The organism is Streptomyces sp. NPDC038200, from assembly GCF_055600785.1.
This window is the reverse complement of the sequence record NZ_JBVJYH010000004.1, coordinates 300,319-357,367: the sequence shown is the minus strand read 5'-3', so window position 1 is coordinate 357,367 and position 57,049 is coordinate 300,319. Positions and strand designations below refer to the sequence as shown.

51 protein-coding genes and 2 tRNA genes (2 of these 53 running past the window's edge) are annotated in these 57,049 nt (G+C 72.3%); 43 read left to right on the top strand and 10 right to left on the bottom strand.

The genetic code is table 11. The features are described from left to right. The 3 genes from ACZ7KF_RS11435 to ACZ7KF_RS11425 all read left to right on the top strand — a co-directional run. Window positions 1-542, top strand: partial view of a glutamate-5-semialdehyde dehydrogenase gene (locus ACZ7KF_RS11435; protein ID WP_471071785.1) — the 3' portion only. It extends 745 nt beyond the left edge of the window; 542 of the gene's 1,287 nt are visible here — the last part of the coding sequence; the start codon falls outside the window, past its left edge; its stop codon occupies window positions 540-542. 143 nt (window positions 543-685) lie between these two features. Further along, window positions 686-1,249 carry an SCO2584 family spore wall biosynthesis protein gene (locus ACZ7KF_RS11430; protein WP_471071783.1) on the top strand — a complete coding sequence of 188 codons (564 nt, stop codon included), beginning with the start codon at window positions 686-688 and terminating at the stop codon, window positions 1,247-1,249. An 88-nt stretch (window positions 1,250-1,337) separates the two neighbouring features. Continuing rightward, window positions 1,338-2,408, top strand: a complete 1,071-nt coding sequence (locus tag ACZ7KF_RS11425) for an SCO2583 family membrane protein (protein ID WP_471071780.1) — start codon at window positions 1,338-1,340, stop codon at window positions 2,406-2,408. A gap of 88 nt (window positions 2,409-2,496) precedes the next feature. Here ACZ7KF_RS11425 and ACZ7KF_RS11420 read toward each other — a convergent pair whose 3' ends face one another. Then, on the bottom strand, window positions 2,497-3,585 hold the full coding sequence (locus tag ACZ7KF_RS11420; RefSeq protein ID WP_471071777.1) for a M48 family metallopeptidase: 1,089 nt from the start codon (window positions 3,583-3,585) through the stop codon (window positions 2,497-2,499). A 104-nt stretch (window positions 3,586-3,689) separates the two neighbouring features. On the opposite strand from ACZ7KF_RS11420, the gene ACZ7KF_RS11415 reads away from it, so the two are divergent. From ACZ7KF_RS11415 to ACZ7KF_RS11385, 7 genes are all read left to right on the top strand, one after another. After that, the gene (locus ACZ7KF_RS11415; protein WP_471071774.1) at window positions 3,690-3,854 is read left to right on the top strand and encodes a hypothetical protein; all 165 of its coding nucleotides are present in this window, start codon (window positions 3,690-3,692) and stop codon (window positions 3,852-3,854) included. Between the two features lie 166 nt (window positions 3,855-4,020). Then, complete coding sequence (locus ACZ7KF_RS11410) at window positions 4,021-4,185, top strand: hypothetical protein (RefSeq protein WP_225821267.1); 165 nt, start codon at window positions 4,021-4,023, stop codon at window positions 4,183-4,185. A gap of 56 nt (window positions 4,186-4,241) precedes the next feature. Further along, entirely contained in the window at window positions 4,242-4,928 is a 687-nt protein-coding gene (gene nadD, locus ACZ7KF_RS11405) for a nicotinate-nucleotide adenylyltransferase (protein ID WP_471071771.1), read from the top strand. A 16-nt stretch (window positions 4,929-4,944) separates the two neighbouring features. After that, the gene (locus ACZ7KF_RS11400) at window positions 4,945-6,717 is read left to right on the top strand and encodes an LCP family protein (RefSeq protein ID WP_471071768.1); all 1,773 of its coding nucleotides are present in this window, start codon (window positions 4,945-4,947) and stop codon (window positions 6,715-6,717) included. A 126-nt stretch (window positions 6,718-6,843) separates the two neighbouring features. Beyond that, window positions 6,844-7,287, top strand: coding sequence for a ribosome silencing factor (gene rsfS / locus ACZ7KF_RS11395; RefSeq protein ID WP_471071765.1), 444 nt, complete (start codon window positions 6,844-6,846; stop codon window positions 7,285-7,287). Beyond that, a complete protein-coding gene (locus ACZ7KF_RS11390) occupies window positions 7,287-7,955 on the top strand; it encodes a histidine phosphatase family protein (RefSeq protein WP_471071762.1) in 669 nt (222 codons plus the stop codon). The genes rsfS and ACZ7KF_RS11390 overlap by 1 nt, the downstream gene beginning before the upstream one ends. Before the next feature lie 93 nt (window positions 7,956-8,048). Further along, window positions 8,049-8,121, top strand: a tRNA-Ala gene (locus ACZ7KF_RS11385). A gap of 97 nt (window positions 8,122-8,218) precedes the next feature. Here ACZ7KF_RS11385 and ACZ7KF_RS11380 read toward each other — a convergent pair. Continuing rightward, entirely contained in the window at window positions 8,219-9,118 is a 900-nt protein-coding gene (locus ACZ7KF_RS11380; protein WP_471071759.1) for a helix-turn-helix transcriptional regulator, read from the bottom strand. Window positions 9,119-9,432: 314 nt separating this feature from the next. Between ACZ7KF_RS11380 and ACZ7KF_RS11375 the strand changes: the two genes are divergently transcribed. From ACZ7KF_RS11375 to ACZ7KF_RS11365, 3 genes are all read left to right on the top strand, one after another. Continuing rightward, window positions 9,433-10,779: an MFS transporter gene (locus ACZ7KF_RS11375; protein WP_471071756.1), complete on the top strand. Its 1,347-nt coding sequence runs from the start codon at window positions 9,433-9,435 to the stop codon at window positions 10,777-10,779. A gap of 69 nt (window positions 10,780-10,848) precedes the next feature. Further along, window positions 10,849-11,022 carry a hypothetical protein gene (locus ACZ7KF_RS11370; RefSeq protein WP_014672673.1) on the top strand — a complete coding sequence of 58 codons (174 nt, stop codon included), beginning with the start codon at window positions 10,849-10,851 and terminating at the stop codon, window positions 11,020-11,022. A 3-nt stretch (window positions 11,023-11,025) separates the two neighbouring features. Continuing rightward, window positions 11,026-11,259 carry a hypothetical protein gene (locus ACZ7KF_RS11365; RefSeq protein WP_030653820.1) on the top strand — a complete coding sequence of 78 codons (234 nt, stop codon included), beginning with the start codon at window positions 11,026-11,028 and terminating at the stop codon, window positions 11,257-11,259. On the opposite strand, the gene ACZ7KF_RS11360 is transcribed toward ACZ7KF_RS11365, so the two are convergent. Further along, the gene (locus ACZ7KF_RS11360) at window positions 11,228-12,460 is read right to left on the bottom strand and encodes a glycosyltransferase 87 family protein (RefSeq protein ID WP_471071753.1); all 1,233 of its coding nucleotides are present in this window, start codon (window positions 12,458-12,460) and stop codon (window positions 11,228-11,230) included. The genes ACZ7KF_RS11365 and ACZ7KF_RS11360 overlap by 32 nt on opposite strands. Before the next feature lie 114 nt (window positions 12,461-12,574). On the opposite strand from ACZ7KF_RS11360, the gene ACZ7KF_RS11355 reads away from it, so the two are divergent. Further along, a tRNA-Ala gene (locus tag ACZ7KF_RS11355) sits at window positions 12,575-12,647 on the top strand. A gap of 190 nt (window positions 12,648-12,837) precedes the next feature. On the opposite strand, the gene ACZ7KF_RS11350 is transcribed toward ACZ7KF_RS11355, so the two are convergent. Together ACZ7KF_RS11350 and ACZ7KF_RS11345 are read right to left on the bottom strand one after the other, a co-directional pair. Next, on the bottom strand, window positions 12,838-14,448 hold the full coding sequence (locus ACZ7KF_RS11350) for an NADH-ubiquinone oxidoreductase-F iron-sulfur binding region domain-containing protein (RefSeq protein WP_471071750.1): 1,611 nt from the start codon (window positions 14,446-14,448) through the stop codon (window positions 12,838-12,840). Then, a complete protein-coding gene (locus tag ACZ7KF_RS11345) occupies window positions 14,445-15,728 on the bottom strand; it encodes a cytochrome b/b6 domain-containing protein (RefSeq protein ID WP_471071747.1) in 1,284 nt (427 codons plus the stop codon). Before ACZ7KF_RS11345 ends, ACZ7KF_RS11350 begins: the two co-directional genes overlap by 4 nt. A gap of 400 nt (window positions 15,729-16,128) precedes the next feature. Here ACZ7KF_RS11345 and leuS point away from each other — a divergent pair, with 400 nt between their 5' ends. The 9 genes from leuS to holA all read left to right on the top strand — a co-directional run bounded on the left by leuS (window position 16,129) and on the right by holA (window position 28,441). After that, window positions 16,129-19,011: a leucine--tRNA ligase gene (gene leuS, locus ACZ7KF_RS11340; RefSeq protein ID WP_471071744.1), complete on the top strand. Its 2,883-nt coding sequence runs from the start codon at window positions 16,129-16,131 to the stop codon at window positions 19,009-19,011. 140 nt (window positions 19,012-19,151) lie between these two features. Beyond that, window positions 19,152-19,892: a hypothetical protein gene (locus ACZ7KF_RS11335; protein ID WP_471071741.1), complete on the top strand. Its 741-nt coding sequence runs from the start codon at window positions 19,152-19,154 to the stop codon at window positions 19,890-19,892. 72 nt (window positions 19,893-19,964) lie between these two features. After that, a complete protein-coding gene (locus tag ACZ7KF_RS11330) occupies window positions 19,965-20,810 on the top strand; it encodes a DegV family protein (RefSeq protein WP_471071738.1) in 846 nt (281 codons plus the stop codon). Between the two features lie 151 nt (window positions 20,811-20,961). Next, entirely contained in the window at window positions 20,962-22,209 is a 1,248-nt protein-coding gene (locus ACZ7KF_RS11325; RefSeq protein ID WP_471071735.1) for a ComEA family DNA-binding protein, read from the top strand. Next, entirely contained in the window at window positions 22,206-24,935 is a 2,730-nt protein-coding gene (locus tag ACZ7KF_RS11320; RefSeq protein WP_471071732.1) for a ComEC/Rec2 family competence protein, read from the top strand. Before ACZ7KF_RS11325 ends, ACZ7KF_RS11320 begins: the two co-directional genes overlap by 4 nt. A 54-nt stretch (window positions 24,936-24,989) precedes the next feature. Further along, window positions 24,990-25,826 (top strand): arylamine N-acetyltransferase family protein, encoded by an 837-nt coding sequence (locus tag ACZ7KF_RS11315; protein WP_471071729.1) that lies wholly within the window; start codon window positions 24,990-24,992, stop codon window positions 25,824-25,826. A 125-nt stretch (window positions 25,827-25,951) separates the two neighbouring features. Beyond that, a complete protein-coding gene (locus tag ACZ7KF_RS11310) occupies window positions 25,952-26,833 on the top strand; it encodes a YceI family protein (RefSeq protein WP_471071727.1) in 882 nt (293 codons plus the stop codon). A 177-nt stretch (window positions 26,834-27,010) separates the two neighbouring features. Continuing rightward, window positions 27,011-27,256, top strand: coding sequence for a hypothetical protein (locus ACZ7KF_RS11305; RefSeq protein WP_471071724.1), 246 nt, complete (start codon window positions 27,011-27,013; stop codon window positions 27,254-27,256). Window positions 27,257-27,451: 195 nt separating this feature from the next. Next, window positions 27,452-28,441 (top strand): DNA polymerase III subunit delta, encoded by a 990-nt coding sequence (gene holA / locus ACZ7KF_RS11300; RefSeq protein WP_471071721.1) that lies wholly within the window; start codon window positions 27,452-27,454, stop codon window positions 28,439-28,441. Window positions 28,442-28,959: 518 nt separating this feature from the next. Here holA and rpsT read toward each other — a convergent pair. Continuing rightward, window positions 28,960-29,226, bottom strand: coding sequence for a 30S ribosomal protein S20 (gene rpsT / locus ACZ7KF_RS11295; protein ID WP_089106790.1), 267 nt, complete (start codon window positions 29,224-29,226; stop codon window positions 28,960-28,962). Between the two features lie 226 nt (window positions 29,227-29,452). Between rpsT and lepA the strand changes: the two genes are divergently transcribed. The 4 genes from lepA (at window position 29,453) to hemW (ending at window position 36,918) form a co-directional block, all read left to right on the top strand. Then, the gene (lepA, locus tag ACZ7KF_RS11290; RefSeq protein ID WP_471071718.1) at window positions 29,453-31,327 is read left to right on the top strand and encodes a translation elongation factor 4; all 1,875 of its coding nucleotides are present in this window, start codon (window positions 29,453-29,455) and stop codon (window positions 31,325-31,327) included. 261 nt (window positions 31,328-31,588) lie between these two features. Next, entirely contained in the window at window positions 31,589-33,463 is a 1,875-nt protein-coding gene (locus ACZ7KF_RS11285) for an AMP-dependent synthetase/ligase (RefSeq protein ID WP_471071715.1), read from the top strand. 374 nt (window positions 33,464-33,837) lie between these two features. After that, a complete protein-coding gene (locus tag ACZ7KF_RS11280; RefSeq protein ID WP_471072250.1) occupies window positions 33,838-35,658 on the top strand; it encodes a SpoIIE family protein phosphatase in 1,821 nt (606 codons plus the stop codon). 27 nt (window positions 35,659-35,685) lie between these two features. After that, complete coding sequence (hemW, locus tag ACZ7KF_RS11275; RefSeq protein ID WP_471071712.1) at window positions 35,686-36,918, top strand: radical SAM family heme chaperone HemW; 1,233 nt, start codon at window positions 35,686-35,688, stop codon at window positions 36,916-36,918. Window positions 36,919-37,020: 102 nt separating this feature from the next. Here hemW and ACZ7KF_RS11270 read toward each other — a convergent pair whose 3' ends face one another. Both ACZ7KF_RS11270 and ACZ7KF_RS11265 read right to left on the bottom strand, forming a co-directional pair. After that, window positions 37,021-37,833, bottom strand: a complete 813-nt coding sequence (locus ACZ7KF_RS11270) for a DUF3097 domain-containing protein (RefSeq protein ID WP_471071709.1) — start codon at window positions 37,831-37,833, stop codon at window positions 37,021-37,023. A gap of 55 nt (window positions 37,834-37,888) precedes the next feature. Continuing rightward, window positions 37,889-38,611 (bottom strand): MBL fold metallo-hydrolase, encoded by a 723-nt coding sequence (locus tag ACZ7KF_RS11265; RefSeq protein ID WP_471071706.1) that lies wholly within the window; start codon window positions 38,609-38,611, stop codon window positions 37,889-37,891. Between the two features lie 162 nt (window positions 38,612-38,773). Here ACZ7KF_RS11265 and hrcA point away from each other — a divergent pair, with 162 nt between their 5' ends. The 10 genes from hrcA to ACZ7KF_RS11215 all read left to right on the top strand — a co-directional run bounded on the left by hrcA (window position 38,774) and on the right by ACZ7KF_RS11215 (window position 49,277). Then, the gene (gene hrcA / locus ACZ7KF_RS11260; protein ID WP_471071703.1) at window positions 38,774-39,790 is read left to right on the top strand and encodes a heat-inducible transcriptional repressor HrcA; all 1,017 of its coding nucleotides are present in this window, start codon (window positions 38,774-38,776) and stop codon (window positions 39,788-39,790) included. Further along, a complete protein-coding gene (dnaJ, locus tag ACZ7KF_RS11255) occupies window positions 39,791-40,927 on the top strand; it encodes a molecular chaperone DnaJ (protein ID WP_471071700.1) in 1,137 nt (378 codons plus the stop codon). Between the two features lie 100 nt (window positions 40,928-41,027). Continuing rightward, complete coding sequence (locus tag ACZ7KF_RS11250) at window positions 41,028-42,116, top strand: nitronate monooxygenase (RefSeq protein ID WP_471071698.1); 1,089 nt, start codon at window positions 41,028-41,030, stop codon at window positions 42,114-42,116. Beyond that, window positions 42,113-42,853 (top strand): 16S rRNA (uracil(1498)-N(3))-methyltransferase, encoded by a 741-nt coding sequence (locus ACZ7KF_RS11245; protein WP_471071695.1) that lies wholly within the window; start codon window positions 42,113-42,115, stop codon window positions 42,851-42,853. Before ACZ7KF_RS11250 ends, ACZ7KF_RS11245 begins: the two co-directional genes overlap by 4 nt. A gap of 17 nt (window positions 42,854-42,870) precedes the next feature. Beyond that, window positions 42,871-43,263: a VOC family protein gene (locus ACZ7KF_RS11240; protein WP_471071692.1), complete on the top strand. Its 393-nt coding sequence runs from the start codon at window positions 42,871-42,873 to the stop codon at window positions 43,261-43,263. A 138-nt stretch (window positions 43,264-43,401) separates the two neighbouring features. Further along, window positions 43,402-43,575 carry a hypothetical protein gene (locus ACZ7KF_RS11235; protein WP_471071689.1) on the top strand — a complete coding sequence of 58 codons (174 nt, stop codon included), beginning with the start codon at window positions 43,402-43,404 and terminating at the stop codon, window positions 43,573-43,575. A gap of 149 nt (window positions 43,576-43,724) precedes the next feature. Then, entirely contained in the window at window positions 43,725-46,865 is a 3,141-nt protein-coding gene (locus tag ACZ7KF_RS11230) for a S41 family peptidase (protein ID WP_471072247.1), read from the top strand. A gap of 121 nt (window positions 46,866-46,986) precedes the next feature. Beyond that, window positions 46,987-47,340, top strand: a complete 354-nt coding sequence (locus tag ACZ7KF_RS11225) for a histidine triad nucleotide-binding protein (protein ID WP_471071686.1) — start codon at window positions 46,987-46,989, stop codon at window positions 47,338-47,340. Between the two features lie 6 nt (window positions 47,341-47,346). Beyond that, window positions 47,347-48,252, top strand: a complete 906-nt coding sequence (locus ACZ7KF_RS11220) for a ribonuclease Z (RefSeq protein ID WP_471071683.1) — start codon at window positions 47,347-47,349, stop codon at window positions 48,250-48,252. A 20-nt stretch (window positions 48,253-48,272) separates the two neighbouring features. Beyond that, window positions 48,273-49,277, top strand: a complete 1,005-nt coding sequence (locus ACZ7KF_RS11215) for an adenosine deaminase (RefSeq protein ID WP_471071680.1) — start codon at window positions 48,273-48,275, stop codon at window positions 49,275-49,277. Here the strand turns inward: ACZ7KF_RS11215 and ACZ7KF_RS11210 are convergent. Next, on the bottom strand, window positions 49,250-50,530 hold the full coding sequence (locus tag ACZ7KF_RS11210; RefSeq protein ID WP_471071677.1) for an MFS transporter: 1,281 nt from the start codon (window positions 50,528-50,530) through the stop codon (window positions 49,250-49,252). The genes ACZ7KF_RS11215 and ACZ7KF_RS11210 overlap by 28 nt on opposite strands. A 453-nt stretch (window positions 50,531-50,983) precedes the next feature. Here ACZ7KF_RS11210 and ACZ7KF_RS11205 point away from each other — a divergent pair, with 453 nt between their 5' ends. From ACZ7KF_RS11205 to ACZ7KF_RS11185, 5 genes are all read left to right on the top strand, one after another. Next, window positions 50,984-52,129, top strand: coding sequence for a carbohydrate kinase family protein (locus ACZ7KF_RS11205; RefSeq protein WP_471072244.1), 1,146 nt, complete (start codon window positions 50,984-50,986; stop codon window positions 52,127-52,129). A 122-nt stretch (window positions 52,130-52,251) separates the two neighbouring features. After that, entirely contained in the window at window positions 52,252-53,331 is a 1,080-nt protein-coding gene (locus ACZ7KF_RS11200) for a PhoH family protein (RefSeq protein ID WP_471071674.1), read from the top strand. Window positions 53,332-53,343: 12 nt separating this feature from the next. Further along, the gene (ybeY, locus tag ACZ7KF_RS11195) at window positions 53,344-53,841 is read left to right on the top strand and encodes an rRNA maturation RNase YbeY (RefSeq protein ID WP_270083898.1); all 498 of its coding nucleotides are present in this window, start codon (window positions 53,344-53,346) and stop codon (window positions 53,839-53,841) included. Window positions 53,842-53,848: 7 nt separating this feature from the next. Further along, window positions 53,849-55,150, top strand: a complete 1,302-nt coding sequence (locus ACZ7KF_RS11190) for a hemolysin family protein (RefSeq protein WP_471071671.1) — start codon at window positions 53,849-53,851, stop codon at window positions 55,148-55,150. Beyond that, window positions 55,147-55,506, top strand: coding sequence for an MmcQ/YjbR family DNA-binding protein (locus ACZ7KF_RS11185; RefSeq protein WP_471071667.1), 360 nt, complete (start codon window positions 55,147-55,149; stop codon window positions 55,504-55,506). The genes ACZ7KF_RS11190 and ACZ7KF_RS11185 overlap by 4 nt, the downstream gene beginning before the upstream one ends. Here ACZ7KF_RS11185 and ACZ7KF_RS11180 read toward each other — a convergent pair. Next, window positions 55,468-56,907 carry an MFS transporter gene (locus ACZ7KF_RS11180; protein ID WP_471071664.1) on the bottom strand — a complete coding sequence of 480 codons (1,440 nt, stop codon included), beginning with the start codon at window positions 56,905-56,907 and terminating at the stop codon, window positions 55,468-55,470. The genes ACZ7KF_RS11185 and ACZ7KF_RS11180 overlap by 39 nt on opposite strands. 110 nt (window positions 56,908-57,017) lie before the next feature. Between ACZ7KF_RS11180 and ACZ7KF_RS11175 the strand changes: the two genes are divergently transcribed. Further along, window positions 57,018-57,049, top strand: the 5' portion of a protein-coding gene (locus tag ACZ7KF_RS11175; RefSeq protein WP_471072241.1) for a helix-turn-helix transcriptional regulator. 829 nt of this gene lie beyond the right edge of the window; 32 of the gene's 861 nt are visible here — the first part of the coding sequence; the start codon lies at window positions 57,018-57,020; its stop codon lies off the right edge, out of view.

Below are 57,049 nucleotides of genomic sequence, written 5' to 3'. Positions count from 1 at the left end.
CCGTCGAGATCCTGATCAACTCCAAGGCCCAGCGGGTCAGCGTCTGCAACGCCGCCGAGACCCTCCTCGTCCACCAGGACATCGCCCCCGAGTTCCTGCCGCGCGCCCTGGACGCCCTCGCCGAGGCCGGCGTCACCGTCCACGCCGACGAACGGGTCATGGCCTACGCCAAGGACTCCAAGGCCACCGTCGTCGAGGCGACCGCCGAGGACTGGGAGACCGAGTACCTCTCCCACGACATCGCCGCCGCCGTCGTGGACTCCCTCGACAGGGCCGTCGAACACATCCGCCTGTGGACCTCCGGCCACACCGAGGCCATCGTCACCACCTCCCAGCAGGCCGCCCGCCGCTTCACCCAGCTGGTCGACTCCACCACCGTCGCCGTGAACGCCTCCACCCGCTTCACCGACGGCAGCCAGTTCGGCTTCGGCGCCGAGATCGGCATCTCCACCCAGAAGCTGCACGCCCGCGGCCCCATGGGCCTGCCGGAGCTGACCAGCACGAAATACATCGTCACCGGCGACGGACACGTGCGCCGCTGAGGTCCACGGGCGCACGGGCCCCGGACGTTCACTCTTCCGGCCGCATCCCCGGCGCCGTGCGCCCCGGCCGAAAGACGTCTCACCAGGCAGACGAATTTCCATACCGTCTGCCCAAATTGACCCCCCAGGTCTACTCTGGACCCGTGCCGGAGGACGTGGGGGGCACGCCGTTCTCTGACGGCTGGGAGCCCGACGACGACCACGACCGCGGGGTGTCGGACGAAGAGTTCGCCTCCGTGGTCTTCGACGAGGACTTCGTACAGGCGGCCACGGTTCATGAGCCCACCGCCGTCGAACGCCTCCTGGCCGCGGCCCAGGCCAGAGCCGAGGCCTCCGAGGCGGAGGCCCGCCGGGCCCGCGCCAGAGGCGAGCGGTACGACGACGGCTACGGCCCCGAGGGCGCCGAATTCGGCCAAGATCACGACGACGAACCGGACGACACCTACGTCCTCGGCGACAGCCCCTACGGCCCCTACGGCAAGCAGGTCCGCTGGCACCGGCCGGTGGCCTGGTTCCTCGCCGTCGTGATGGGCATCGGCATGGTCGCCCTGGCCTTCGCCGCCGTCTACCGGGGAGGCTCCTCGGGCAGCCGCGACCGGGTCCCCGCACCCGCCTCGACCGGCCTGGAACAGGGCAGCGCGTCCGCGCCCGCCGCCTCCGCCGACCACTCCCGGCCGGCCGTCTCGGCCGTCCCGCCCTCCCCCTGAGCGCCCCCCCGCACTCTTGGTGAGAACCTGTCAGAAGTTGTCGTGAGCGGGGCGTTTACCCGGGGCCCACCAGACCTACTCTGAAAGTATGGGCGGGCCTGGAGACCCACCGGAGGGGACACCCGAGGGCGGCCCCGGAGGTGCGGAGGACGAATACCGATCCGTCGTCTTCGACGAGTCGTTCGTCCGTGCTGCCCGCCTCCAGGAGTTCTCCGCCGAGGAGCGGATGGCCGACCACGCGCCCGCCGTACGCCGCCGCCCGCCCCTGCACCGCGGACTCACCCGGCAGGCCCTGGTCCTCGTCCTGCTGATCGCCGTCGCCTTCGGCACCGCGATCTTCATGGGCGTCCGCCAGCCCTACACATCCCCGCAGACCCGGCGGCCCATCGAGGCCCTGCGGATGACGGTCATCCCACTCGCCCCGCAGGGCAGGGTGCCCGGCGCCGCCGACGCCGAGCGCCTGTTCGCGCACAGCCTCGCCGCCCCGTTCGAGGTCGGCGCCGAGGGCATACCCCTGCCCGCCTCCCGCAGCACCGCCCACTTCTCCGACAGCCAGGTGGTGAACGCGCTCACCACCGTCAAGGACTACATCGTCCGCTCCTCGCTCTACCCCGAGGTGCTCACCGGCCGCGAGGTGCGCCCCGCCCGGGCTCTGGTCGACTCGGAGCAGCTCGCCCAGTTCGACCAGAGCTTCGACCGTCCGGCGGCGGACGGCCGGCACGCGCCGACGGGCTGGGTGGTCCGCATCGACCCCGCCCGGGCCCAGCTGGCCGACGACCGGATCCGGGTCTCCGGCACCCTGCACGCCGCCGAGGCCGACGCCGCGACGCTGGAGGTCACCGCCGACCACACCTTCGTCTACGCCCTGCGCCCCACCGGCGCCGCCTCCGCCGCCCCCGCCTCCCTCTTCACGGTCCGCCGCGAGCTGACCTTCCACCTGGACCAGGACGACCTGCGCACCCACCAGGTCCAGCTGATCACCTCGTACGTCCAGGCGGGCCCCCTCGCCTGCCCCGAGGACTCCTCGGCCTACCTCCGCCCCCTGCTGGCCGGCCAGACAGCCAGGTCGGGCGGCCCCGCGGGCACCAACCCCTACGAGACGGACAGCGCCACGGCCCTGTGCGGAACCCTGTCCACCGAGGCGCAGCCGGAGGTGTGAGGCGGGCCGGGGGCCGCGAGCCGAGCCTCTACTCCTCGTCCCGGGCCTTTACTCCTCGTCCCGGGGCGTTACCACTCGTCCCGGGCCTCTACTCCTCGTCCGTGCCGGGGGCGGCGTCCCCCTTGGCCGGCGGCGGGTTCTTGAAGCCGTCGAAGCCGCGCCGGACCCGGCCGCCCAGATCGCCCGCGCCGCCCGCGAGGTCCGTGACCAGCTTCATCAGCGGGTCCTTCGAGGTCTTCACATCGCTCGCGTAGCTGGCCGCCGACTCGCGGAAGGAGTCACTGACCGAAGTGTCCTTGTCCTCGCTGCGCCGCGGGTAGTGGCCGTCCATGATCCGCTGGTAGTCCCGGGACTCGGCCCACTTCTTCAGCTCGGCGGCCCGCACGGTGGTGAACGGGTGCGAGCGGGGCAGCACGTTCAGGATCTTCAGCACGGAGTCGCGCAGATCGCCCCCGGATTCGTACTCCTCGGCCTGCTCCAGGAACGCGTCCACGTTCATCTCGTGCAGATGGTTGCCACCCGCGATCTTCATCAGGCCCCGCATCGAGGCCCGGACGTCCTGGCCCACCAGCAGACCCGCCCGGTCGGCGGACAGCTCCGACTTGCGGAACCACTCCCGCAGCGCCGCGACGAGCGCCATGATCGCCAGGTTGCCCAGCGGGATCCAGGCGACCTTCAGCGCGAGGCTCGTCAGGAACAGCAGGACCGTGCGGTACACCGAGTGCCCGGACAACGCGTGCCCGACCTCGTGCCCGACGACCGCACGCATCTCCTCCTCGTCGAGCAGCTCCACCAGCCCCGTGCTGACCACGATGATCGGCTCGTCCAGGCCGATGCACATCGCGTTCGGCTGCGGGTCCTGCGTGACGTACAGCGGCGGGACCTTCTCCAGGTCCAGGATGTAACAGGCGTCCAGCAGCATGTCGTGCAGGTGCGAGAACTGCCGCTCGGAGACACGGACCGAGTCGGACAGGAACAGCAGTCTGAGGCTCCGCTCCGGCAACAGCCCGCTGAGCGCCTTGAAGACGGTGTCGAACCCGCTCAGCTTGCGCAGCGCCACCAGGGCCGAACGGTCGGCCGGGTGCTCGTAGGCCCGTGAGGAGATCCCGGGGAAGCGCCTGCGCTGCCTGCTCGGCACCCGCTCGTGCCCCGTGTGCTGGTGGCTGTCGTCGGACATGTCTTCCCCCATGTGCGTGTGAGTGCCCACTGTGCCCCCCGAGGCGAGGCACAGCCTAGGCGGAGATACCGTGGACGGGCAGTACACCCGAAGGAGTCCCCGCCATGGAGCACCACCCCGCAGCCGCCCGGCTGACCGAGGCCGCCACGAGCGCCGTCCAGCAGCACGGGACGGGCAACCTGCTCCGTGTCGTACTGATCGTGATGGTCCTCGGCTGTGCTCTGACCGCCTGGTTCCTGCTGCGCGGCTACAAGCGGAAGGACGACTGAGAAGCGGCGAAAGTTCCCCGCCGCCGACGGCGAAAGTCCCCTGCCGCGGACGTCCGCCCGGCGCCCTCCGTCCCCAACGGCGGAGTCGGCGTGATCGCGGAGGGGCCGCCCGCTTACGATGAGCCGACATCTTTATTCCGCCCACACGCGATAGGTCCTGCCGAAGATGAGCTTCCACAGCGCCGCAGCCCAGTTGGTCACCCTTGCCGCCGAAGGCGAGACGCACGGCGGAAACCACAACAGCCTCAACCCGGCCATCACCGGCGGCAGCGCCCTGGTCATCCTCCTGCTGCTGCTGTGGATCACCACCCGCTTCAACCGCGACCGCTGAACGGGGAACCCGTCCCCGGCCGGACGTCCGAGGCCGGGCCGGTAGGGTCTGCACGCATGGGAGAGCAGGACATGCCTACCGGTCCGGCGCACGAGACGGCCGACGACACGGTGAAGCACCCGCAGCACGGCCCGGGCCACGGCCCCGCCCACACCGGCAAGCGACGCCTGGGCGTCATGGGCGGCACCTTCGACCCGATCCACCACGGGCACCTCGTGGCGGCCAGCGAGGTCGCCGCGCAGTTCCAGCTGGACGAGGTGGTGTTCGTCCCCACCGGCCAGCCATGGCAGAAGTCCCACCGCAAGGTCTCCCCGGCCGAGGACCGCTATCTGATGACGGTCATCGCCACCGCCGAGAACCCGCAGTTCTCCGTCAGCCGCATCGACATCGACCGCGGCGGCCCCACCTACACCGTGGACACCCTGCGTGATCTGCGCGCCCTCAACCCGGACACCGACCTCTTCTTCATCACCGGTGCCGACGCCCTCGCCCAACTGCTGACCTGGCGCGACTCGGAGGAACTGTTCTCCCTCGCGCACTTCATCGGCGTCACCCGTCCCGGCCACCACCTGACCGACCCCGGGCTGCCGGAAGGCGGCGTCTCGCTCGTCGAGGTGCCGGCGCTCGCCATCTCCTCCACGGACTGCCGTGCGAGAGTCGCCAAGGGGGACCCCATCTGGTACATGGTGCCGGACGGAGTCGTGCGCTATATCGACAAGCGCGAGCTGTACCGCGGCGAGTGAGCCGAGAGGGGCACCGGTGAACGACCGATACGACGCGGGGTACGGAGACGGCCCGTACGAACTCGTCGGCTACGACGAGTACGGCCGGCCCGTGTACCGGCAGGGTCCTGCACAACAGGCCGCCCAGGCGCCACAGTCTCCGCAGGCTCAGCAGGCGGCCTACGACCCGTACGCCCAGCAACAGGGCTACGGCTACGACCCCTACGCCACCGGCCAGCAGCCACCGGCGTCCTCCTACGGCTCCGGCCGGCAGCAGCCCGGCTACGACGCCTACGGCTCCCAGGCCCCGTACGACCCGTACGCCACCACCCAGGACACCACCGGCTACGACCCCTACGGGTACGCGGCGAACAGCGGGCAGCAGCCCCGGGTCGCCGAGCAGACCGCCTACATCCCGCAGCAGGCCGGCCCCGCGGAGGACCTGCGGACCCCGGAGGAGGCCGAGGCCGCCCCGGAAGGGACCCCGGACGGGCCCTCGGACGGGTCCCGCGGCGAGGCCCCGGGCGAACGGGACTACCGCACCGAGCAGTTCGCGTTCGTCGAGGAGCCGGACGGCGACTCCGAGGACGTCATCGACTGGCTGAAGTTCACCGAGAACCGCACCGAGCGCCGCGAGGAGGCCCGCCGCCGCGCCCGCGGCCGGCTCATCGCCCTCGTCGTCGTCCTCGCCCTCGTCGCGGTCGGTGGTGTCGGCTACCTCTGGTACGCGGGAAAGCTTCCCGGCCTGTCCTCCTCCGACGGCGAGAGCGGCACCGCCACACCCGCCGCCGCCCAGAAACGCGACGTGCTCGTCGTCCACCTGCACAACACCGCCAAGGGCGGCACCTCCACGGCGCTGCTGGTCGACAACACCACCACCAAGCAGGGCACCACGGTCCTGCTGCCCAACTCCCTCGCGCTGACCGGCGACGACGGCTCCGCCACGACCCTCGCGAAGTCCGTGGACGCGGACGGCACCTCCGGCACCCGCGACCAGCTCGACACGGTCCTCGGCACCAGCATCCAGGGCACCTGGCGGCTCGACACCCCCTACCTGCAGAACCTCGTCGATCTCGTCGGCAACATCGAGGTCGACACCGACACCGACGTCCCCGACCCGGACGCCAAGAAGAAGGGCACCGCGCCCCTCGTCCACAAGGGCCAGGACCAGACCCTCAGCGGCAAGACGGCCGTCGCCTACGCCACCTACCGCGCCGCCGGTGAGTCGCAGAACGCCCAGCTGGAGCGGTTCGGCCAGGTCATGCAGGGTGTGCTGCGCAAGCTGTCCTCCGACGCGTCGTCGGCCACCACCACCGTGCAGACCCTGGCGCAGATCCTCGACCCGCCGCTCACCGACAAGGACCTCGGTGCCTTCCTCGCCAGGCTCGCCGAACTCGCCAAGAGCGGCGCCTACAAGACCGCCCTCCTGCCCGTGCAGACGGACGGCACGCTCAGCGCGCAGACCAGCGACAGTGTGGTGAAGGACATCCTCGGCGGCACCGCCAAGAGTCCCGACGCGGGCTCCGCGGTCCGGGTCTCCGTCCAGAACGCCACCGGTGTGAAGGACGACACGGAGAAGGCCCGCGTCGTGCTCCTCAACGGCGGCTTCACCTTCCTGGAGGGCGGCAGCGCCGCCGGCACCCAGGCCACCTCGAAGGTGACCTACGCGGACCCCGCCGACAAGGCGAACGCCGCCGAGGTCGCCAAGACCCTCGGACTGCCGGCCGGCTCCGTCACCAAGGGCGGTGTCTCCTCCGGAGCGGACGTCTCGGTGGTCCTGGGCGGGGACTACAAGCCGTCCTCGTCCTGACCCCGAGCCGCCTCCCCTCCCGGGGGGCGGCCGGGGGCACCCCACGTGCCGCGGTAATCGCGTGGGGTGCGCCGGGCGGTCCGTGAGACCCTTGATGGCAAAAGTCCGCCGACGGAAAGCCATGTAGTGACCGCCACCGACCGTTCTCTTGAGCTCATCCACACCGCCGCGCAGGCGGCCGCCGACAAGCTCGCCCATGACGTCATCGCCTACGACGTGAGCGACGTGCTGTCGATCACGGACGCCTTCCTGCTGGCATCCGCGCCGAACGACCGCCAGGTCAGGGCCATCGTCGACGAGATCGAGGAGCGCCTGCAAAAGGAACTCGGCGCCAAGCCGGTCCGCCGCGAAGGGGACCGCGAGTCCCGCTGGATCCTGCTCGACTACGTCGACATCGTCGTCCACGTCCAGCACAGCGAGGAGCGCGTCTTCTACGCTCTGGAGCGGCTGTGGAAGGACTGCCCCGAGATCGAACTGCCCGCCGAAGCCAAGGCCACCCGCGGCAAGGCCGAGGAGCACGCCAAGCTCCAGGCCGCGGAGCCCGACCAGGAGCCGGACGGGGAGTGGTGATGAGCGCCACCGGTGAGGTGACCGACCGCAAGGGCCGGGGCCGCCGCGTCATCCTGTGGCGGCACGGCCAGACCTCGTGGAACGTGGAGCGCCGCTTCCAGGGCAGCACGGACGTCGAGCTGACCGAGACCGGCATCGGCCAGGCCCGCCGTGCCGCCCGGCTGCTCGCCTCCCTGCGGCCCGACGCGATCATCTCCTCGGACCTGCGGCGTGCCGCGCACACGGCCGCCGAGCTGGCCGCCCTCACCGGCCTCGACGTCACCCGCGACGAGGGCCTGCGCGAGACCTACGCGGGTGTCTGGCAGGGGCTGACGCACGAGGAGATCATCACCCGCCACGGCGAGGAGTACGCCGCCTGGAAGCGCGGTGAGGCGGTCCGCCGCGGCGGCGGCGAACTGGAGACCGAGGTCGCCGACCGCGCCGCTCCCGTCGTGCTGCGGCACACCGAGAAGCTGCCCGAGGACGGCACCCTCGTCGTCGTCAGCCACGGCGGCACCATCCGCACCACCATCGGCCGGCTCCTCGGCCTGGAGGCACGTCACTGGGAGAGCCTCGGCGGCCTCTCCAACTGCTGCTGGTCCGTGCTCGGCGAAGGCGCCCGCGGCTGGCGCCTGCTGGAGCACAACGCGGGCACCCTCCCGGAGCCCGTCCTCGGCGACGACGACTGACCGACCCGAGGGCCCCGGACCCCGGATTTCACTTTCTGGCAGGTCACAGGCTAAAGTTCTTCTTGTTCGCCCCGCCGAGCGGGAAGAACGCAAGGGGCTATAGCTCAGTTGGTAGAGCGCCTGCATGGCATGCAGGAGGTCAGGAGTTCAATTCTCCTTAGCTCCACTGATCGACACTCTGTTGAGTTGTCAAAGATCGGTGATGAAGATCCCGTCCCCGCAAGGGGGCGGGATTTTCTGCTTTCGGCGGTGGGCGGTCTCGTTCAGGGGCTGATGATCTCTTCACTCTCCTTCCTTGCCGGTGCCGGTGCCGGGGGCCACAGCCGCTCTCTGCGCTCCCGCAGCAGCGCCAGCTTCGCCCGCGCCTCCTCGTCCGCCGGGGTGTAGACCACGATCCGGCACTCGGGCACCCCGTCGAGGGAAAGCGATTGCGAGGTCATGCGCATCTCGCCGACGGCAGCATGGCGAAAGGTCTTCACCCGGGGCCCCGGAGGCGCCACCGTGCCACTCGCCCACAGCTCCGCGAACCAGGGGCTCGCCGCCGACAGCCCGCGTATGTACTCCTCCCATGCCGCCTCGCCCACATGCCTGCCGTAGGACGACCGCAGGGTCGCCACCATCAACGGCAGCTCCTTCTCCCGGTGCACCACCGGGCAGATGCCCTCCGGCAGCGTGAACACCGTCCACAGCACGTTCGGCAGGCCCGTCGAGCGGACGTCCGGCAGCAGGAACAGGTCCCGGTACGCCGCGTTGGTGGCCAGGACGTCGTACCGCGAGTTGTAGACCACCGCCAGCAGCGGGTCCAGGGCGTCGACGATGCCCTGCACCTCCGCGCCGATCTGCCGGGCCAGGGCCTCGGGATCCGACTGGAAGGGCACCTCCGCCAGCCGGTACAGATGCTCCCGCTCCGGCGGGTCCAGTCGCAGGGTGCGCGCGACCGCGTCCAGCACCTGCGGCGAGGCGTTGATCGGCCGGCCCTGCTCCAGCCAGGTGTACCAGGTCACGCCCACTCCCGACAGCTGGGCGACCTCCTCCCGCCGCAGCCCCGGGGTGCGCCGCCGCAGTCCCGGCGGCATCCCCACGTCGGCCGGTGTCACCCGTGCCCGCCGGTTGCGCAGAAAAGTGGCCAGCTCCGGCCTGCGCCGCTGTGTCCTCGTCCCCATCGTCCAGCCCCCGTCGTCCCCGTCTTCCCATCGTCGGCGTCCGGGCCCGCCCCTTCCAGGTGCTGGCAGTACCAGCATCGGTGGGCACTCGGCACCGGTACCGGCTCGTCGTCAGGCTCGACGCCATGACGACGACATCCCGGACCGGCCCGAACACGGAGCCCCTCCCGAACTCTGCGACCAGTGAACCACCCGCCACTGACAGTGACGTCCCGACTGCTCGCCGGACGGAATCATCCGTCACGGACAGTGAAGCACCCGCCACTGACAATCGGCCCCGGCTGCTGCTCGGTGCGCTGCTCGGCGCCCTGTTCATGGCGGCGCTCGACGTGTTCATCGTGAACGTCGCGGCGCCCACGATCGGTTCCGAGCTGCGGGCCTCGGGCGCCGACCTGCAACTGGTGATCGCCGGTTACGCCATCACCTACTCCGTGCTGATGATCACCGGGGCCCGGCTCGGTGACCGGCTCGGGCACGGCCGGGTCCATCTCGCCGGGCTGGCCCTGTTCACCGCCGCCTCCCTCGCCTGCGGACTGGCACGGGGTTCGACCGAGCTGATCGTGTTCCGGCTGGTGCAGGGCGCGGGGTCGGCGCTGATGATCCCGCAGGTGCTCAGCCTCATCCAGCGCACCTTCACCGGCGAGGCCCGGGCGCGGGCGCTCGGTGCCTACTCGGCGGTCCTGGCCGTCGGTGCGGCGGCCGGCCAGGTCGTCGGCGGCGTGCTGGTCAGCGCCGACCTCTTCGGCACCGGCTGGCGGCCGGTCTTCCTGGTCAACGTGCCGGTGGGCGTCGCGCTGCTCCTGCTGGGCCGACGGGTCCTGCCGCTGGGCGGTGCCGGCGGCCGGGAGCGGGCCCGGGCGCTCGACCTGCCCGGGCTGGTGCTGCTCGGTGCCGCCGTGTCGCTGCTGACGGTGCCGCTGGTGCTCGGCCAGGAGGAGGACTGGCCGCTGTGGTCCTGGCTGTCGCTGGCCGGAGCCGTGCTGCTGTTCGCCCTGTTCTGCGGCTACGAGTCCCGGCTCGCCCGGCGCGGCGGCGCCCCGCTCATCGCGCCCCGGGTGGTGCGGCACCCCGGCATCGGGCCGGCCGTCCTCCGGATCCTGGCCGCCATGTCGGTCAACGCCGGCTATCTCTTCGCGCTGACGCTGCACGTACAGGGCGGCCTCGGCTACAGCGCCCTGCGGGCGGGGCTGAGCTTCGCGCCGACCGCGGCCGTCTTCGGCGTGGTCAGCCTCACCTGGCGGAAGTGGCCGGCCGCCTGGCAGCGGATTCTCGCACCGGCCGGGTTCGCGCTCACCGCGGTCTCCGTCGCCGTCGTGGGAACCGCTTTCCACGGCGGCGGTGGCGGGGGAGCGGTCCTGTACGCCGGGTACACCGGCACGGGTGCCGGGCTGGCGCTCGCCTTCAGCCCCACGCTCACCGGCGCGCTGGCCACCGTGCGGCCCGAGGACGCGGCGGACGCCAGCGGGCTGCTGGCGACGGTCGCGCAGCTCGGTCAGCTGCTCGGCGTCGCGGCGTTCGGCACACTGTTCCTGAACCGGCTTGAGTCGTTCGGGGTCGTGCGCTCGTATACCTCGGGGCAAGCGTTCTCGGTATGCGCCTGGGCGCTGGCCGGAACGGCTGCGGTGGGAGCCGTGTCCGGACTGGTACTGAGGCGTCGCTGACCGTATTGGTCCGGCCGTGGCAGAATCAAACGGCCGGAAGGGGGCGCGGCCCGACGGGAGGGAGTGGCGATGCCTGCGAGCATCCTTGAGGAGGTCGGCCACCTCCTCGGTGCGGCGTTGATACGGGACACGACCACCCGGCTGAGCTGCCCTTCCTGCGGTTCCGCGCATGTGGCGCAGGTCCTCGGCGACAACGGCGGAATCTCCTACGTGTGCACGGCCTGCGGCCACAGCTGGAGCTGATCGATGGGTGCACACAGGCGAAAGTGCGATTGGTGCGGGAGCGGTACGCCCATCGTCCGTGACATGGAGCCGATCAACCCCGATTACCAGTACTGGTGCGAGGAATGCGCGCGGGCGCTGATCATAAAAGGCGACCCGATCGAGACGTATCGGGAACTGGAGGGCGAGCCGATCTACGGCCGCCTCCTGGAGGAGCACTGCACGCTCAAGAGGTTCTACCAGTTCGTGACGGCTTGACGCCGACGCCGTCGAGCCCGGTTTTCGGCAACGATGTCCGGGCCAGCGCGAGGAAGAGTGCACCGGTCCCTCCGTAGACGGCCGACAGCATCAACTGCGATCCCGCCAGGTGGAGTTCGGGCCGCCCGCTTCCGTGCGGCACCCACCAGGGGGCGTACGAGCAGAACACCAGCGCGGTGCCCAGGGCCGCCGCCCGGTGCCCGTGTGTCCACAACAGCAGTACCAGTGGCACGCACCACACCCAGTGGTGGGTCCACGACACCGGGCTGATCAGCAGGGCGGTGACGGCGCAGGCGCACACCGCCCACGCCCGCAGCCCCCGCAACTCCGCCCGCACGGCCACCGCGAGGCCCAGGACGGCCAGCCCGGCCGCGGGGACCGCCCAGAGGGCTCCCGGGTCCGGCGTGTGCAGCAGACGCGCCAGGGCGCCGCGCAGGGCCTGATTGGCGGTGTCCTCCGGGCGCCCGACCCGGCTCGCGCGGTACACCGTGTCCGTCCAGAACCGCCAGGAGTCGCACGGCAGGGCGGCCGCCGCCAGCAGGGTCGCCCCGGCGAACGCCACGGCCGCCCCGCGCGCGTGCCGCAGCCACGGCCCTCCGCGCCCGCTCCCCAGGCGGGCCGCGAGACCCGAGGCGAGCAGCAGCACCGGGAACAGCGCGGGCGTCAGCTTGACCGCCGCGGCCAGCCCGAGGCCCACCCCGGTCCAGCGGTCGTACCCGCCGGCGGGGCGGCGGGTCAGGTCCCACAGCACCAGGACGGCCAGCAGCAGGTTGATCTGGCCGTAGCGCACGGTCGTCCACACGGGCTCGCACCACACCGCCGGCGCCGAGACCCACCAGACGGACTCCCCGCGCGCGTGGCCGACGAGTTTCAGCGACAGCCGGACGAACACCACCAGCAGCGCGAGGTTGCCCGCCGTCGCCAGCGCGCGCAGGAGCGCGGTGTCCAGCAGGGGCAGCGGGGTGAACAGCAGGGCCGCGAACGGCGGATAGGTGGTGGGCAGGTGCGCGGCCGTCGCGCGCAGGGCGTAGAGGTCGCCACCGGCGCGCACGGCGGCGCCCTCGGCCCGGTAGACCATCAGGTCGATCATCGACACGTGCGCCGCCCGCTGAGCGGCCCAGAACGCCGCGAAGGACGCCAGGCACACGGCCGGCGCGACCCAGACCCGGCGGCGGGCTGCGGACGAGGCGATCATGGTCATGAAACCGACATTAGCTGCCGTATCGACGCGAAGCCGAAACCGATTTGGAGCTGCGCCCCCGGGCCTGTAATGTTTACGACGTCGCCGGGGGAACCGGGCGAAACAACAAAACAAGGGGCTATAGCTCAGTTGGTAGAGCGCCTGCATGGCATGCAGGAGGTCAGGAGTTCAATTCTCCTTAGCTCCACAGAAATCGAAGGCGGATCATCCTGGTGGATGGTCCGCTTTCGGCGTGTTCCGGAACACAGGACACGCGGAACGCGACACGCGCGAACGAATCGGCGGGCCACTCGAATCGAGTGACCCGCCGTTCGCGCCGCCTCGGCGGTCCGGTCCGTTCGCGTCGTCGTCGTCGGTCCGGTCCGTTCGCGCCGTCCTCAGCGTCCCAGTGCGCGCCGGCCGCGCCCCTGGGAGAGGACCGGCAGATTGCGCGACGGGGCCTGCCCGCGCGTGTCCTCCTCGATGCGCAGGGCGAGCGCCGGGCAACGGCGCACCGCGCGCAGCGCCTTCGCCTCCGCGTAGCGCGGCACCTGCGCCTGGGCGACGGTCGGGAAACCGTCGGCCCCGAGCTCGAACACCTCCGGGAGGATGTCCGCGCACAGTCCGTGGCCCCGGCAGAGCGTCCAGTCGACGTAGATCTTCTGACGGCTGCCGCCGGCCTCCTCGGGCTCGCCGCCGCCCGCGACGCCCGCGGGGGCCCTGCCGCCCTCGAAGAGCGGCAGAACACCCTCCACGGGCCGTCCGCAGCCGTTTCCGAGGACGTGGGCGGCCAGGTCGTCGGTGAACGCCTTGATGGTCGACTCCAGGAACATCGCCGAGCCGTCCGGGTGCGAACACGCCCCGCGCCGCTTCACGTTCTTCGCGACCTGTTTCAGCGCCTCCAGCGCGGCCGGCCCGCCGCCGTTCAGGATGTCCTCCATGCCGCGCGCGGCGGCGGGCAGTCCGAGATAGCAGGGCCCGCACTGGCCGGCGCTCTCCTCGGCCAGCCACTGCGCGACCCGCAGCGACTCGCCCAGCGGGCACGTCTCCTGGCTGATCGGCAGGATCGCGCCCGCGCCCAGCGAACCGCCGACCGCGTCCAGCGAGTTGCGGGAGACGACCGCCTCGTCGACGGTCGCCGCGTCGATCCACTTGCCGTGATAGCCGCCGGTCAGCACGCCCTGCGGCACCGGCGGGGCGCCCGCCAGCTGCAGCACGTAGCGCAGCGGCACGCCCGTGGGGACCTCGATCACCATCGGGCGGGCGACCGCGCCGGACACGGTGAGCATCACGGTGCCCGGCTCGTCGTACAGGCCGGTGTTGCCGTAGCGCTCCGGGCCGATGCGGGCGGCGATGGCCAGCTGCGCGAACGTCTCCGCGTTGGACAGCAGGGTGGGCGCGCCGCCGACGCCGCTCTGCGAGGCGCTGATCTTGCGGCCGGGCGGGACCGCGGGGCCGCCGTCGACCGAGCGGATCAGCGAGGCGGCGGCGCCGGTGACCATGCGCACCGGATTGCGCTGCACCCACGCGCGCAGCGCCGATCTACGGCTGTTGCTCAGGCCGCGTTCGGCGAGCGCGGCCTCCATGGAGCGCTGCGTGGACTCCCGGGTGACACCGATGACGAGCGTGCGCGCGCCGAGCGCCTCGGCGCACAGCAGCGCGCCGTCCAGGATGAGGTGCGGGGCACGGTTGATCAGCACCGTGTCCTTGCGGCAGGCCGGTTCGTCCTCGCTGCCGTTGACCACGACGACCGGCCGCACCCCGCGCTTGATCGCCGACTCGGCGACCGCGCGCAGCTTCTTGTGGAAGGGGAAGCCGGCGCCGCCGCGGCCCTTGAGGTTGATGGCTTCGGCGAGCTGGGCGAGCTGCTCGCCGCCGAGCGGGTCGAGTGGCCCGTGCACCTTCAGATGCATGGGCAGATCGAGCCGCTCCACAAGGTCGAAGCCCGACGTGAGCTGGGGAAGTCCGACCACGCGGACTTCGGGGACGTCGGGCAGGGCCTCGTTCACTTAAAGCCTCCGGAAGGCGTGTTCCAAGGTTCGCCCGAACCCGGTGTCTCGTAGGACGAGCCGGGCAGCGTTTCGGTGGCGGGACCGCTGTTGTACGTGTCACTCGGGTTGTACGTGCCATAGAGGCCGTTTGTCTCACCGGTGTCGTACACGTCACTTCCGCCGTATCCGCCGGTGCCCGGATTGCCGTAGGCCGGGATGGTGTATCCGGTGTCCTGCAGCGGGTCGTACGCGGACGGCGGGGCCTCGCCGACCGGCGGCGGGGAGGGGATCGGCCAGCTGCCCGAGGTGCTGGAGGGGCCGTCCACGCGCGGGATGGCCTCCGTGGGCTGCAGATCCAGCGGCAGGTTCATGCGGGCGGTCTGGTCGGCCGGGAAGGGCTGCTGGGAACGGCCCGGCGTGGACACCGCGCGGTAGGCCGCCGCGAAGCCGGACGCGGGCTCGGCGGCCGGGGCGGCCGGGGTCTGGTAGAGCGGGGCCGAGGCCGTGCCGGCGGGCGACTGCCGACGCTCCCGCCGGCTCTCGAAGCCGGGCACCGCCGAGTCGGCCACCCGGGAGCGGCTCGCGTCCAGATCGTCCAGCCCGGGCCGTTCCGAGCTGCCGAACAGGGCCACCAGCCGGTCGGCGACCCTGCGCTTGACCGGGCGCGGTGCGGCACGCAGCGCGAGCGCGCCCATCACGCCGAGCAGGGACAGGCTGTAGAGGATCACGAAGATCGGCTTGGCCGAGCGACCCGCGTAGAGGCCGTGGAGAAGCGCCGCGCACCAGGCCGGGTAGGCCAGCATGTGCATGGCGCGCCAGCGGGCGGCGACCGGAGCCGGGGTGGCGAAGTTGCTGCGCAGGGCTCCGGTGATGCCCACGAAGATCATCAGCAGGCCGGCCAGCGAGCCCAGGCCGATCAGGCCGCCGATTCCGGTGAAGCCGAGCGAGAACGGGATGATCGCGGCGATCAGCTGGGTGTGGTCCAGCGCGATCTTCGTGGTGATGTGCAGCAACAGGAACGCGATCGAGGCGACCGCGGTCGTCCGGTGCACCGCCTGGCCGACGATCCGCTGGCGTGTGTTCAGGAAGATCCGGTCCTGGGCGAACAGGCCCCAGATCACCGAGCAGCTCAGCGAGACGAGCGACAGCACGCCCGCGCCGAAGTTCAGGAAGTCGCGGAACTGGCTGCCTCCGACCAGCACGACCACGGGTATCAGCAGCAGGACGACAGCGGACGCCACCCCATAGGCCGACCGGCCGGGTTTGGGGAGCGAGCTGGTACTACGACGAGGGTTCATGGGGGCAACTCCGAGCAGTTTCGGGAAAGCGGTCCCGCTGCCGCACTCTAAGTGGCGCCATACCGATCAGTACGGGGTTTGAGTTATTGCGTTGTTATCAACGGACAATGCGACGGGGGCGGTGTCCCGTAGGGGACGGTACGTGAAGTAGTTGTTGACCTTTGTTCAGTTGCGGCGGGCTTCGTGACATGTCCATAGGGATACGGAAGCGCGTCGCCGCTTGCTCAAGGGCTGCGGTACCCTAGCGCCATGCGTGCCGTACGCCTTCTGCTTAGCGGGCCGCGCTGATCAGCACCGACCCCGGTCAAGCCGTGAGGTCGGCATCGGCGCGGCGTCCCCTCCTGTGCGAGGGGCTTTTTCATTTCCGCAGGCAGAGACGATCGATGGAGCTTTGAGGATCATGAGCGAGACGAACCCCGCTGCCCCCGCTGCCGCGTCGGCGGAGACCGCGCCGCACCGCTACACGGCCGCGCTGGCAGCCGAGATCGAGGCACGCTGGCAGGACTTCTGGGACGCCGACGGCACCTACGCGGCCCCGAACCCCACGGGTGACCTGGCGGGCGACGCCGAGCTGGCCGCCAAGCCCAAGAAGTTCATCATGGACATGTTCCCCTACCCCTCGGGTGCGGGCCTGCACGTCGGCCACCCGCTGGGCTACATCGCCACCGACGTCTACGCCCGGTTCCAGCGCATGACCGGCCACAACGTCCTGCACACCCTGGGCTTCGACGCCTTCGGCCTGCCCGCCGAGCAGTACGCCGTGCAGACCGGCACGCACCCGCGCGTGTCCACCGAGGCCAACATGGAGAACATGAAGGCCCAGCTGCGCCGGCTGGGCCTGGGCCACGACAAGCGCCGGTCGTTCGCCACGATCGACCCGGAGTACTACAAGTGGACCCAGTGGATCTTCCTGCAGATCTTCAACTCCTGGTACGACGACGAGGCGCGCAAGGCCCGTCCGATCTCCGAACTGATCGCCCAGTTCGAGTCCGGTGAGCGCGCCGTTCCGGGCACCACGCGCGCGTGGAACGAGCTGAGCGCCGCCGAGCGCTCCGACATCCTGGGCGAGTTCCGCCTGGCCTACGCCTCCGACGCGCCCGTCAACTGGTGTCCGGGCCTGGGCACCGTGCTGGCCAACGAGGAGGTCACCGCCGACGGCCGTTCCGAGCGCGGGAACTTCCCGGTCTTCAAGGCCAAGCTGCGCCAGTGGAACATGCGCATCACCGCCTACGCCGACCGGCTGCTGGAGGACCTGGAGGAGCTGGACTGGCCCGAGGCCATCAAGCTGCAGCAGCGCAACTGGATCGGCCGCAGCGAGGGCGCCCGCGTCGACTTCCCGATCGACGGCGAGCGCATCACGATCTTCACCACCCGCCCGGACACCCTGTTCGGCGCGACCTACATGGTGCTGGCGCCCGAGCACCCGCTGGTCGACAAGTTCACCCCCGAGGCGTGGCCCGAGGGCACGCACGAGGTGTGGACCGGCGGCCACGCCACCCCGGCCGAGGCCGTCGCCGCCTACCGCGCGCAGGCCGCCTCGAAGTCCGACGTGGAGCGGCAGGCCGAGGCCAAGGACAAGACCGGCGTCTTCACCGGCGCGTTCGCGACCAACCCGGTCAACGGCGAGCAGGTCCCGGTCTTCATCGCCGACTACGTCCTGATGGGCTACGGCACCGGCGCGATCATGGCCGTTCCCGGCCACGACACCCGCGACTTCGCCTTCGCGCGCGCCTTCGAGCTGCCCATCCGCTGTGTGGTCGAGCCGACCGACGGCCGTGGCACCGACCCGTCCACCTGGGACGACGCCTTCGTCTCCTACGACGCGAAGATCGTCAACTCCGACAGCGACGACGTACGGCTGAACGGCCTGGGCGTGGCCGACGCCAAGGCGCGCATCACCGAGTGGCTGGCGCGCAAGGGCATCGGCGAGGGCACCGTGAACTTCCGGCTGCGCGACTGGCTGTTCAGCCGCCAGCGCTACTGGGGCGAGCCGTTCCCGATCGTCTACGACGAGGACGGCGTCGCCCACGCGCTGCCCGAGTCGATGCTGCCGCTGGAGCTGCCCGAGGTCGAGGACTACAGCCCGCGCACCTTCGACCCGGACGACGCCGACACCCAGCCCGAGACGCCCCTGTCGCGCAACGAGGAATGGGTCAACGTCACCCTGGACCTGGGTGACGGCCCCAGGAAGTACCGCCGCGAGACCAACACCATGCCCAACTGGGCCGGTTCCTGCTGGTACGAGTTCCGCTACCTGGACCCGCACAACGACCGCAAGCTGGTCGACCCGGAGATCGAGCGGTACTGGATGGGCCCGCGCGAGGGCCAGCCGCACGGCGGTGTCGACCTGTACGTCGGCGGCGCCGAGCACGCCGTGCTGCACCTGCTGTACGCGCGCTTCTGGTCCAAGGTGCTGTACGACCTGGGGCACGTCTCCTCCGCGGAGCCGTTCCACAAGCTGTTCAACCAGGGCATGATCCAGGCCTACGTCTACCGCGACAGCCGCGGCATCGCGGTGCCGGCCGCCGAGGTGGAGGAGCGCGACGGCGCCTACTACTACCAGGGCGAGAAGGTCAGCCGCCTGCTGGGCAAGATGGGCAAGTCCCTGAAGAACGCGGTGACCCCGGACGAGATCGCCGCCGAGTACGGCGCGGACACGCTGCGTCTGTACGAGATGGCCATGGGCCCGCTGGACGTCTCCCGCCCGTGGGACACGCGCGCGGTGGTCGGCCAGTTCCGGCTGCTGCAGCGGCTGTGGCGCAACATCGTCGACGAGAACACCGGCGAGGTCACCGTCACCGGTGCCGAGGCCGACCAGGAGACCCTGCGCGCCCTGCACAAGGCCATCGACGGTGTCCGCCAGGACCTGGAGGGCCTGCGCTTCAACACCGCCATCGCCAAGGTCACCGAGCTGAACAACCACCTGACCAAGGCCGGCGGCGCGGTGCCGCGGTCCGTGGCCGAGCCGCTGGTGCTGATGGTGGCCCCGCTGGCCCCGCACGTCGCCGAGGAGCTGTGGCGCAAGCTGGGTCACACCGGCTCGGTCGTCCACCAGGACTTCCCGGTCGCCGACCCGGACTACGTCGTCGACGAGACCGTGACCTGCGTCGTGCAGATCAAGGGCAAGGTCAAGGCCCGGCTGGAGGTGCCGCCCGCCATCTCCGAGGAGGAGCTGGAGAAGGTGGCCCTGGCCGACGAGAAGGTCGTCGCGGCGCTGGACGGCGCGGCCATCCGCAAGGTGATCGTGCGGGCGCCGAAGCTGGTGAACATCGTCCCGGCGTGACGCTCGCGCACCGGCCGGATCCGGCGTCGGGGTAGTCCCCTACGGGCAGGTTCGGGGTTCTTCCGGAACTCCGGGCCTGCCCGCTGCGTTTACCGTGGAGAGCACAGCGGCTTGTGCCGTGCCGGCCGAGGAGGAGCGTCGTGGAAGTAGTGCTGACCGTGTTCGCCCTGCTCTTCCTGCTCTTCGTGGGGCTGGGCGCGTACGCCACGGTCAAGGCGATCGGCGCCGCCAAGCGCGGGGTGGACCGGACCATCACGCAGGCCCGCCGCACCGTCGAGGACCACACCTTGCGTGCCAGGTCCTTCGCCCAGACGGGACCGGCCGGCGAGATCGCCCAGCTGCGGCTCTCGCTGCGCACCTCCATGCGCGCCACGCAGGACGCGCTGCACGCGGGGGTGGCCGAGGACGAGTCGCTGAAGGAGTCCCTCGGCCTCTTCGAGCGGCTCAGCGTGCACGGGCACGAGCTGGACGCCGACCTCAAGCGACTGGAGTCCGAGCCGGACCGGACCACGCTCGCCGCGCGCCTGCCCGAGCTGCGCGGTCGCACCGAGCGCATCACCAAGTCCGCGGACTCCCTGCGCTGGGCCGCTCGCGACCGGGCCCGCCGCTTCGCCGACGACGACCTGGGCACCCTCAGCGCCCAGATCGACATCGAGGCGGGTGCCCTGCGCCACTGGACGAGGACCGAGCCCGGCCAGGCGCCCCCGCCGTGGCCCGACGCGTCCGGCTCCACCCCCGCCGACGCCCCGGCCGCGGACCGCACCCGTCCGCAGGCCGGGTCCACGGCCGCCGGGGAGCCTGCTCCCGAGGCGATCACCCCGCCGTCATGGCGCCCGGCCTACCCGTGGCAGAAGAAGCCCCGCCCCGAGAGCACCACCTGAGCGAGCCGCTCCGGGCCCGCGCCGCAGGGGCCGGGCTGCCGTGCGAACGCTACGGCAGGTAACCTCCAGCTCATGTCCCGCCATGTCGCGATCGTCACCGATTCAACGGCCTACCTGCCGCACCGGACGATGGACCGTCATGGCATCACCGCGGTCCCGCTGACCGTGGTCCTCGGCGACCAAGCCCTCGAAGAGGGCACCGAGATCTCGACCCGCTCCCTCGCCCAGGCGCTGCAGAAGCGGCGCTCCGTCACCACCTCCCGCCCCAGCCCCCAGGTGTTCGCGGAGACCTACCGCAGGGTCGCCGAGGCCGGTGCGAGCGGCATCGTCTCCCTGCACCTGTCCGCGGAACTGTCCGGCACCTACGACGCGGCGGTCCTCGCGGCGCGTGAGGCACCGGTGCCCGTGCGGGTCGTGGACACGGGCATGGTCGCGATGGCGCTCGGCTTCTGCGCGCTCGCCGCGGCGGAGACCGCGGAGGCGGGCGGCACGCTGGACGATGCCGTCACGGCGGCCGAGAAGCGGGCCGCGGGTACGTCCGCCTACTTCTACGTCGACACCCTCGACTATCTGCGCCGCGGCGGCCGTATCGGCGCCGCGCAGGCGTTGCTGGGCTCCGCACTCGCCGTCAAACCCCTGCTCCAACTGGGCGGCGGCCGTATCGAACTGCTGGAAAAGGTCCGCACGGCGTCCAAGGCGATCGCCCGCCTGGAGGAGCTGACCGTCGAGCGGGCGGGCGGCGCGGAGGTCGACATCGCCGTGCACCACCTCGCCGCCCCCGACCGTGCCGCCGCCCTCGCCGACCGGCTGCGGTCACGCGTCACGGGACTGGCCGAGCTGCACGTCAGCGAGGTCGGAGCGGTGATCGGCGCGCACACCGGGCCGGGGCTGCTGGGCGCGGTCGTCTCGCCTCGCTGACACCCGGACTCCCCGGCCGGGCCCTCCCCTTGGCCGCCGGCGGTGGGCGGGACTCCCCCGTGTGGGTGGCGGAGTTGTCCACAACCGGGCGGTCGTCCACGGAAATCCACCAAGATCATCGTCGTTCGGTGGAATGTCCCATCCTCGTCGCATGGCACTTCGATCTCGCTCGCGCACCGCGACTCCGACCAGCGGCCCCGGCCGCGGCCCTGCCTCCGACGGCCGCGTCCGCCACCGCCGCACAGCCGGCACCCGCCGCACAACCGACCCCCGCCGCACAACCGACCCCCGACGCGCCGCCGGACGCCGCCGCACCGGCCACCGCCCGTCCGCGCCGGCGGAGGAACTGCGCCGCCGGGCGGAAGCCCTCTTCGGCGAACGGGACGCGCTCTGGCGGGAGTCGGGGAAGGCACCGCCGGACTCGGACGACCTCGCGGAAGCGTCGACCGACCTCGCGCAGGCGTCGACCGAGCCGTCAGCGGCCATGGGCCGGGCGGCTGGAGCCGGTTCGGCGTGGACCGGGAGCAGGGTGGCGCCGGGCAGTCCCAGGGGGCCTGAACGGGCCGGTGCGGCGGAGCCGTCGGGGCAGGCGGAGCGGGAGGAGCGGAAGCACCGAGACCGGCCGGCACGGCAGGAACCGGAGGAACAGCGGGAACTGGAGGAGCCGGGCGAACCGGTGGTGCGCCCGGTCCCGGACTGGCGGGAGCGGGCCGGGCTGGCACTGCGGGAGCGGATGCCGGTGTGGCTGCAGGCGCGGTACGGAGTGGAGCGGCGGGGAGCCGTGGCGCTCGTCGTGGTGCTCGTGGCCGCAGCCGTGTTCGCCGTGCAGCACTTCTGGGCGGGCCGGCCCCAGTCCGTGAGCGCCCCTCAGGTGGTGCGCGCGCAGGCCCCGTTCGCCAAGAAGGGTGAGGGAGCGACGGCCGGCGCGGCCGCGAGCACGTCGGCGACGCCCGGCACGGAGATCGTCGTGGACGTCAGCGGCAAGGTCCGCGAACCGGGGATCCGGAGGCTGCCGGCCGGGGCCCGGGTGGCCGATGCGCTGCGCGCGGCGGGCGGGGTCCGGCCGGGTGCGAGCACGGAAGGACTCAACCGCGCCCGCTTCCTGGTCGACGGCGAACAGGTCGTCGTCGGCACCCCCGCCGGAGCCGTCGCCGCGCCCGGCTCGGCGCCCGGGCCGCCGTCCGGATCCGCCGGCACGGGTCCGACGGCGCCGGTCTCCCTCAACACCGCCACCGCCGACCAACTCGACGCCCTGCCCGGAGTCGGCCCGGTACTGGCCCGGCACATCATCGACTACCGCACCCAGCACGGCGGTTTCCGTTCGGTGGACGCACTGCGCGAGGTCAACGGCATCGGCGACCGCCGCTTCACCGACCTGCGTGACCTGGTACGGCCATGAGCCCCGCACCGGAAGAGGGCGTCGCGCGCTCGGAGCCGGATCCGGAGTCGGCGCAGCCGGAGACCGCGCAGACCGGCCGGAGCGGTCCCATGGACCTGCGTCTGGTCCCGCCCGCACTCGCGGCCTGGGCCACGGCGGCCCTGACCCTGGACGCGCCGGCCGCCTGGACCACCTGGACAGCCGTGGTCTGCCTGGTCGGCGGGGCTCTCCTGTTGTCGGTACGGCGGACAGGACAGGACGGGCGGGCCGGGGAGGCCGGGCCGGCCGGGGCGCGTTCGCCGGCCGAGGGGAGGGACGTCACTCGGGGGGCCCGGCGAGCGGGGCCGGTGCCGTCGACCGGGACGGCGGCGGCCGGCCGACCTGGGGAGCGAGCCGGATGGGCGCGCGCCCGGTTCGGCTGGGCACGTGCCGCCGTCGCCGCGGTGCTGCTCTGCGTCTCCGCGGCAGCGGCCTCGGCCGGGCTGCACGGGGCCGACGTACGGCGCGGGCCGGTGCCCGAGCTGGCTCGGCGCTTCGCGACCGTGACCGTCGAGGCCGAGCTGACCGGCGATGCCTGGCTGAGCAGACCCCGGGTGCGGGGCGATCACGCGGCGCCGGCGGCGGTGCTGGCACGGGCCGATGTGGTGAGTGTCGAGGAGGCCGACGGGACGCGGGTGCGGACCAGGACGCCCGTGCTGCTGATCGTCGACACGGAGGTCCCGGCCCCGGAAGGAAGGGATGCGCGGAACCGGAGTGCCGAGCCGCCCCCGGCCGGCGCCGCACCGCACGGGCCCGGTGGGCGGGCCGGCTGGCTCGGGCTGCTGCCGTCCACGCGGCTGAGGGTGGGCGGGCGGCTGGCGCCCGCGCTGACGGGCGGCGACCGCACCGCGGCCGTGCTGCGGGTGCGCGGCCGGCCGGGGCCGCCCCGGATCGTGGCGGGACCGAGCGGGCCGCAACGGCTGGCGGGGCGGCTCAGAGCCGGCCTGCGGGAAGCGACCGAGGACCTGCCCGGAGACGCGCGTGCGCTGCTCCCCGGGCTGGTCGTCGGCGACACCTCGCGCATCACGCCCGAGCTGGACCACGCCTTCCAGGAGACGGACCTGGCGCACACGCTCGCCGTCTCCGGCAGCAACCTCACCGTCCTGCTCGCGTTGCTCATCGGGCCGCCCGGCCTGGCGCAACGGGCCGAGCGCCGTGGCCTGGCCCCACGCCTGGGGCTCTCGCTACGGGCGACGGCCCTGCTCGCGGGAGCGCTGACGCTGGGATTCGTGGTCGTCTGCCGACCCGATCCCAGTGTCCTGCGGGCCGCGGCCTGCGGCGCGATCGCGTTGCTCGCCCTGGCCACCGGACGCCGTAGATCCCTGATCCCGGCGCTGGCCACGGCCGTTCTGCTGCTGGTGCTGTACGACCCGTGGCTGTCCCGCAGTTACGGCTTCCTGCTGTCCGTGCTGGCCACCGGCGCGCTGCTGGTGCTGGCGCCGGGGTGGAGCGAGGCGTTGCGGCGGCGCCGGGTGCCCCCGAGGCTCGCCGAGGCACTGGCGGCGGCGGCCGCGGCGCAGGCCGTGTGCGCGCCGGTCGTGGCGGTGCTGTCGGCCCGGGTGAGCCTGGTCGCCGTGCCGTGCAACCTGCTGGCCGAGGTGGCGGTGGCGCCGGCCACGGTACTGGGGTTCGCGGCGCTCGCGACGGCACCGGTGGCGATGCCGGCGGCCAAGGCGCTGGCCTGGTGCGCGAGCTGGCCGGCCGGGTGGATCGCCGGCGTCGCCCGGGCCGGGGCGGCGCTGCCCGGCGCGGGAGTGGACTGGCCGGGCAGCTGGCCGGGGGCACTGATGCTCGGGGCGGTCACCGTGGCCGTGGTCCTGGCGGGCCGGAGACTGCTGCGGCACCCGGCTTGGTGCGGGCTGCTCGGAGTGCTGGTCTTACTTCTGGTGACACGGCCGGCGCCGCTGACCCGGGTCATCACGGGCTGGCCGCCGCCGGGCTGGCGGTTCGCGATGTGCGATGTCGGGCAGGGCGACGCGAGCGTGCTGGCGGCGGGCGAGGGAGCCGGGGTGGTCGTGGACGCCGGACCCGATCCGGAGCTGGTCGACCACTGCCTGCGGCAGCTGGGCATCACCCGGATCCCCCTGCTCGTCCTCACCCATTTCCACGCCGACCACGTGGCGGGACTCCCCGGCGTCCTGCGCGGCCGCTCGGTGGCCGCCATCGAGACGACGGGGTTCGCGGAACCGGCGGACCAGGCGAAGTTCGTACGAAGGACGGCGGCCGAACGGCACATCCCCGTCACGACAGCCGTCGCGGGAGAGGAGCGACGCACCGGACCACTCGCCTGGCGAGTTCTGTGGCCCCCGCCGCAGAGCCCCCGGCCGGAGAGCCCGAACGACGCCAGCGTCGCGCTGCTCGTGCGAACCGGCGGGCTGCGGCTGCTGTTGCTCGGCGACCTGGAACCCCCCGCCCAGCAGGCGATGCTGCGGTCCCCGGCCGCGGCCGACCTGACCGGAGTGGACGTCCTGAAGGTGGCCCATCACGGCTCGGCCTATCAGGACCCCGAACTGATACGCCTCGCGGCCCCCCGGGCGGCGCTCGTCTCCGCCGGTGCCGGCAACCCTTACGGCCACCCGGCGCCGACGACGGTGGCCGCGTTGCGGACGGGCGGCGCGGTGGTCCTGCGCACCGACCGGGAAGGGGCACTGGCGATCACCCGGAGCGGAGGGAAGCACGCGGAGCTACAGGTGACCGCAGAGCACTAGCGAGTACGGGGGGAGCGGAGGGGGCCGGGGCGCCGGTGAGGTCAGACTGGGTTCATGACATCAGCACAGGTCGACGCCTATCTCCGCCGACTCGGGATCGATCGCCCGGAGCGGGCCACCAGCGAGGTGCTGCGCGAGCTGCATGTGCGCCATCTGCGGACCGTGCCCTTCGAGAACCTGTCGGTCCACCGCGGAGAGGAGATCGGACTGGACGAGACGCGGTTGCTGGACAAGGTGACCGAGGCGCGGCGGGGCGGCTTCTGTTACGAACTGAACGGCGCCTTCGGGGTGTTGCTGGCCGACCTCGGTTACGAGGTGGAGCTGCTCGCCGGGCGCGTGTACGACGACGAGGGGAGGCTCGGGATCCCGTACGACCATCTCGCGCTGCGGGTGCGGACGGTGGACGGGGACACGTGGCTCGCCGACGTCGGGTTCGGGGCGCACAGCCACCACCCGTTGGTCTATGCGGAGCGCGGGGACCAGGAGGACCCCGGGGGCAGGTTCCAGGTGGTGGAGGCAGGGCCGGACCCGGCCGGGGTACGCGGCGGTGACGCGTCGGACGCCGGGGACCTGGACGTCCTGCGGGACGGCAAGCCGCAGTACCGGCTGGAGACCCGCGCCCGGGCGCTCGGGGACTTCGCGGCCGGCGCCTGGTGGCACAGCACCTCGCCGCTGTCGCACTTCACCCGGTCGTTGGTCTGCTCACGGGTCACCGAGGACGGAGGGCGGATCACGCTCAGCGGGCGGAAACTGAAGACGACCGCAGCGGACGGCACGCGTGAGACGCGGGAGCTGGAGACGGACGAGGAGGTGCTGAAGGTCTACCGGGAGTGCTTCGGGATCGAGTTGAGCTGTGTGCCGACTGTGCGAAACCCTGATCTGAAGGACTAATTCGCCCAGTCCCGGCGCATGTGCTTGATTCCCGTGATGTTGGTCCGTGTTGCCTCGAAAGCCACATCGGTGATCGAATGGATCTTCGGCAACGGATGATGTCGAGGCGTACAGGGGTGTCGTAGATGTTCGGCCGCTGGCTGGGTAACCGGACGAACCGGATGCAAAGGGTGAGTCCTCTGGCGGCGGTCCGGACGCCGCCGGACGCCGGAGTGCTCGGCTGCCGGGTGGTCGACCCCGTCAACGAGCCCGTCACGGGTGCGGAGTTGGCGGTCAGCGATGCCATGGGCCGCAGGGTGGTGTCCGGTGGTACGGACCCCTATGGCTCGTTCGTGGCCACGCTGCCTGCGGGGGAGTACCGGCTCGCGGTGTCGGCGGAGGGCTACGCCCCCTACCGGGCCACGGTGCTCGTCGGCGAGAACTCCCTCGCCTCGTTGGGCGATGTGACTCTGCAGGTGGCTCAGCCGCCGGAGCCGCCCGCGCCGGGCGACTGGGAGATCGAGCCCATGCATTCCTCGATCGGCTTCACCGCGCGGCACATCGGGCTGGCCCGGATCCACGGGCGGTTCAATTCCTTTGCCGGAGTGCTGCGGATCGCCGAGCGGGTGGAGCAGTCCGCGATGCATGTCGTGATCGACGCGGCGTCCATCGACACGGGCGTCCGGATGCGGGACGACCATCTGCGGTCGGGGGACTTCCTGGACGTGCGGCGGTTTCCCACCCTGGAGTTCTACAGCGACCGGTTCGTGCACAAGGGCGGCAACCGGTGGGCGGTCTCCGGGGCGCTGTCGCTGCACGGCGTGACCCGGACGGTCACGCTCGACACGGAGTACCTCGGGCTCGGCAGCGGCATGGAGGGCGAGACGCGGGCCGCCTGCCGGGCCACCACCGAACTGCACCGGGACGACTTCACGGTCAGCTGGCAGTCCATGCTGGCGCGAGGTATCGCCGTGGTCGGCCCGAGCATCCGGGTCGACCTGGACGTGCAGATCGTGCCGAAGGGCTGAGGCGCAGCCCGCGCCGCGCGGCACGGACGCACCCGGCGCGTCGCACGGCCGACTCCCGGACCGCGCGACCGGCCCACGACCTGCCCGCGGACGCGCCCCGGGCGGCCCGCCGCCGCCCGCCTCGCGTCGGCCCCGACCCGGGCCTTCCGCTCGTGGCCCGTACCGGAGAATGGGCACGTGAGCGATGTGAGACACGTGCTGGTGCTGCCCGACCGCGATGCCGCCGAGGAGGCGGTCGAGGCGCTCGGGGAGCGGTTCGCGCTCGACGAGGAGCCGCAGCTCGTCCGGGACGCGTTGGCGGGCGAGGACGATGCCGAGGACGCCCAGTGGCTGGTGGTCCTGCGGGACGAGCGCGAGCGGCTCGACGCCGCCGAGCTGGACGCGTTCGCGGGGGAGTGGGACGGCTGGCGCGAGGAGCCGTGAGCCCTGGCGTGCGGAGTCGTGAGTCCTGGCGTGCGGAGTCGTGAGGCCGGTGCGGAGAGCCATGGCCTCGGTGCGGGAAGCCGCGACTCTGTGGTGAGGAGCCGTGACCCCCGAGACGGGTTCGGGGGTCGCTCCGGGTCCGGTCAGGGTGGCGGGGCCGCTTCGTTGTCAGTGCCGCGTGGGATGCTTTGAGCGATGGCCAGGAAGACTGCGAATGACGACCCTCTCGCCCCGGTGACCCTCGCCGTGGGCCAGGAGGACCTCCTGCTCGACCGTGCCGTGCAGGAGGTGGTGGCCGCCGCCAGGGCCGCCGACGCCGACACGGACGTACGTGACCTGACCCCGGACCAGCTGCAGCCCGGCACGCTCGCCGAGCTGACCAGCCCGTCGCTCTTCGCCGAGCGCAAGGTCGTGGTCGTACGCAACGCGCAGGACCTGTCCGCCGACACGGTCAAGGACGTGAAGGCGTATCTCGGCTCGCCCGCCGAGGAGATCACGCTCGTGCTGCTGCACGCCGGCGGCGCCAAGGGCAAGGGGCTGCTGGATGCCGCGCGCAAGGCGGGGGCGCGGGAGGTGGCCTGCCCGAAGATGACCAAGCCGGCGGACCGGCTGGCCTTCGTGCGGGGGGAGTTCCGTTCGTTCGGGCGGTCGGCCACACCGGAGGCGTGCCAGGCGCTCTGCGACGCCATCGGGAGCGATCTGCGAGAGCTGGCCTCGGCGGTCTCGCAGTTGGTCGCCGACGTGGAAGGGACGGTCGACGAGGCGGTCGTCGGGCGGTACTACACCGGGCGTGCCGAGGCATCCAGCTTCACGGTCGCCGACCGGGCCGTGGAGGGGCGTACCGCGGAGGCGCTGGAGGCGCTCAGATGGTCGCTGGCGACGGGCGTGGCGCCGGTGATGATCACCAGCGCGCTGGCGCAGGGTGTGCGGGCGATCGGGAAGCTCTCCTCGGCCCGGGGTGGGCGGCCGGCCGATCTCGCACGTGAGCTGGGCATGCCGCCGTGGAAGATCGACCGGGTGCGGCAGCAGATGCGGGGCTGGACGCCGGACGGGGTCGCGGTGGCGCTCAGAGCGGTCGCCGAGGCGGACGCGGGGGTGAAGGGCGGCGGCGACGACCCCGAGTACGCGTTGGAGAAGGCGGTCGTGGTGATCGCGCGGGCCGCGAGGTCCAGGGGCCGGGGCTGACGCGGCCGCTCCTCCGCCCCGGCCGGACGCGTCGCCGGAAGCCGGCGATCGGCCCACGGACGGGGCGGCCAGACCGCCGGCAAGGCGGCGAGCCGCGGCGGCTCCTCGCCCAAGGTCGTGACCCGGCCGGCGGCGTCCCACTCACGATCGTGACCGGCCGCCCCACCCACGGTCGTGACCCGGCCGGCGCACCCACCCACGGTCGTGACCCGACCGCTCCCACTCCCGTCGAACGGCATCCCTCGACGGCATCCCATCGCACCCCGGGCACGCCGATCACCGCCGTGCACGTTCAGCCCACGCCGATCGCGACGCCCGGCATGCCCGTGGCGTCCATGCATGCCGAAGGCCCCGCACCGGCCTTGGGGAAAGGAGAGGTGTCGGGGCCTTCGGATCAAGCTGGAGAGCCCGTACCCGCGTGGCGAACGCAGGCCGCGTACAGGCTCGGGAATGCCGGGTGGGAGCGGATGAGAGAGGGCCCGCTCTGAATCCTCCCGGCGGTCAGATCAGAAAGGAGTTCAGCCCTTGAGGGACGCAACCTTGGAAGCAAGCGCCGACTTCTTGTTGGCGGCCTGGTTCTTGTGGATGACGCCCTTCGAGACGGCCTTGTCGAGCGCACGCGCGGCAGCGCGCTGCAGCTCGGTGGCCTTCTCGACGTCACCCGCGGCAGCGGCCTCACGGGCCTTGCGGACCGCGGTCTTCAGGGAGGACTTGACGGCCTTGTTGCGCAGCCGAGCCTTCTCGTTGGTCTTGATCCGCTTGATCTGGGACTTGATGTTCGCCACGAAGGAGCCTTTTCAGGTTCTGGTGCGGGGCCGCAGAGGTCCCGTACCGGTGAGTCCAAAATTTCCTGTCGCGCCTCGTGCTGAGAGGGCATGAGGCACAGCCATCTACAGTACCAGTGGCCCTCCGGACCTCCCAAAACGGCCCCCGGTCCCTCCCCGTGGGACCATGGAGACTACGTAACGATCCGACCCGAGGCATAAGGCGCCTCAAGAGACAGGACCCTGCGTGCCCGCGACCCCTAACCATGTGCCCGAGCCGAGCCGTACCGCCCCGGCTCTGATCCGCAATTTCTGCATCATCGCGCACATCGACCACGGCAAGTCCACGCTCGCCGACCGGATGCTCCAGCTGACCGGTGTGGTCGAGCAGCGGCAGATGCGTGCTCAGTACCTCGACCGGATGGACATCGAGCGCGAGCGCGGCATCACGATCAAGTCCCAGGCGGTGCGTCTGCCCTGGGCCCCGACCGAGGGCCCCGACCAGGGCACGACCCACATCCTCAACATGATCGACACCCCGGGGCACGTCGACTTCACGTACGAGGTCTCGCGGTCGCTGGCCGCCTGCGAGGGGACCATCCTCCTCGTCGACGCCGCCCAGGGCATCGAGGCGCAGACCCTCGCCAACCTGTACCTGGCGATGGAGAACGACCTCACGATCATCCCGGTGCTCAACAAGATCGACCTGCCGGCCGCGCAGCCGGAGAAGTTCGCCGAGGAGCTGGCGAACCTGGTCGGCTGCGACCCGGAGGACGTGCTCAAGGTCTCCGCGAAGACCGGCCTCGGCGTGGACGCCCTGCTGAACAAGGTCGTCAAGGAGATCCCGGCGCCGGTCGGGGTCGCCGACGCGCCCGCCCGCGCGATGATCTTCGACTCGGTCTACGACTCCTACCGCGGTGTCGTGACGTACGTCCGTGTCATCGACGGCCAGCTCAACAAGCGCGAGCGCATCAGGATGATGTCGACCGGCGCCACCCACGAGCTGCTGGAGATCGGCGTCAGCTCGCCGGAGATGCTGCCGGCGGACGGCCTCGGCGTCGGTGAGGTGGGATACCTCATCACCGGTGTGAAGGACGTCCGGCAGTCCAAGGTCGGTGACACGGTCACCAGCCAGCACAAGGGCGCCACCGAGGCGCTCGGCGGCTACAAGGACCCGAAGCCCATGGTCTTCTCCGGTCTGTATCCGCTGGACGGCTCGGACTACCCCGAGCTGCGCGAGGCCCTGGACAAGCTCCAGCTCAACGACGCCGCCCTGGTCTACGAGCCGGAGACCTCCGCGGCCCTCGGCTTCGGTTTCCGCGTCGGCTTCCTCGGCCTGCTGCACCTGGACGTGATCCGGGAGCGCCTGGAGCGCGAGTTCGGCCTCGACCTGATCGCCACCGCCCCCAACGTGGTCTACCGCGTGGTCATGGAGGACGGCAGCGAGCACACGGTCACCAACCCGAGCGAGTTCCCCGAGGGCAAGATCGACGATGTCTTCGAGCCGGTCGTGCGGGCCACCATCCTCGCGCCCACCGAGTTCATCGGTTCGATCATGGAACTGTGCCAGACCCGGCGCGGCACCCTGCTCGGCATGGACTACCTCTCGGAGGACCGTGTCGAGATCCGCTACACGCTGCCGCTCGCGGAGATCGTCTTCGACTTCTTCGACCAGCTGAAGTCCAAGACCCGCGGCTACGCCTCGCTGGACTACGAGCCCACGGGCGAGCAGACCAGCTCCCTGGTCAAGGTCGACATCCTGCTGCACGGCGACAAGGTGGACGCGTTCTCCGCGATCACCCACAAGGACCAGGCGTACGCGTACGGCGTACGGCTCGTCGCCAAGCTCAAGGAGCTGATCCCGCGGCAGGCCTTCGAGGTGCCGGTGCAGGCCGCCATCGGCTCCCGGGTCATCGCCCGCGAGACCATCCGCGCCATCCGCAAGGACGTCCTCGCCAAGTGCTACGGCGGTGACATCTCCCGCAAGCGGAAGCTGCTGGAGAAGCAGAAGGAAGGCAAGAAGCGGATGAAGATGGTGGGTTCCGTGGAGGTTCCGCAGGAAGCCTTCATCGCCGTCCTGTCCAGCGATGACAGCGCGGGGTCGGCCAAGGGCAAGAAGTAACCAGAGGTAACAACCGGTCACGTCCGCAAACCGGTCATGTGGGGGCTCGCCGTGCGAAAGTGCGGTGGGCCCCTACGCGTGCGTAGCGTCGCTCTGCGTGGAAAGTGACAGGCCGAAGCCCCTTACGCAGCGGGCGGTCGCGCCTTACCCTGATCCCTGCTCGATAGTTACTCGCGAGTTAAACAACAGCCCGAAACCCCCACCGTGAGTTAACCCAGCCGCACCGAGTCAGCCGCGCCGTCGCGGGCCCCGGAGGATGTTGTGACCGACACACAGACCTTGATCGAGAACCGTCCGCCGTCCGTGGCGGCCCTCTTCCTGGAGCGAGTGGCGGCCACACCGGACGCCGAGGCCTACCGCTACCCGGTGCCGCCGGCCGCGGGCCAGGGACCCGACGACTGGAAGTCGCTGAGCTGGGCCGAGGCGGCGCAGCGGGTGTACGCGATCGCGGCCGGGCTCATCGAGCTGGGCGTCCAGGCCGAGCAGCGGGTGGCGCTCGCCTCCTCCACCCGGGTCGAGTGGATCCTCGCCGACCTCGGCATCATGTGCGCGGGTGGCGCCACCACCACCGTCTATCCGCAGACCAACGCGGACGAATCGGCGTTCATCCTCTCCGACTCCGAGAGCCGGGTGCTGATCGCCGAGGACGCGGCCCAGCTCGCCAAGGCCCTGGAGAAGCGTGCCGAGCTGCCCGACCTGACCAAGGTCGTGGTGATCGACCCGGCCGGCGCGGAGACCGGTGACTGGGTGATCACCCTCGCGGAGCTGGAGCAGCGCGGCACCGCCTACCTGGAGGAGCACCCGGAGCTGATCAAGGAGCGGGTCGGCGCGATCACCAAGGAGCAGCTCGCCACCCTCATCTACACCTCCGGCACCACGGGCCGGCCCAAGGGCGTGCGCCTGCCGCACGACAACTGGGCGTACATGGCGAAGGCGATCGCCGCGACCGGCCTGGTCACCATGGAGGACGTGCAGTACCTGTGGCTGCCGCTCGCCCACGTCTTCGGGAAGGTGCTGACCTCCGGCCAGATCGAGGTCGGGCACGTCACCGCCGTCGACGGCCGGGTCGACAAGATCATCGAGAATCTGCCGGTCGTGCAGCCGACGTACATGGCGGCCGTGCCGCGCATCTTCGAGAAGGTCTACAACGGCGTCGCGGCGAAGGCCCGTGAGGGCGGTCCGGCGAAGTACAAGATCTTCCAGTGGGCCGCCGAGGTCGCCCGCGAGTACGCCAAGGTCACCCAGGACAACTTCCGTCGCACCGGCACCGCCTCGGCGCCCTTCGGACTCGCCGCCAAGCACAAGGTGGCCGACACCCTCGTCTACGGCAAGCTCCGCGAGGCCTTCGGCGGCCGGCTGCGCGCCTGTGTCTCCGGAGCCTCCGCGCTCTCCCCGGAGATCGGCTACTTCTTCGCCGGCGCCGGCATCCACATCCTGGAGGGCTACGGCCTCACCGAGACCTCCGCGGCCTCCTTCGTCAACCCGGGCGAGGCCTACCGCACCGGCACGGTCGGCAAGCCGCTGCCCGGCACCGAGGTCCGTATCGCCGAGGACGGCGAGATCCTGCTGCGCGGCCCCGGCATCATGGAGGGCTACCACAAGCTGTCCGACAAGACCGCCGAGGTGCTGGAGTCCGACGGCTGGTTCCACACCGGGGACATCGGCGAGCTGTCGCCCGACGGCTATCTGCGCATCACCGACCGCAAGAAGGACCTCATCAAGACCTCCGGCGGCAAGTACGTCGCTCCCGCCGAGGTCGAGGGCCAGTTCAAGGCGGTGTGCCCGTACGTGTCCAACATCCTCGTGCACGGCGCCGACCGGAACTACTGCACCGCCCTCATCGCCCTGGACGAACTCGCGATCGAGGAGTGGGCGAAGGGGAACGGCCTGGAGGGCAGGCCGTACGCGGAGATCGTCGCCGCGCCGCAGACGGTCGAGATGGTCGACGGGTACGTCAAGCAGCTCAACGAGGGGCTGCAGCGCTGGCAGACCATCAAGAAGTTCCGGCTGCTGCCGCGGGACCTCGATGTGGAGCACGGCGAGATCACGCCGAGTCTGAAGCTGAAGCGGCCGGTGGTGGAGCGCGAGTACAAGCACCTCATCGAGGAGATGTACTCCGGCACGCGGGAGGCCTAGAGCCGACCCCGGTAAGGGCCGGCGCCGGGCCTCGCAGGGGCCTGCGCCGGCTCGCGGAAGGCATGGCGCCGACCCGCGAGAGGGCGGCCGGCGGCCCCCAGCGGCCCTCGGCTCGGCCCGCCACCGGCCGCAGGGGCCCACCGGCCGAGGGCCCGCCACCGGCCGCAGGGGCCCACCGGCCGAGGGCCCGCCGTCGGCCGCGGGGCGTTCATGGCTCGTCCGCGGCTCGTCGGCGGCCCGTTCGCGGGTGGTCGTGCGGCCCCCGCACCCGTGGGAATTTGCGCTCACCGGCGCTCGAAAGCTTGCCATTTCTGCCCACTTCGTTGACTCAGCGCATATGAGCGCCCGCGCTCTGTCATCGTGGCGCCATGGACATGGCGGCCATACCGACGCAGCGGGAGAGCGAGACCCGGCCCGGCGAGACGCGGGGCCGGGCCACACTGCCCGGGAGCCCCCTCGCCCCGGGTGCGGCCCGCGCGCTGGTGCGTGCCGCGCTGGACCAGGCGCCCGGGGTCTCCGTCCGGCTGGCCGAGGACGCTCTGGCCGTGGTGAGCGAGCTGGTGACCAACGCCGTCGTGCACGCCGGCACCGACGTGCAGGTCGACTGGCGGCTGGAGGAGACCGGCGCCTTCGTGGTCGAGGTGTGCGACCAGCACCCCTCCCGCGCCCCCCGGGACGCGACGAGCGGCGAGGGACCGTACGACACCCCCGAGTACGGGCGCGGCCTGCGCCTCGTCGCCACCCTCGCGGAGTCCTGGGGCGTCACCTACCGCACCGGCGCCAAGACCGTGTGGGCCCGGCTGCCCCCGGGCGGCAGCGAGGCACTCGACGGCCCCGCCCCGGATCCCGCCCTGGAGGTCGCCGAGGACCTCGCCCCCCAGCCGCACCGCGCCGACGGCGACCGGGACTGGCTCGGCCGGGGCGCCCTGTCCTTCCTCGCCGAGGCCTCCGACCTGCTCGCCGGACAGCTGGACGAGAACCTGGTCGCCGCGCTCACCGGCCAGCTGATCGTGCCCCGGCTCGCCGACTGGTGCGCGGTGTGGCTGGAGGACGAGGCGTCCGTGCGCGGCGGCGCCGGCGGCGGGCCCGCCCGGGTGTGGCACGCCAGCGAGGCCCGCATCGAGGAGCTGCGGTGCGCCCTGGAGAAGGAGCCGCCGGGCCCGCCGGACGGGGTGCGCTCCGGCCCCGAGCCCTACCCCTGGCCCGGCCATGCGCTCGGCCCGCAGGGCACCCACGGGACGGCGCTGTCGTACCGGCTGATCGCGGGCGGCCGGCCGCTCGGCACGCTGGTCATCGGCAGGTGCGGCCTGATGGGCTTCCCCGACGAGGTCACCGGCCTGGTGGAGGACCTCGGCCGACGGGTCGCCCTGGCCATCGGCGCGGCCCGCCAGTACGCCCGCCAGGCCACCATCAGCGCCGTCCTCCAGCGCGGACTGCTGCCCGGCGCGGTCGCCGAGATCCCGGGTGTGAGCAGCGCACTCGTCTACGAGCCCTGCGACAAGGGCGGTCCGAGCGGCGACTTCTACGACCTGTTCCCGGCGGGCGACGGCCGCTGGTGCTTCGCCGTCGGCGACGTCCAGGGCAAGGGACCGGAGGCGGCCGTGGTGATCGGCCTCGCCCGCCCCTGGCTGCGTCTCCTCGCCCGCGAGGGCTACCGGGTCGCCGACGTCCTGGACCGCCTCAACCAGCTCCTGCTGGACGACGCCACCGAGGCCGCCGACGCCGCCGCCCGCGCCCTGGTCGCCGCCGGCGGCCGGCCCCTGGCCTCCGGGGACGGCGCGCAGACCCGCTTCCTGTCCCTGCTCTACGGCGAGCTGACCCCTCACGACGGCGGGGTCCGCTGCACCCTCGCCTCCGCCGGCCACCCGCTGCCGCTCGTCCTCGGCCCCGACGGCACCGTGCGCACCGCCGCCCGCCCGCAGACCCTCCTCGGCGTCGTGGAGGACGAGACGTACACCAGCGAGACCCTGGAGCTGCGGCCCGGTGACAGCCTGCTGTGCGTCACCGACGGGGTGACCGAGCGGCGCTCCGGCTCCCGCCAGTTCGACGACGGCGACGGCCTCGCCCGCGCCCTGTCCGGCTGCGCCGGGCTCAGCGCCGAGCTGATCGCCGAAAGGATCCGCCGCCTGGTCCACGACTTCGGCGGCGGCCTGCCCGAGGACGATCTGGCCCTGCTGGTGCTCCAGGCGGAGTAACGCCCCCGGTGCTGGACAATGGAAGGCATGCCTTCCGCACTCCCCGACGGCGAGCCCGTCCCCGCCGACGGCGCGCTGCCCGCGCCCGCGCTCGCCGGGGCGGCCGACCGGCCGCTCGGCTTCTACCTGCACGTCCCGTACTGCGCCACCCGCTGCGGCTACTGCGACTTCAACACGTACACCGCGACCGAGCTGCGCGGCACGGGCGGGGTGCTGGCCTCCCGGGACAACTACGCGGACACCCTCGCGGACGAGGTCCGGCTGGCGCGGAAGGTGCTGGGCGACGACCCGCGCGAGGTCCGTACGGTCTTCGTCGGCGGCGGTACGCCGACCCTGCTGGCCGCCGACGACCTCGTCCGGATGCTGGCCGTGATCCGGGACGAGTTCGGGCTCGCACCGGACGCCGAGGTCACCACGGAGGCGAACCCGGAGTCCGTCGACCCCGCCTACCTCGCCACCCTCCGCGAGGGCGGCTTCAACCGGATCTCCTTCGGCATGCAGAGCGCGAAGCAGCACGTGCTGAGGATCCTCGACCGCACCCACACCCCCGGCCGCCCCGAGGCGTGCGTCGCGGAAGCGAAGGCCGCGGGCTTCGACCACGTCAACCTGGACCTGATCTACGGCACACCGGGGGAGAGCGACGACGACTGGCGGGCCTCGCTGGACGCGGCGATCGCGGCCGGCCCCGACCATGTCAGCGCCTACGCGCTCATCGTCGAGGAAGGCACCCAGCTCGCCCGCCGCATCCGCCGCGGCGAGGTGCCGATGACCGACGACGACGTGCACGCCGACCGCTATCTGATCGCCGAGGAGAGGCTGGCCGAGGCGGGCTTCGACTGGTACGAGGTCTCCAACTGGGCCACCTCCGAGGCGGGCCGCTGCCTGCACAACGAGCTGTACTGGCGCGGTGCCGACTGGTGGGGCGCCGGACCGGGCGCGCACTCGCACGTGGGCGGGGTGCGCTGGTGGAACGTCAAGCACCCGGGCGCCTACGCGGCCGCCCTCGCCGCCGGCCGCTCCCCGGGCGCGGGCCGTGAGCTGCTGTCCGACGAGGACCGGAGGGTGGAGCGGATCCTGCTGGAGCTGCGGCTGCGGGAGGGGGTGCCGCTGTCCCTGCTGAAGGAGGACGGCCACGCGGCTTCCCGCCGGGCGCTGGCGGACGGACTGCTCCAGGAGGGGCCGTACGCCGAGGGGCGGGCGGTGCTCACGCTGCGGGGGCGGCTGCTGGCGGACGCGGTGGTGCGGGATCTGGTGGACTGATCACTCGGGCGAGTGAGTCCCCCGGAACGCCGGTGCGGCCCCCGTGTGGTTCGTGGGCTGCCGCCGACGGGACGTTGCGGACGGTCAGGCCACGGGGACGACTCACGCCCCACCGCTGCCCGTGACGAAGTCGATCAGTTCCTCCACCCTCCCCAGCAGCTCCGGCTCCAGGTCCTTGTAGGAGCCCACCCGCTTCAGGATCGCCTGCCACACCGCCCCGGTGTTCTCCGGCGGCCAGCCCAGCGCCCGGCACACGCCCGTCTTCCAGTCCTGCCCCCTGGGCACGTCCGGCCACGCCGCGATGCCCAGCGAGGCCGGTTTCACCGCCTGCCAGATGTCGATGTACGGGTGGCCGACCACCAGCGCGTGGTCGCTCGTCACCGACTCCGCGATCCGCCACTCCTTGCTGCCCGGCACCAGATGGTCCACCAGCACGCCCAGACGGGCGTCCGGGCCCGGGGCGAAGGACTCCACGATCGCCGGCAGGTCGTCCACGCCCTCCAGATACTCCACGACCACGCCCTCGATGCGCAGGTCGTCGCCCCACACCTTCTCGACCAGCTCGGCGTCGTGCCGGCCCTCGACGTAGATGCGGCCGGCGCGGGCCACCCGCGCGCGTGCCTGCGGGACGGCGACCGAGCCGGAAGCCGTACGGGTGGGCCGTGCCGGAGCCGAGGACGGCCGGACCAGCGTCACCGCCCTGCCCTCCAGCAGGAAGCCGCGCGGCTCCAGCGGGAACACCCGGTGCTTGCCGAAGCGGTCCTCCAGGGTCACCGTGCCCGCCTCGCAGCGGATCACCGCCCCGCAGAACCCGGTGCCGGGCTCCTCCACCACCAGACCCGGCTCGGCCGGAACCTCCGGCACGGGCGTCGGCTTCTTCCAGGGCGGGGTCAGGTCGGCGGAGTACTGGCGCATTCGGATGACGATAGGAGAAGCCGCGCACCGGCGCCCACGACACGCCGGGAGTGGCTCAGCTCACGCCGAACCGCGTTGCCAGCGCGTCGCGTTGCCGCCGTACGAACCCCGCGTCCACCACCGCCCCGTGTCCGGGCACGTACAGCGCCTCCTCGCCGCCCAGCGCCAGCAGCCGGTCGAGCGCGTCCGGCCAGCGTGAGGGGACCGCGTCCGGACCCGCCTGCGGCTCCCCGGACTCCTCCACCAGGTCGCCGCAGAACACCACCTCCGGATCCCCCGGCACCAGGACCGCCAGATCGTGCGCGGTGTGCCCGGGACCCACGTTGGCCAGCAGCGCCTGCCGGCCGTCGCCGAGGTCGAGCGTCCACTCGCCGGAGACCAGATGGCCGGGCGGGACCAGCGTCTCGGCCGCCTCGTCCGCGTCCGCCGCCCCCAGACCGTTCCTGACCGCGTCCAGGCGCAGCTCCTCGCGCTCGTACGCGAGCACCGCGTCCAGACCCACCGCCGCGTACACCTGGACGCCGGCGAACGCCGGCGCCCCGAAGACGTGGTCGAAATGGGGGTGCGTCAGCGCGAGATGGGTCACACGGCCGCCGGCCAGTTCCTCCGCCTGCGCCCGCAGCCGGGACCCCTCGGCCAGACTCGACCCCGCGTCCACCATGAGCGCCGTGCCCCCGCCCAGCACCAGCCCCGCGGTGCAGTCCCAGCCGGGCAGCCGGCACCGCCCCACCCCGGCGGCCAGCCGTTCCCACCCCAGCTCTTCCCAAGTCACGGTCATACCGGCGACGCTAGCGGTACGAGCCGGAACGGCGGCCCGACCTTGCCCAGTGTGTACCCGACAGCCGTACACTGGGCCGGGGAATGCTGGCACTCACATGCGAAGAGTGCCAGGCGGACGATCCGCAGGGACGAGGGGACGACGTGCTGGAGGTGCGCGCGAATGCTGAGTGAACGCAGGCTTCAGGTACTGCGCGCCATCGTCCAGGACTATGTGGGCACCGAGGAACCGGTCGGTTCCAAGGCGCTCACCGAGCGGCACAACCTCGGTGTCTCCCCGGCGACCGTCCGCAACGACATGGCGGCCCTGGAGGACGAGGGGTACATCGCGCAGCCGCACACGAGTGCGGGGCGCATCCCCACCGACAAGGGTTACCGGCTGTTCGTGGACAAGCTTGCGGGCGTGAAGCCGATGACCGCGCCCGAGCGCCGCGCGATCCAGAACTTCCTGGAGGGCGCCGTCGACCTCGACGACGTCGTCGCGCGGACGGTGCGGCTGCTGGCGCAGCTGACCCGGCAGGTCGCGGTCGTGCAGTACCCGTCCCTGATCCGGTCCACCGTCCGGCACGTGGAGCTGCTCTCGCTCGCTCCCGCGCGCGTGATGCTCGTGCTGATCACGGACACCGGCCGGGTCGAGCAGCGGATGGTCGACTGCCCGGCGCCGTTCGGGGAGGCCTCGCTGGCGGATCTGCGGGCACGGCTGAACAGCCGGGTCGCGGGCCGCCGGTTCACCGATGTGCCGAGGCTGGTCGAGGACCTGCCGGACGCCTTCGAGGCGGAGGACCGCGGTACGGTCTCCACGGTGCTCTCCACTCTGCTGGAGACACTCGTCGAGGAGAACGAGGAGCGGCTGATGATCGGCGGTACCGCCAATCTCACCCGCTTCGGGCACGACTTCCCCCTTGTGATCAGGCCCGTCCTGGAGGCCCTCGAGGAGCAGGTCGTGCTCCTCAAGCTCCTGGGCGAGGCGAAGGACCCGGGCGTGACCGTGCGCATCGGCCACGAGAACGCCCATGAAGGACTCAACTCCACCTCCGTCGTGTCGGTCGGCTACGGTTCGGGCGGCGAGGCAGTCGCCAAGCTCGGCGTGGTCGGACCGACCCGCATGGACTACCCGGGAACGATGGGAGCGGTACGCGCAGTGGCACGGTACGTCGGACAGATCCTGGCGGAGTCGTAAGTGGCCACGGACTACTACGCCGTTCTCGGCGTGCGCCGCGACGCGTCGCAGGATGAGATCAAGAAGGCGTTCCGTCGGCTCGCGCGCGAGCTGCACCCGGACGTCAACCCCGACCCGAAGACCCAGGAGCGGTTCAAGGAGATCAACGCCGCTTACGAGGTGTTGTCGGACCCGCAGAAGAAGCAGGTCTACGACCTCGGCGGCGACCCGCTCTCCCAGTCGGGAGGGGCCGGCGCGGGCGGCTTCGGCGCGGGCGGCTTCGGCAACTTCTCCGACATCATGGACGCGTTCTTCGGCACGGCGTCGCAGCGCGGCCCGCGCTCGCGCACCCGGCGCGGCCAGGACGCGATGATCCGGATCGAGGTCGAGCTGGACGAGGCGGCCTTCGGGACGACCAAGGACATCCAGGTCGACACCGCGGTCGTCTGCAACACCTGCAACGGTGAGGGCGCGGCCCCGGGCACGTCCGCCCAGACGTGTGACATGTGCCGCGGACGGGGCGAGGTCTCCCAGGTCACCCGGTCCTTCCTGGGCCAGGTCATGACCTCCCGGCCCTGCCCCCAGTGCCAGGGCTTCGGCACGGTCGTGCCGACCCCGTGCCCCGAGTGCGCCGGCGACGGCCGCGTCCGCTCCCGCCGCACCCTCACGGTCAAGATCCCGGCCGGTGTGGACAACGGCACCCGGATCCAGCTCGCGGGCGAGGGCGAGGTCGGCCCCGGCGGCGGACCGGCCGGCGACCTGTACGTCGAGATCCACGAGCTGCCGCACCCGATGTTCCAGCGGCGCGGCGACGACCTGCACTGCACGGTCACCATCCCGATGACCGCGGCGTCCCTCGGCACCAAGGTGCCGCTGGAGACGCTGGACGGCCTGGAGGAGGTCGACATCCGGCCCGGCACCCAGTCCGGCCAGTCGATCCCGCTGCACAACCGGGGCGTCACGCATCTGCGCGGCGGCGGCCGGGGCGACCTGATCGTGCACGTCGAGGTCACCACCCCGACCAAGCTCGACCCCGAGCAGGAGCGGTTGCTGCGCGAGCTGGCCAAGCTCCGGGGCGAGGAGCGGCCGCAGGGACAGTTCCAGCCAGGTCAGCAGGGGCTGTTCTCCCGGCTGAAGGACGCCTTCAACGGGCGCTGAGCCGTGACATACGGGGTGCTTCCGCACCCCGTATGCCTCTGTCCTATGCCCATGGAAGCCCGGATTCGGACTTGTACGGAGGACGTGACAACATGCGGTCATGTCCTCCGCGCTGACCGGTCTCTGCCCCCACCCGATCGTGCAGGCCCCCATGGCGGGCGGTGTCTCCGTCCCGCAGCTCGTCGCCGCCGTCTCCGAGGCCGGCGGCCTCGGGTTCCTCGCCGCCGGCTACAAGACCGCCGACGGCATGTACCAGGAGATCAAGCAGCTCAGGGGGCTCACGAGCCGTCCCTTCGGCGTCAACGTGTTCATGCCGCAGCCGGAGCACGCCGAGTCCGGGGCCGTCGAGGTGTACGCGCACCAGCTGGCCGGTGAGGCCGCGTGGTACGAGACCGAGCTGGGCGACCCGGACAGCGGCCGGGACGACGGCTACGACGCCAAGCTCGCCGTCCTGCTCGACAACCCCGTCCCGGTGGTCTCCTTCCACTTCGGGGTGCCGAGCCGGGAGGTGCTCGACAAGCTGCGCCGGGCCGGGACCGTCACCCTGGTCACCGCCACCACCGCCGAGGAGGCCCGCGCGGTCGAGCGGGCCGGGGCGGACGCGGTCATCGCGCAGGGCGCGGAGGCCGGCGGCCACCAGGGCACCCACCGGGATCTGCCGGAGAACGACGGCTCCGGCATCGGCCTGCTGTCGCTGATCGCGCAGGTCCGGGAGGCCGTGCGCATCCCGATCGTCGCCGCGGGCGGCATCATGCGCGGCAGCCAGATCGCCGCCGCCCTCGCGGCGGGCGCGAGCGCCGCCCAGCTGGGCACCGCGTTCCTCGCCACCCCCGAGTCCGGCGCGCACGCCCTGCACAAGCAGGCGCTGACCAACCCCCTGTTCGCGCGCACCGAGTCGACCCGCGCCTTCTCCGGCCGCCCGGCCCGCGGACTGGTCAACCGCTTCCTGCGCGAGCACGGCCCGTACGCCCCCGCCGCCTACCCGGAGGTCCACCACCTCACCTCGCCGCTGCGCAAGGCCGCCGCCAAGGCCGGGGACGCGCAGGGCATGGCGCTGTGGGCGGGACAGGGCCACCGGCTGGCCCGGGATCTGCCGGCCGGGGAACTGGTGGAGGTGCTGGCGGCCGAACTCGCCGAAGCCGGGACAGCGTTGTCCGACCTGCCGCGGACCGGAGGCGGCCCGCGATGACCGCTCCCGTCTTCGTCGTGGACCGACTCGACCCGATCGGGCCCGAGTTCGTGCTCGACGGTCCCGAGGGACGACACGCCGTCTCCGTGAAGCGGCTCCGGCCGGGCGAGGACGTGGTCCTCACCGACGGGCGCGGACGCTGGGCGGAAGGGGTCGTCAAGGCCGCCGAGGGCAAGGACCGGCTGGTCGTCACGGACCTGGAGTCCGTGCACGAGGAGCCGCCGCCGGCCCCGCGGATCACCGTCGTGCAGGCCCTGCCCAAGGGTGACCGCGGTGAACTCGCCGTCGAGACCATGACCGAGGTCGGCGTCGACGCGATCGTGCCCTGGCAGGCGTCCCGCTGCATCACCCAGTGGAAGGGCGAGCGCGGACTGAAGGCGCTCGGCAAGTGGCGGGCCACCGCCCGCGAGGCCGGCAAGCAGTCCCGCCGGGTCCGCTTCCCCGAGGTCGCGGACGCGGCGACGGCCAAGCAGGTGGCCGCGCTGCTCGCCCGGGCGGACTTCGCCGCCGTGCTCCACGAGAGCGGTGACGAACGCCTCGCCACCGCCGAACTCCCGGCCGCGGGGGAGATCGTGCTGGTCGTCGGTCCCGAAGGCGGCGTCGCCCCCGAGGAACTGGCGCTCTTCGCGGAGGCCGGTGCCCGGCCCTACGTCCTCGGGCCCACCGTGTTGCGCACATCCACCGCCGGCACCGCCGCCGCGGCCCTGCTCCTGGGCCGCACCGGCCGCTGGTCCTGAACCGTCAGGGGGACATCGTGGAACTCGCCCAAGTCCGGCTCCTGGTCACCGACTTCGCGGCCTGCTACCGCTTCTACGCCGACGTCCTCGGGCTCAAGCCGCAGTCCGGGGCGACCGAGGGCCCGTACGAGAAGTTCAGCCCGCACACCGGCTCCGCCGGGATCGCGTTGCAGGACCGGGTGATGATGGCCGAGGTCCTGAACGAGCTGGGGGAGACCGCCACCGGTCACCGCTCCCTGGTCGTCCTGCGCGTCGACGACCTCGACGCCTACTGCGCGGAGATCGTGTCCCGGGGCGCGGTCCTGCTGCACGGCCCGGCCCCCATGACCGACCGCATGCGCGTGGCCCACCTCAAGGACCCGGAGGGCAACCTGGTCGAGCTCCAGGAGTGGCTGCTGCTGCGCGGCTGACGGCCGGCCGCGACGCCCAGGCGGCCGGCCCGCGCCGACCGGGGCCACCGTCGTCTCCGTCGACCGCCGGGGCGAGACGGACGACGGGCGGAAGATCGTCGTCACCGGGCTGGTGACGGGGCCGTCGACGGTGCCTGGGTGCGCGGGGACCTGACGGGCGAGGTCGACGGCAGACGGGTGTTCCACGTCGGCGGGCTCGGGAACTGCGCCGCGGGATCCGGAGCGACGTACCACCCGCCCACCGCGGGACAGCCGACGCCCGCCGTGACCGTCACCGTCGCACGGACGGTGTGGCCCGTGCCGGGCAAGTGATCGGAAACCGGGAGCGGGCCGTGCCGGTCGCTGCGTAGAGTGACGGGGTGACTCAGGGCGCTTCGACGGGAACCACGGCAACGACGGCAACCACACGGGACACGGCGGACTCCGCCTATCTCCAGTACCCCCATCTGCACGGCGACCTGGTGACCTTCGTCGCCGAGGACGACGTCTGGCTCGCACCGCTCGACGGCGGCCGGGCCTGGCGGGTCAGTGCCGACAACACGCCGGTGACCCTGCCCCGGATATCACCGGACGGACGGCACCTGGCCTGGACCTCCACCCGCGACGGAGCCCCCGAGGTGCATGTCGCCCCGGTCGAAGGCGGCCCCGCGCGGCGGCTGACGTACTGGGGCAACCGCCGCACGGAGGTGCGCGGCTGGACCCCGGACGGGCGGGTGCTCGCGCTGGGCGCGCACGGCCGGCCCAGCTTCCGGCAGACCTGGGCGCACGCCGTCCCGCTGGACGGCGGACCGGCCGAGGCCCTGCCGTACGGCCCGGTCGGCAGCGTGGCCTTCGGGCCGGCCACCGTGCTGCTGTCCGCGCCGATGGGCCGCGAGGCCGCCTACTGGAAACGCTACCGCGGCGGCACCGCGGGCAAGTTGTGGATCGACCGGGAGGGGGACGGGGAGTTCGCGCGGCTGCACGAGGACCTGGCCGGGAACATCGAGTTCCCGGTGTGGGCGGGCGACCGGATCGCCTTCCTCTCGGACCACGAGGGCACCGGCGCGCTGTACTCCTCCCTCGCCGACGGCTCCGACCTGCGCCGGCACACCCCTCTCGACGGCTTCTACGCCCGGCACGCGGCCGGCGACGGCACCCGGGTCGTCTACAGCTCGGGCGGTGAACTGTGGCTGCTGGACGACCTGGAGGGCGCCGAGCCGCGCCGGCTCGACGTACGCCTCGGCGGACCCCGCGTCGACCTGCGGCCGTACCCGGTCAACGCCCCCCGCTGGTTCGGCGAGGCGTCTCCCGACCACACCGCACGCGGCAGCGCCGTGTGCGTGCGCGGCGGGGTCCACTGGGTCACCCACCGCTCCGGTCCCGCCCGCGCCCTGTCCGCCACCCCCGGCGTCCGCGCCCGGATGCCGCGCGCCTTCCGCGCCGAGGGCGAGGAATGGGCGGTGTGGGTGACCGACGCCGAGGGCGAGGACGCCCTGGAGTTCGCCCCCGCCACCGGCACCGTGCTCGGTGCCCCGCCGCGCCGGCTCGCCGCCGGACAGCTCGGCCGGGTCCTGGAGCTGGCTGTGGCACCCGACGGCAGCCGGGCCGCCGTCGCCGCGCACGACGGCCGGCTGCTGCTCGTCGAGCGGGAGACCGGCGAGGTTCGCGAGGTCGACCGCAGCGACGACGGCGAGGTCTCCGGCCTCGCCTTCTCGCCCGACTCCGCCTGGCTCGCCTGGGCCCACCCCGGCCCCCGACCGCTCTCCCAGCTGCGCATCGCCCACACCACCGACCTCTCGGTCACCGAGGCGACCCAGCTGCGCTTCCAGGACTACGCGCCCGCCTTCACCCTCGACGGCAAACACCTCGCGTTCCTCTCCAACCGCGCCTTCGACCCGGTCTACGACGAACACGTCTTCGATCTGGCGTTCGTGGTCGGCGCCCGCCCGCACCTGATCACCCTGGCCGCCACCACGCCCTCGCCCTTCGGCCCGCAACGCCACGGCCGCCCCTTCGAGGCCCCCGACAAGGACGAGACACCCGACGGCGAGGGGACCCCCGCCACCCGTATCGACCCCGAGGGGCTCGCCGACCGGATCGTGCCCTTCCCGGTGGAGGCCGGCCGCTACTCCACCCTGCGCGCCGCCAAGGACGGAGTCCTGTGGCTGCGCCACCCCGTGCAGGGCGTCCTCGGGGCCGCCCGCGCCCACCCCGAGGACCCCGACCCGCACACCGAGCTGGAGCGCTACGACCTCGCCCAGCGCCGCCTGGAGCACCTCGCCTCCGCCGCCGACCACTTCGAGGTCAGCGGCGACGGCAAACGCGTCCTGCTGTGGACCGAAGGCCGGCTCCGGGTCGTGCCCAGCGACCGGCGCACCGGCGGCGACGACGACGGCGACACCAGCGTCACCGTCGACCTCGCCCGGGTCCGGCAGACCGTCGACCCGGCCGCCGAGTGGCGGCAGATGTACGACGAGACCGGCCGCCTCATGCGCGACCACTACTGGCGGCCCGACCTCGGCGGCGTCGACTGGACCGGCGTCCTCGACCGCTACCGCCCCCTCCTGCGCCGCCTCGCCACCCACAGCGACCTGGTCGACCTGCTCTGGGAGGTGCACGGCGAACTCGGCACCTCGCACGCCTACGTCACCCCGCGCGGCGGCTCCGGCGGCGCCCGGCACGGCCTGCTCGGCGCCGACGTCTCCCGGCACCCGGACGGCAGTTGGCGCATCGACCGGATCCTCCCGTCGGAGACCTCCGACCCCGACGCCCGCTCCCCGCTCGCCGCGCCCGGGGTCGCCGTACGCCCCGGTGACGCGATCGTCGCCGTGGCCGGTCACGCCGTGGACCCGGTGACGGGCCCCGGCCCGCTCCTCGTCGGCACGGCCGGCCACCCCGTGGAACTGACCGTCTCCCCGGCCGGCGGCGGCGAACCGAGGCACACCGTCGTCGTCCCCGTCGCCGACGAGGAACCCCTGCGCTACCACGCCTGGGTGGCCGACCGCCGCGCCCATGTCCACGCGGCCTCCGGCGGCCGGCTCGGCTACCTGCACGTCCCCGACATGCAGGCCCCCGGCTGGGCCCAGATCCATCGCGACCTGCGCGTGGAGGTGACCCGGGAGGGCCTGGTGGTCGACGTCCGGGAGAACCGCGGCGGCCACACCTCCCAGCTCGTCGTGGAGAAGCTGGCCCGCCGGATCATCGGCTGGGACCTCCCGCGCGGCATGCGCCCCACCAGTTACCCGCTCGACGCCCCCCGCGGTCCGGTCGTCGCCGTCGCCAACGAGTTCTCCGGATCCGACGGCGACATCGTCAACGCGGCGATCAAGGCCCTCGGCATCGGCCCGGTCGTCGGCACCCGCACCTGGGGCGGTGTCATCGGCATCGACAGCCGCTACCACCTGGTCGACGGCACGCTGGTGACCCAGCCGAAGTACGCGATCTGGCTGGAGGGGCAGGGCTGGGACGTGGAGAACCACGGCGTGGACCCGGACGTGGAGGTCGTGCAGCGGCCACAGGACTGGGTGTCCGGCACGGACGCCCAGCTGGACGCGGCGATCGCCCTCGCGCTGGAGGCACTGGAGGACAGCCCCGCGAAGACACCGCCGGCGATGCCCTCCTGAGAGGCGCGGGGCCGTACCGGGCCGCGGCCCCGCCGCGGAGCGGGATCACGCCCCGCCGGGCCCCACCCGAACGACTACGATTGCCCCCCGTACCGATCATCGGCGAAAGCGAGCGCAGCGTATGGCCGGCGAAGCGCAGAACGACTGCCTGTTCTGCAAGATCGTCACGGGCGAGATCCCGGCGACGATCGTCCGCGAGACCGAGACCACCGTGGCCTTCCGGGACATAAACCCCCAGGCGCCCACGCACATCCTGGTGATCCCCAAGGCGCACTACGAGAACGCGGCCGAACTCGCCGCGAGCGCCCCGCAGGTGGCCGCCGACGTCCTCGCCGAGACCAAGGCCGTCGCCGACGAGGAGAAGCTGGACAGCTACCGCCTCGTCTTCAACACCGGCAGCGGTGCCGGCCAGACCGTCTGGCACGCCCACGCCCACGTCCTCGGCGGCCGTGGCCTGCAGTGGCCGCCCGGGTAACTCCTCATGTCCGTCCGTGAACTGGTGGTCCTCGGCACCGCCAGCCAGGTCCCGACCCGGCACCGCAACCACAACGGCTACCTGCTGAGGTGGGACGGCGAGGGCCTCCTGTTCGACCCCGGCGAGGGCACACAGCGGCAGATGCTGCGCGCCGGGGTCGCCGCCCACGACCTCAACCGGATCTGCGTCACGCACTTCCACGGCGACCACTCCCTCGGCCTCGCGGGCGTCATCCAGCGGATCAACCTGGACCAGGTGCCGCACGAGGTCACCGCGCACTACCCGCGCTCCGGGCAGCACTTCTTCGAGCGGCTGCGCCACGCGACCGCCTACCGGGAGACGGTCGCCCTCACCGAGGCCCCGGTCGCCGCCGACGGCATCCTCGCGGTGACCCCCTCGTACACCCTGGAAGCCCGCAGGCTCTCCCACCCGGTCGAGTCCTACGGCTACCGCCTGATCGAGCCCGACGGCCGCCGCATCCTGCCCGACCGGCTCGCCGCGCACGGCGTCGCCGGCCCGGACGTGGGCCGCCTGCAGCGCGAGGGGCGGATCGGGGACGTCACGCTGGAGGACGTCAGCGAGGTGCGGCGCGGGCAGCGGTTCGCGTTCGTCATGGACACCCGGCTCTGCGACGGCGTGCACGCGCTCGCGGAGGGCTGCGACCTGCTCGTCATCGAGTCCACGTTCCTCGACGAGGACGTCGAACTGGCCGTCGACCACGGGCATCTGACGGCCGGGCAGGCCGCCGCCGTGGCCCGGGACGCCGGTGTCCGGCACCTCGTCCTCACCCACTTCAGCCAGCGCTACCCGGACCCCGAGGAGTTCGAGCGGCAGGCGCGGGCGGCGGGGTTCACCGGAGAGCTGACCGTGGCGTACGACCTGCAGCGAGTGCCGGTTCCGAAACGGCGGTAAAGCACCCGTACGATGCTTTGATGCCCCTCCCGAAAGCAGAACTGCACCTCCACATCGAAGGCACTCTGGAGCCGGAGCTGGCGTTCGAGCTGGCCGCCCGCAACGGTGTGACCCTTCCGTACGCGGACACCGGCGAACTCCGCACGGCCTACCGGTTCAAGGATCTCCAGTCCTTCCTGAACCTCTACTACGAGCTGATGGCCGTCCTGCGCACCGAGCAGGACTTCGCCGACCTGGCGAACGCCTACCTCGCCCGGGCCGCCGCGCAGGGCGTGCGGCACGCGGAGATCTTCTTCGACCCGCAGGCCCACATCGCGCGGGGCCTGAGCCTCGGCACGGTCGTGGAGGGGCTGTGGCGGGCGCTCGGCAGCAGCGAGCGGAACCACGGCGTCTCCACCAAGCTCATCATGTGCTTCCTGCGCGACGAGTCCGCCGACTCGGCGCTGGAGACGTTGCAGGCCGCGACGCCGTACCTGGACCGGATCACCGGCATCGGCCTGGACTCCGCCGAGGTCGGGCATCCGCCGGCGAAGTTCCGGGAGGTCTACGCGACCGCCGCCGCGCTCGGGCTGCGCCGGGTCGCGCACGCCGGCGAGGAGGGGCCGCCGGCCTACATCACGGAGGCGCTGGACGTGCTCGGCGTGGAGCGCGTCGACCACGGCCTGCGCTGTCTGGAGGACCCGGAGCTGGTCGAGCGGCTGGTCCGGGAGCGGATTCCGCTCACCCTGTGTCCGCTGTCCAACGTCCGGCTGCGCGCCGTGGAGACCCTGGCCGACCACCCGCTGCCGGCCATGCTCGACGCCGGTCTGCTGTGCACGGTCAACTCCGACGACCCGGCGTACTTCGGCGGGTACGCGGGCGACAACTTCACGGCGGTCCGGCAGACCCTGGGCCTGGGCGAGGACCGGCTGCGCGAGCTGGCCCGCAACTCCTTCCTCGCCTCCTTCCTGGAGGACGACGAGGAGCGCAGGGCCCGTTACCTCGCCGAGGTCGACGCCTACGTGTTCGGCGACGCGGTGTCGTAGGCGCGCCGCGCGGGCACGACGGGCGTCTCCACGGGGATCTCCACGACGGGGATCTCCACGACGGGAATGTCCGCGACGGGAATCTCGGCGACGGGAATCTCGGCGAGGGGGATCTCCGGGACGGTCAGGGGGCGCCTGCCGGCCCGCAGTGCCACCGCCGTCATGGGTACGGCGACCAGCAGCAACCCGGCGCCGAGCACCCTTCCCATCGCCGGGAAGCCCGCGCCCGCCGCCAGCACGCTCCCGGTCAGCGGCCCCGCCGCCGTCCCCAGGGAGGAGGCCGAGCCGACCAGGACCGCCCAGCGACCGCGCGGGTCGAGGGAGGCGGCGAGGCCGATGACGTACGACAGGACGATCGGGTACAGCAGGTTCCAGGAGATCTCGCCCGCCGCGAAGGCCGGGAGGTCCCGCGCGGACGCGCTGAGCGCGATACAGCCCGCGATCAGTGCCGTACCGGCGCCGATGGGCATGGCCCGCCCCAGCCGCTGCCCCAGCGTGCCCGCGCCGACGACCCCGACGAGTCCGGCGCCGAGCGCGACCGCGAACACCGCGCCGACGGTGACCTCGGAGAGACCGGCCTGATCGAGCCCGATCCGCCCGCTGACCCCCCACAGGGAGTTCTGGGTCAGGGACCAGAACGGCATCATGGCGGCCAGCAGCAGCCCGGCCCCTGGATGCGGGAGCCGGCCCTGCGCGACGGCCGTACGGGCCGGTGCCGTACTGCCGGACAGCCGGGCGGTGAGCGGCCAGACGGCGAGCGCGGTCAGCGCGATGGCGGCCAGGGGGAAGCCGTGGCCGGGGCCGAGGTGAGGGATCGTCAGATACAGGGCACCGGCGAGGGCGGAGACGCCCAGCAGGCCCAGCGTGGTGACCCGGTGCGGGTCACGCTGGCCGGCGATGCCGCTCGCGGCCACCGCGGTGACCGTGCCCGATCCGAATCCGCCCGCGACCGCGCCCGCGACGACGGCCGGTACGGAGCCGGTGAGGGCGGCGCCGCCGTAGCCGAGGGCGGCGAGGGCGAGGCCGGCGCGGGCGAGGGCGCGGGGGCCGATCCGGTCCACCCGGGAGGCCAGCAGGAAGCCGGCGGTCGCCGAACTCAGCAGCAGGGCACTGCCGATGGCGCCGGCCTGGGTGGCGGTGAGCGGCAGCCCGCTGTCGAGCCGTCCGACGGTGGTGGGCAGCAGATAGGGGGCGAGGTACCCGGCCGTGAAAAGGGCGACGAGGGGCCAGGGCAGGGTGCGGGGGGCGGACACGGGCGTTCCCAGGGCAGGCGAAAGAAGCGGCTCGGAAAGGGGGATGGGCGACGACCGTCGACGGACAGGAACGCGCGAGCAAGTTGTATCAAGCACGTGGTTCCGGAAGAAGACCGGTGGGTGTGATCCAGGACACGGAAGTGTTTGAGGATGGCGGGGGAGGGTAGAAGTGATCGGCGCTTCTTCTTGTATGCCGACGATCTGCGCAAAAAGAAGCCCCCGTCCCGGCCGACCTCCTCCTCGCGGAGGCACGGTGGACGCGGATCCCGGTCGCCGGCGTGCCGCCGCTCGACGTCCGGGGCGCGCAACGGCCGTACCCCCGCGGGCGATCGGGGGCGTGGTCACCGTGACGCCCCGTCGATGAAGGGCGCCGCGCGGGATCCCGGTGGGTCACCTGGTGCACACTGGCCAGAACCGCACCACGCCAGGGAGCGCACCGTGACGCCGTCGCACATGCTGACCGGAGAGGAACCGGAACACCTCACACAGGCAGCGCGGCGCTGCCAGTCCCAGGTCGACCCGCTCGCCGCACTGCGCGCCCCCGGCGATCCGCCCTGGGACGTCTATCTCACCGGCACGGTCTTCCTCGACATCATCTTCACCGGCCTGGACTCGGCGCCGGTGCGCGGCACCGAGTCCTGGGCCCGGGGCATGGGCTCCAGCCCCGGCGGGGTCGCCAACATGGCCGCCGCCCTGGCCCGGCTCGGCCTGCGGACCGCGCTCGCCGCGGCCTTCGGCGACGACCACTACGGCGAGTACTGCTGGGACGCGCTGGAACGGGGCGAGGGCATCGACCTCTCGTCCTCGCGGACCGTACCCGGCTGGCACTCCCCGGTGACCGTCTCCATGGCCTACGAGGGCGAGCGGACCATGGTCTCCCACGGCCACGAGCCGCCGCCCGAGGCCGTGTTCCTCCAGGACGGGGCCCCCGCCCGCCCGCCCCGCGCGCGGGCCGCCGTCGCCTCCCTCACCCCGGGCCGGAGCGCGCCGTGGATCGCCGAGGCCGCCCGCGCGGGCACCCGCATCTTCGCCGACGTCGGCTGGGACGAGACGGGCGCCTGGGACCTGTCCGGCCTCGCCGACCTGGAGCACTGCGAGGCGTTCCTGCCCAACGCGGAGGAGGCGAAGCGGTACACCGGCGCCGACTGCCCGCGGCTGGCCGCCCACGCCCTGACCGAGCACGTGCCGGTGGCCGTGGTGACCCTCGGGGAGGAGGGGGCCTACGCGGTGGACCGCCGCACGGGAGAGGCCGCCGAGGTGCCCGCGATCGCCGTGGAGGCCCTGGACCCGACCGGAGCGGGCGACGTGTTCGTCGCCGGGTTCGTCACGGGCTCCCTGGCGGGATGGCCGCTGGCGGACCGGCTGGCCTTCGCCGGGCTGACGGCCGCGCTGTCGGTGCAGGAGTTCGGTGGGTCCCTGTCGGCGCCGGGGTGGTCGGAGATCGGGGCGTGGTGGCGGCGCGTGCAGTCCCTGCCGGGCCAGGAACCGAAGGCGTTGCAGAGGTACGCGTTCCTGGAGGGGCTGGTGCCGGAGGTGCTGGACCGGCCCTGGCCGCTGCGGCGGGCCGTGCCGACCATCGGGTTCGGCCGGGCCGGCTGAGAGGCGTTCCGCGGAAAAGCCCTACGGGCTTGTCAGCCCCCCGTCGTACTCTTGATAGCGCGAGGCCGCCCTCAGCTAGGCGGCCGTCACAAGGAGGAAGCGCAGGCCTTCAGCGCCGGCCCATGACACAGACACCCACAGCTCACACCCCCGCGCAGGAGCAGGCGAGAGCGCAGCTCACCGTCCCCGCCCAGCACCCCATGGTGACCGTACTGGGTTCCGGCGACTCTCTCCTGCGCGTGATCGAGAAGGCCTTCCCGGCGGCCGACATCCACGTCCGGGGCAATGAGATCAGCGCGGTCGGCGACCCGGCGGACGTCGCCCTGATCTCGCGCGTGTTCGACGAGATGATGCTGGTGCTCCGCACCGGGCAACCGATGACGGAGGACGCAGTGGAACGCTCGATCGCCATGCTCAAGGCGAGCGAGAACGGGACGAGCGACGGCCCGGAGACCCCGGCCGAGGTACTGACGCAGAACATCCTGTCCTCGCGGGGCCGCACGATCCGCCCCAAGACCCTCAACCAGAAGCGGTACGTCGACGCGATCGACAAGCACACGATCGTCTTCGGCATCGGCCCCGCCGGTACCGGCAAGACCTACCTGGCCATGGCCAAGGCCGTGCAGGCCCTGCAGTCCAAGCAGGTCAACCGGATCATCCTGACCCGTCCGGCGGTCGAGGCCGGCGAGCGGCTCGGCTTCCTGCCGGGCACGCTCTACGAGAAGATCGACCCGTATCTGCGCCCGCTGTACGACGCGCTGCACGACATGCTCGACCCCGACTCCATCCCGCGGCTGATGGCCGCCGGGACGATCGAGGTCGCGCCGCTCGCCTACATGCGCGGCCGTACGCTCAACGACGCCTTCATCATCCTGGACGAGGCCCAGAACACGAGCCCCGAACAGATGAAGATGTTCCTCACCCGCCTCGGCTTCGACTCGAAGATCGTGATCACCGGTGACGTGACGCAGGTCGACCTGCCGAACGGCACCAAGAGCGGTCTGCGGCAGGTGCAGGAGATCCTGGAGGGCGTGGAGGACGTCCACTTCTCCCGGCTGTCCTCCCAGGATGTCGTCCGGCACAAGCTCGTGGGCCGTATCGTCGACGCGTACGAGTTGTACGACAGCAAGCACGGCACCGAGAACGGCACCCACAAGGGCGCCCGTGGCAGGACCGGCGCCAAGGCTCCCCAGGGGAAGTAGACCAGCACGACCATGTCGATCGACGTCAACAACGAGTCCGGTACCGAGGTCGACGAGCAGGCGATCCTCGACATCGCCCGCTACGCGCTCGCGCGGATGCGCATCCACCCGCTCTCCGAACTCTCGGTGATCGTCGTGGACGCCGATGCCATGGAGCAGCTGCACATCCAGTGGATGGACCTGCCGGGCCCCACCGATGTCATGTCGTTCCCGATGGACGAGCTGCGCCCGCCCTCCAAGGACGACGACGAGCCGCCGCAGGGGCTGCTCGGCGACATCGTGCTGTGCCCGGAGGTCGCCGCCAAGCAGGGGGCCGAGGCCCCGACGCAGCACTCCATGGACGAGGAGCTCCAGCTGCTCACCGTCCACGGTGTGCTGCACCTGCTCGGGTACGACCACGAGGAGCCCGACGAGAAGGCGGAGATGTTCGGGCTGCAGGCCGCCATCGTGGACGGCTGGCGGGCCGAGCACGGCCTGACCGGGCCGTCGCCGGCGCCGACCGTCTCGTAGGCGGCCGATGTCTCCGCAGATCGTGGTCGGCGCGATCGCGCTGGTCGTCGTGGCCTGGCTCGCCGCCTGCGCGGAGGCGGGCCTCGCGCGCGTCTCCAGCTTCCGCGCCGAGGAGGCCGTGAAGTCCGGCCGGCGCGGCAGCGCCCGGCTCGCCCAGATCGCCGCCGACCCCACCCGCTACCTGAACGTGGCCCTGCTGGTCCGCGTGGCCTGCGAGATGGCCGCCGCGGCACTGGTGACGTACGCCTGCCTCCAGGAGTTCGCCGCCACCTGGCAGGCCCTGCTGATCGCCATCGGTGTGATGGTGCTCGTGTCGTACGTCGCCGTCGGCGTCTCCCCGCGCACCATCGGCCGCCAGCACCCCCTCAACACGGCGACCGTGGCCGCGTACGTGCTGCTGCCGCTGGCCCGGATCATGGGGCCCATCCCGTCCCTGCTGATCCTCATCGGCAACGCGCTCACGCCCGGCAAGGGCTTCCGGCGCGGCCCCTTCGCCTCCGAGGCGGAGCTGCGCGCACTGGTCGACCTCGCCGAGAAGGAGTCGCTGATCGAGGACGAGGAGCGCCGCATGGTGCACTCCGTCTTCGAGCTGGGCGACACCCTGGTGCGCGAGGTGATGGTGCCGCGCACCGACCTGGTCGTCATCGAGCGCTTCAAGACCATCCGGCAGGCCCTCACCCTCGCCCTGCGCTCCGGCTTCTCCCGGATCCCGGTGACCGGCGAGAGCGAGGACGACATCATCGGGATCGTGTATCTGAAGGACCTGGTCCGCAAGACGCACATCAGCCGCGACGCCGAGAGCGACCTGATCTCCACGGCCATGCGCCCGGCCGTGTTCGTCCCCGACACCAAGAACGCCGGCGACCTGCTGCGCGAGATGCAGAAGGACCGCAACCACGTCGCCGTCGTCATCGACGAGTACGGCGGCACCGCCGGGATCGTCACCATCGAGGACATCCTGGAGGAGATCGTCGGCGAGATCACCGACGAGTACGACCGGGAACTCCCGCCCGTCGAGGACCTCGGCGACGACCGCTTCCGGGTCACGGCCCGCCTGGACATCACCGACCTCGGCGAGCTGTACGGCCTGGAGGAGTACGACGACGAGGACGTGGAGACCGTGGGTGGGCTGCTCGCCAAGGCGCTCGGCCGGGTGCCCATCGCCGGTGCCTCCGCCACGGTCGACCTGCCCGACGGGCGCAGCCTGCGGCTGACCGCGGAGGCCGCCGCCGGCCGCCGGAACAAGATCGTCACGGTGCTGGTGGAGCCGGTGCGCCGGCCCGTCGCCGAGGAGGACGGACCCGAGTGACCCCCCAGGAGCTGCGCGCCTTGTGCCTGTCCTTCAACGCGGCCGTGGAGGACTTCCCGTTCAACCCGGAGACCTCGGTCTTCAAGGTGCTGGGCAAGATGTTCGCACTGACGAACCTGGGCGCGCGGCCGCTGACGGTCAACCTCAAGTGCGATCCGGAGGACGCGATCCGGCTGCGCGGCGAGCACGAGGGGCTCGTCGTCCCCGGCTGGCACATGAACAAACGGCACTGGAACACGGTGACGGCCGACGCACAGCTCCCGGACCGGCTGGTCCGGGAGCTGGTCGAGGACTCGTACGACCTGGTGGTCGCCGGTCTACCGCGTGCCGAGCGGCTGCGGCTCGACCGTCCGTGACCTGAGGCCCAGGCCGACCAGGACGGCCGCGACCAGGACCACGCCCGCGTCCAGGGCGAGGACCGTGCGCGTCCCGGTCAGCAGGTCGCCCGAGGTGGTGGCCAGCACGCCCAGCAGCGGGATGCCGACCGTGAGACCGACCTGCTGGGTGGAGGTCACCAGGCCGGTGGCCAGGCCCTGCTCCTCGTTCGGGACACCGGAGGTGACGGTGAGCCCGTACGAGACGATCGCGCCCAGGTGGCACATGCTCGCCAGGGACACGGCGGCCGTGGCGAGCCACACCGACCAGGTGTGGGCGTTCAGCAGCACCAGGGTGGCCACCAGCGCCCCCTGACCGGCCAGCGAGCCGACGAGGGTGCGGCGGGTGCCGAAGCGGCCGATGACCTTGGCCGCGAGGCTGCCGGCGACCGCCGAGAGGACGCCCTGGACGCCGAAGACCAGGCCCGTCTCGAAGGCCGACAGCCGCAGGATCTCCTGCAGGTACAGGGTCAGCACGAAGATCACCGTCGACATCATCGAGAAGGTGACCAGACCGGCCAGATTGCCCCAGGCCACCGTGCGGCGGCGCAGCATGGGCAGCGAGACCAGAGGCGCCGCCGAGCGGGACTCGATCACGGCGAACGCGGTCAGCAGCAGGAGCCCGGCGATCAGTGCCGTGACGACGTCCGCGTGAGCGAAGCCCTGGTCGGCGGCGGTGGACAGGCCGTAGATCAGTGACAGCAGACCGGTGGTGACGGTCACCGCGCCGGGCACGTCCAGGCGCGGGCGCTCCGGGGTGCGCGACTCCGGCAGCAGGCCGGGTGCGAGCGGCAGGACGATCACCGCGAACACGGTGAGCAGGGCCATCGTGGAGCGCCAGCCGAGGGTGTCCGTCAGCACACCGCCCGCGATCATGCCGACGGTGAACCCCAGCGACAGCAGCGTGCCGGAGATGCCGAGGGCGCGGTCCCGGGCCGGGCCCTCCGGGAAGGTGGTGGTCAGCAGGGACATGCCGGTCGGCACGATCGCCGCCGCGGCGAGGCCCTGCACCGCGCGCCCGGCGAGGAAGGACGCCGGGTCCCAGGCCAGTGTGGCCAGCAGCGAGGCCGCGCCGAACAGGGCCAGGCCGGTCAGGAACAGCCTGCGGCGGCCGTACAGGTCGCCGATGCGGCCGAAGAGGAGCAGGAAGCCGCCGGAGGGCAGCGCGAACGCGGTGACCGCCCACTGCAGGGCGGACTGGCTCATGCCGAGGTCGCCGCCGAGGTCGGGCAGGGCCACGTTGAGGACCGAGAAGTCCAGCGCGACCATGAACTGGGCGGCGCACAGGACGAAGAGGACGAGCTTGTCGCGCGTCGACAGCCGTGGGGTGCCGAGCGGTTCGTCCGTGGAAGCGGACGGGTGGGTGGTGGTGTCGATCGCCATGGCAATGAGCTTCCAACGATCGGAATACGGGTGGGGAGTCGGAACTTATGGTGGTGGTGGTACCACCAGACACGACGGGGGAGGAGCGGCACGTGCCTGCTGCGGGGCCGATGAAGAGTCAACGGCGGAGCGAGCTGCGTGA

Coding starts and splice junctions, on each gene's coding strand:
- ACZ7KF_RS11425 (WP_471071780.1), top strand. CDS start 1,338: ATGGGCGGGCCTGGAGACCCACCGGAGGGGACACCCGAGGGCGGCCCC.
- ACZ7KF_RS11420 (WP_471071777.1), bottom strand. CDS start 3,585: ATGTCCGACGACAGCCACCAGCACACGGGGCACGAGCGGGTGCCGAGC.
- ACZ7KF_RS11415 (WP_471071774.1), top strand. CDS start 3,690: ATGGAGCACCACCCCGCAGCCGCCCGGCTGACCGAGGCCGCCACGAGC.
- ACZ7KF_RS11410 (WP_225821267.1), top strand. CDS start 4,021: ATGAGCTTCCACAGCGCCGCAGCCCAGTTGGTCACCCTTGCCGCCGAA.
- nadD (WP_471071771.1), top strand. CDS start 4,242: ATGGGAGAGCAGGACATGCCTACCGGTCCGGCGCACGAGACGGCCGAC.
- ACZ7KF_RS11390 (WP_471071762.1), top strand. CDS start 7,287: ATGAGCGCCACCGGTGAGGTGACCGACCGCAAGGGCCGGGGCCGCCGC.
- ACZ7KF_RS11380 (WP_471071759.1), bottom strand. CDS start 9,118: ATGGGGACGAGGACACAGCGGCGCAGGCCGGAGCTGGCCACTTTTCTG.
- ACZ7KF_RS11375 (WP_471071756.1), top strand. CDS start 9,433: ATGGCGGCGCTCGACGTGTTCATCGTGAACGTCGCGGCGCCCACGATC.
- ACZ7KF_RS11370 (WP_014672673.1), top strand. CDS start 10,849: ATGCCTGCGAGCATCCTTGAGGAGGTCGGCCACCTCCTCGGTGCGGCG.
- ACZ7KF_RS11365 (WP_030653820.1), top strand. CDS start 11,026: ATGGGTGCACACAGGCGAAAGTGCGATTGGTGCGGGAGCGGTACGCCC.
- ACZ7KF_RS11360 (WP_471071753.1), bottom strand. CDS start 12,460: ATGACCATGATCGCCTCGTCCGCAGCCCGCCGCCGGGTCTGGGTCGCG.
- ACZ7KF_RS11345 (WP_471071747.1), bottom strand. CDS start 15,728: ATGAACCCTCGTCGTAGTACCAGCTCGCTCCCCAAACCCGGCCGGTCG.
- leuS (WP_471071744.1), top strand. CDS start 16,129: ATGAGCGAGACGAACCCCGCTGCCCCCGCTGCCGCGTCGGCGGAGACC.
- ACZ7KF_RS11330 (WP_471071738.1), top strand. CDS start 19,965: ATGTCCCGCCATGTCGCGATCGTCACCGATTCAACGGCCTACCTGCCG.
- ACZ7KF_RS11325 (WP_471071735.1), top strand. CDS start 20,962: ATGGCACTTCGATCTCGCTCGCGCACCGCGACTCCGACCAGCGGCCCC.
- ACZ7KF_RS11320 (WP_471071732.1), top strand. CDS start 22,206: ATGAGCCCCGCACCGGAAGAGGGCGTCGCGCGCTCGGAGCCGGATCCG.
- ACZ7KF_RS11315 (WP_471071729.1), top strand. CDS start 24,990: ATGACATCAGCACAGGTCGACGCCTATCTCCGCCGACTCGGGATCGAT.
- ACZ7KF_RS11310 (WP_471071727.1), top strand. CDS start 25,952: ATGTTCGGCCGCTGGCTGGGTAACCGGACGAACCGGATGCAAAGGGTG.
- holA (WP_471071721.1), top strand. CDS start 27,452: ATGGCCAGGAAGACTGCGAATGACGACCCTCTCGCCCCGGTGACCCTC.
- ACZ7KF_RS11280 (WP_471072250.1), top strand. CDS start 33,838: ATGGCGGCCATACCGACGCAGCGGGAGAGCGAGACCCGGCCCGGCGAG.
- hemW (WP_471071712.1), top strand. CDS start 35,686: ATGCCTTCCGCACTCCCCGACGGCGAGCCCGTCCCCGCCGACGGCGCG.
- ACZ7KF_RS11270 (WP_471071709.1), bottom strand. CDS start 37,833: ATGCGCCAGTACTCCGCCGACCTGACCCCGCCCTGGAAGAAGCCGACG.
- ACZ7KF_RS11265 (WP_471071706.1), bottom strand. CDS start 38,611: ATGACCGTGACTTGGGAAGAGCTGGGGTGGGAACGGCTGGCCGCCGGG.
- hrcA (WP_471071703.1), top strand. CDS start 38,774: ATGCTGAGTGAACGCAGGCTTCAGGTACTGCGCGCCATCGTCCAGGAC.
- ACZ7KF_RS11250 (WP_471071698.1), top strand. CDS start 41,028: ATGTCCTCCGCGCTGACCGGTCTCTGCCCCCACCCGATCGTGCAGGCC.
- ACZ7KF_RS11245 (WP_471071695.1), top strand. CDS start 42,113: ATGACCGCTCCCGTCTTCGTCGTGGACCGACTCGACCCGATCGGGCCC.
- ACZ7KF_RS11225 (WP_471071686.1), top strand. CDS start 46,987: ATGGCCGGCGAAGCGCAGAACGACTGCCTGTTCTGCAAGATCGTCACG.
- ACZ7KF_RS11220 (WP_471071683.1), top strand. CDS start 47,347: ATGTCCGTCCGTGAACTGGTGGTCCTCGGCACCGCCAGCCAGGTCCCG.
- ACZ7KF_RS11215 (WP_471071680.1), top strand. CDS start 48,273: ATGCCCCTCCCGAAAGCAGAACTGCACCTCCACATCGAAGGCACTCTG.
- ACZ7KF_RS11205 (WP_471072244.1), top strand. CDS start 50,984: ATGCTGACCGGAGAGGAACCGGAACACCTCACACAGGCAGCGCGGCGC.
- ACZ7KF_RS11200 (WP_471071674.1), top strand. CDS start 52,252: ATGACACAGACACCCACAGCTCACACCCCCGCGCAGGAGCAGGCGAGA.
- ybeY (WP_270083898.1), top strand. CDS start 53,344: ATGTCGATCGACGTCAACAACGAGTCCGGTACCGAGGTCGACGAGCAG.
- ACZ7KF_RS11190 (WP_471071671.1), top strand. CDS start 53,849: ATGTCTCCGCAGATCGTGGTCGGCGCGATCGCGCTGGTCGTCGTGGCC.
- ACZ7KF_RS11180 (WP_471071664.1), bottom strand. CDS start 56,907: ATGGCGATCGACACCACCACCCACCCGTCCGCTTCCACGGACGAACCG.